The 56,951-nt window shown below is 62.1% G+C and carries 51 protein-coding genes and 1 other RNA gene (2 of these 52 only partly in view); 20 read left to right on the top strand and 32 right to left on the bottom strand.

What is annotated here, in order from left to right; all coding sequences use genetic code 11:
- The 5 genes from pyk to gcl all read right to left on the bottom strand — a co-directional run.
- On the bottom strand, positions 1–1,130 hold the 5' portion of the coding sequence (pyk, locus tag GIB19_RS20245) for a pyruvate kinase (protein ID WP_238217376.1). Its footprint begins 286 nt before the window's first position; only the first 1,130 of its 1,416 coding nucleotides appear in the window; it begins with the start codon at positions 1,128–1,130; its stop codon lies beyond the left edge, outside the window.
- Positions 1,127–2,401 carry a glycerate kinase type-2 family protein gene (locus GIB19_RS20250; RefSeq protein ID WP_274887804.1) on the bottom strand — a complete coding sequence of 425 codons (1,275 nt, stop codon included), beginning with the start codon at positions 2,399–2,401 and terminating at the stop codon, positions 1,127–1,129. The genes pyk and GIB19_RS20250 overlap by 4 nt, the downstream gene beginning before the upstream one ends.
- 223 nt (positions 2,402–2,624) lie before the next feature.
- Positions 2,625–3,518 carry a 2-hydroxy-3-oxopropionate reductase gene (locus tag GIB19_RS20255; RefSeq protein WP_099428674.1) on the bottom strand — a complete coding sequence of 298 codons (894 nt, stop codon included), beginning with the start codon at positions 3,516–3,518 and terminating at the stop codon, positions 2,625–2,627.
- 166 nt (positions 3,519–3,684) lie between these two features.
- The gene (hyi, locus tag GIB19_RS20260) at positions 3,685–4,467 is read right to left on the bottom strand and encodes a hydroxypyruvate isomerase (RefSeq protein WP_099428675.1); all 783 of its coding nucleotides are present in this window, start codon (positions 4,465–4,467) and stop codon (positions 3,685–3,687) included.
- Between the two features lie 54 nt (positions 4,468–4,521).
- The gene (gene gcl, locus GIB19_RS20265) at positions 4,522–6,297 is read right to left on the bottom strand and encodes a glyoxylate carboligase (RefSeq protein WP_274887806.1); all 1,776 of its coding nucleotides are present in this window, start codon (positions 6,295–6,297) and stop codon (positions 4,522–4,524) included.
- 257 nt (positions 6,298–6,554) lie between these two features.
- Here gcl and GIB19_RS20270 point away from each other — a divergent pair, with 257 nt between their 5' ends.
- Complete coding sequence (locus GIB19_RS20270) at positions 6,555–6,995, top strand: GlcG/HbpS family heme-binding protein (protein WP_099428677.1); 441 nt, start codon at positions 6,555–6,557, stop codon at positions 6,993–6,995.
- Positions 6,996–7,108: 113 nt separating this feature from the next.
- On the opposite strand, the gene GIB19_RS20275 is transcribed toward GIB19_RS20270, so the two are convergent.
- Positions 7,109–7,720, bottom strand: coding sequence for a TetR/AcrR family transcriptional regulator (locus GIB19_RS20275; protein ID WP_099428678.1), 612 nt, complete (start codon positions 7,718–7,720; stop codon positions 7,109–7,111).
- A gap of 130 nt (positions 7,721–7,850) precedes the next feature.
- On the opposite strand from GIB19_RS20275, the gene GIB19_RS20280 reads away from it, so the two are divergent.
- The gene (locus GIB19_RS20280; RefSeq protein ID WP_274887807.1) at positions 7,851–8,759 is read left to right on the top strand and encodes a DUF808 domain-containing protein; all 909 of its coding nucleotides are present in this window, start codon (positions 7,851–7,853) and stop codon (positions 8,757–8,759) included.
- Here the strand turns inward: GIB19_RS20280 and GIB19_RS20285 are convergent.
- The gene (locus tag GIB19_RS20285) at positions 8,749–10,692 is read right to left on the bottom strand and encodes an LTA synthase family protein (RefSeq protein WP_099428680.1); all 1,944 of its coding nucleotides are present in this window, start codon (positions 10,690–10,692) and stop codon (positions 8,749–8,751) included. The genes GIB19_RS20280 and GIB19_RS20285 overlap by 11 nt on opposite strands.
- 152 nt (positions 10,693–10,844) lie before the next feature.
- On the opposite strand from GIB19_RS20285, the gene GIB19_RS20290 reads away from it, so the two are divergent.
- Positions 10,845–11,159 carry a hypothetical protein gene (locus tag GIB19_RS20290; protein ID WP_274887808.1) on the top strand — a complete coding sequence of 105 codons (315 nt, stop codon included), beginning with the start codon at positions 10,845–10,847 and terminating at the stop codon, positions 11,157–11,159.
- Between the two features lie 65 nt (positions 11,160–11,224).
- Here the strand turns inward: GIB19_RS20290 and GIB19_RS20295 are convergent, their stop codons facing one another.
- From GIB19_RS20295 to puuE, 7 genes are all read right to left on the bottom strand, one after another.
- The gene (locus GIB19_RS20295; protein ID WP_027592962.1) at positions 11,225–12,007 is read right to left on the bottom strand and encodes an outer membrane protein OmpK; all 783 of its coding nucleotides are present in this window, start codon (positions 12,005–12,007) and stop codon (positions 11,225–11,227) included.
- A 353-nt stretch (positions 12,008–12,360) separates the two neighbouring features.
- Positions 12,361–13,146, bottom strand: coding sequence for an outer membrane protein OmpK (locus GIB19_RS20300; RefSeq protein ID WP_085272528.1), 786 nt, complete (start codon positions 13,144–13,146; stop codon positions 12,361–12,363).
- Between the two features lie 142 nt (positions 13,147–13,288).
- Positions 13,289–14,644, bottom strand: a complete 1,356-nt coding sequence (locus GIB19_RS20305) for a nucleobase:cation symporter-2 family protein (RefSeq protein ID WP_027592960.1) — start codon at positions 14,642–14,644, stop codon at positions 13,289–13,291.
- 163 nt (positions 14,645–14,807) lie between these two features.
- Positions 14,808–16,124: a urate hydroxylase PuuD gene (locus GIB19_RS20310; RefSeq protein ID WP_099428683.1), complete on the bottom strand. Its 1,317-nt coding sequence runs from the start codon at positions 16,122–16,124 to the stop codon at positions 14,808–14,810.
- 43 nt (positions 16,125–16,167) lie between these two features.
- A complete protein-coding gene (locus tag GIB19_RS20315; RefSeq protein ID WP_027592958.1) occupies positions 16,168–16,671 on the bottom strand; it encodes an ureidoglycolate lyase in 504 nt (167 codons plus the stop codon).
- Positions 16,672–16,720: 49 nt separating this feature from the next.
- A complete protein-coding gene (gene uraD, locus GIB19_RS20320) occupies positions 16,721–17,236 on the bottom strand; it encodes a 2-oxo-4-hydroxy-4-carboxy-5-ureidoimidazoline decarboxylase (protein WP_027592957.1) in 516 nt (171 codons plus the stop codon).
- The gene (gene puuE, locus GIB19_RS20325; protein ID WP_027592956.1) at positions 17,236–18,162 is read right to left on the bottom strand and encodes an allantoinase PuuE; all 927 of its coding nucleotides are present in this window, start codon (positions 18,160–18,162) and stop codon (positions 17,236–17,238) included. The genes uraD and puuE overlap by 1 nt, the downstream gene beginning before the upstream one ends.
- A gap of 375 nt (positions 18,163–18,537) precedes the next feature.
- Here puuE and uraH point away from each other — a divergent pair, with 375 nt between their 5' ends.
- The gene (uraH, locus tag GIB19_RS20330) at positions 18,538–18,891 is read left to right on the top strand and encodes a hydroxyisourate hydrolase (RefSeq protein ID WP_003259496.1); all 354 of its coding nucleotides are present in this window, start codon (positions 18,538–18,540) and stop codon (positions 18,889–18,891) included.
- A 180-nt stretch (positions 18,892–19,071) separates the two neighbouring features.
- Positions 19,072–19,788 carry an RHS repeat-associated core domain-containing protein gene (locus tag GIB19_RS28500; RefSeq protein ID WP_446731400.1) on the top strand — a complete coding sequence of 239 codons (717 nt, stop codon included), beginning with the start codon at positions 19,072–19,074 and terminating at the stop codon, positions 19,786–19,788.
- A gap of 58 nt (positions 19,789–19,846) precedes the next feature.
- Here the strand turns inward: GIB19_RS28500 and GIB19_RS20340 are convergent, their stop codons facing one another.
- A complete protein-coding gene (locus GIB19_RS20340; RefSeq protein WP_446731401.1) occupies positions 19,847–21,196 on the bottom strand; it encodes an NCS2 family permease in 1,350 nt (449 codons plus the stop codon).
- A gap of 281 nt (positions 21,197–21,477) precedes the next feature.
- Here GIB19_RS20340 and GIB19_RS20345 point away from each other — a divergent pair, with 281 nt between their 5' ends.
- Together GIB19_RS20345 and aqpZ are read left to right on the top strand one after the other, a co-directional pair.
- The gene (locus GIB19_RS20345) at positions 21,478–22,233 is read left to right on the top strand and encodes a GntR family transcriptional regulator (RefSeq protein ID WP_027592953.1); all 756 of its coding nucleotides are present in this window, start codon (positions 21,478–21,480) and stop codon (positions 22,231–22,233) included.
- Between the two features lie 236 nt (positions 22,234–22,469).
- On the top strand, positions 22,470–23,168 hold the full coding sequence (gene aqpZ / locus GIB19_RS20350) for an aquaporin Z (protein ID WP_274887812.1): 699 nt from the start codon (positions 22,470–22,472) through the stop codon (positions 23,166–23,168).
- Here aqpZ and guaD read toward each other — a convergent pair.
- The 4 genes from guaD to xdhA form a co-directional block, all read right to left on the bottom strand.
- On the bottom strand, positions 23,165–24,469 hold the full coding sequence (guaD, locus tag GIB19_RS20355; RefSeq protein WP_274887813.1) for a guanine deaminase: 1,305 nt from the start codon (positions 24,467–24,469) through the stop codon (positions 23,165–23,167). The genes aqpZ and guaD overlap by 4 nt on opposite strands.
- Before the next feature lie 10 nt (positions 24,470–24,479).
- Positions 24,480–25,325: a xanthine dehydrogenase accessory protein XdhC gene (gene xdhC, locus GIB19_RS20360; protein WP_085272530.1), complete on the bottom strand. Its 846-nt coding sequence runs from the start codon at positions 25,323–25,325 to the stop codon at positions 24,480–24,482.
- 120 nt (positions 25,326–25,445) lie between these two features.
- On the bottom strand, positions 25,446–27,845 hold the full coding sequence (gene xdhB, locus GIB19_RS20365) for a xanthine dehydrogenase molybdopterin binding subunit (protein WP_099428686.1): 2,400 nt from the start codon (positions 27,843–27,845) through the stop codon (positions 25,446–25,448).
- Positions 27,838–29,292, bottom strand: coding sequence for a xanthine dehydrogenase small subunit (gene xdhA / locus GIB19_RS20370; RefSeq protein WP_274887814.1), 1,455 nt, complete (start codon positions 29,290–29,292; stop codon positions 27,838–27,840). Before xdhA ends, xdhB begins: the two co-directional genes overlap by 8 nt.
- Before the next feature lie 267 nt (positions 29,293–29,559).
- Between xdhA and GIB19_RS20375 the strand changes: the two genes are divergently transcribed.
- The 7 genes from GIB19_RS20375 (at position 29,560) to GIB19_RS20405 (ending at position 39,579) form a co-directional block, all read left to right on the top strand.
- Positions 29,560–30,219 (top strand): GntR family transcriptional regulator, encoded by a 660-nt coding sequence (locus GIB19_RS20375; RefSeq protein ID WP_027592947.1) that lies wholly within the window; start codon positions 29,560–29,562, stop codon positions 30,217–30,219.
- Between the two features lie 2 nt (positions 30,220–30,221).
- On the top strand, positions 30,222–33,710 hold the full coding sequence (gene smc, locus GIB19_RS20380) for a chromosome segregation protein SMC (RefSeq protein WP_099428688.1): 3,489 nt from the start codon (positions 30,222–30,224) through the stop codon (positions 33,708–33,710).
- Positions 33,711–33,914: 204 nt separating this feature from the next.
- A complete protein-coding gene (gene zipA, locus GIB19_RS20385; RefSeq protein ID WP_085272534.1) occupies positions 33,915–34,796 on the top strand; it encodes a cell division protein ZipA in 882 nt (293 codons plus the stop codon).
- Between the two features lie 239 nt (positions 34,797–35,035).
- Complete coding sequence (gene ligA / locus GIB19_RS20390; RefSeq protein WP_085272535.1) at positions 35,036–37,366, top strand: NAD-dependent DNA ligase LigA; 2,331 nt, start codon at positions 35,036–35,038, stop codon at positions 37,364–37,366.
- 121 nt (positions 37,367–37,487) lie between these two features.
- Positions 37,488–37,584: signal recognition particle sRNA small type (gene ffs, locus GIB19_RS20395), an RNA gene on the top strand.
- 155 nt (positions 37,585–37,739) lie between these two features.
- A complete protein-coding gene (locus tag GIB19_RS20400; protein ID WP_274887815.1) occupies positions 37,740–38,294 on the top strand; it encodes a GNAT family N-acetyltransferase in 555 nt (184 codons plus the stop codon).
- 94 nt (positions 38,295–38,388) lie between these two features.
- A complete protein-coding gene (locus tag GIB19_RS20405; protein WP_274887816.1) occupies positions 38,389–39,579 on the top strand; it encodes an MFS transporter in 1,191 nt (396 codons plus the stop codon).
- Here the strand turns inward: GIB19_RS20405 and GIB19_RS20410 are convergent.
- Positions 39,526–39,969 (bottom strand): helix-turn-helix domain-containing protein, encoded by a 444-nt coding sequence (locus GIB19_RS20410; RefSeq protein WP_099428691.1) that lies wholly within the window; start codon positions 39,967–39,969, stop codon positions 39,526–39,528. The two genes, GIB19_RS20405 and GIB19_RS20410, sit on opposite strands and share 54 nt — an antisense overlap.
- Before the next feature lie 93 nt (positions 39,970–40,062).
- On the opposite strand from GIB19_RS20410, the gene GIB19_RS20415 reads away from it, so the two are divergent.
- The 3 genes from GIB19_RS20415 (at position 40,063) to GIB19_RS20425 (ending at position 42,530) form a co-directional block, all read left to right on the top strand.
- Positions 40,063–40,536, top strand: coding sequence for a DUF2938 domain-containing protein (locus tag GIB19_RS20415; RefSeq protein ID WP_446731402.1), 474 nt, complete (start codon positions 40,063–40,065; stop codon positions 40,534–40,536).
- 665 nt (positions 40,537–41,201) lie between these two features.
- Entirely contained in the window at positions 41,202–41,474 is a 273-nt protein-coding gene (locus GIB19_RS20420) for a hypothetical protein (RefSeq protein ID WP_099428693.1), read from the top strand.
- Between the two features lie 156 nt (positions 41,475–41,630).
- The gene (locus tag GIB19_RS20425) at positions 41,631–42,530 is read left to right on the top strand and encodes an EamA family transporter (protein WP_216642087.1); all 900 of its coding nucleotides are present in this window, start codon (positions 41,631–41,633) and stop codon (positions 42,528–42,530) included.
- A 61-nt stretch (positions 42,531–42,591) separates the two neighbouring features.
- Here the strand turns inward: GIB19_RS20425 and GIB19_RS20430 are convergent, their stop codons facing one another.
- A complete protein-coding gene (locus GIB19_RS20430) occupies positions 42,592–43,359 on the bottom strand; it encodes a substrate-binding periplasmic protein (protein ID WP_085272540.1) in 768 nt (255 codons plus the stop codon).
- A gap of 123 nt (positions 43,360–43,482) precedes the next feature.
- Between GIB19_RS20430 and dnaX the strand changes: the two genes are divergently transcribed.
- The 3 genes from dnaX to recR all read left to right on the top strand — a co-directional run bounded on the left by dnaX (position 43,483) and on the right by recR (position 46,649).
- The gene (dnaX, locus tag GIB19_RS20435) at positions 43,483–45,558 is read left to right on the top strand and encodes a DNA polymerase III subunit gamma/tau (protein WP_274887819.1); all 2,076 of its coding nucleotides are present in this window, start codon (positions 43,483–43,485) and stop codon (positions 45,556–45,558) included.
- Between the two features lie 64 nt (positions 45,559–45,622).
- Complete coding sequence (locus tag GIB19_RS20440; RefSeq protein WP_008093501.1) at positions 45,623–45,958, top strand: YbaB/EbfC family nucleoid-associated protein; 336 nt, start codon at positions 45,623–45,625, stop codon at positions 45,956–45,958.
- An 88-nt stretch (positions 45,959–46,046) separates the two neighbouring features.
- The gene (recR, locus tag GIB19_RS20445) at positions 46,047–46,649 is read left to right on the top strand and encodes a recombination mediator RecR (RefSeq protein ID WP_027592934.1); all 603 of its coding nucleotides are present in this window, start codon (positions 46,047–46,049) and stop codon (positions 46,647–46,649) included.
- Between the two features lie 135 nt (positions 46,650–46,784).
- Here recR and GIB19_RS20450 read toward each other — a convergent pair whose 3' ends face one another.
- The 11 genes from GIB19_RS20450 to ccoO all read right to left on the bottom strand — a co-directional run.
- Positions 46,785–47,333, bottom strand: a complete 549-nt coding sequence (locus tag GIB19_RS20450) for an adenine phosphoribosyltransferase (protein WP_003254303.1) — start codon at positions 47,331–47,333, stop codon at positions 46,785–46,787.
- A gap of 53 nt (positions 47,334–47,386) precedes the next feature.
- Entirely contained in the window at positions 47,387–48,121 is a 735-nt protein-coding gene (gene fnrA, locus GIB19_RS20455; protein WP_027592933.1) for a Crp/Fnr family transcriptional regulator FnrA, read from the bottom strand.
- Between the two features lie 186 nt (positions 48,122–48,307).
- Positions 48,308–49,690, bottom strand: a complete 1,383-nt coding sequence (gene hemN / locus GIB19_RS20460; protein ID WP_274887822.1) for an oxygen-independent coproporphyrinogen III oxidase — start codon at positions 49,688–49,690, stop codon at positions 48,308–48,310.
- Between the two features lie 106 nt (positions 49,691–49,796).
- The gene (locus tag GIB19_RS20465; RefSeq protein WP_099428696.1) at positions 49,797–50,480 is read right to left on the bottom strand and encodes a sulfite exporter TauE/SafE family protein; all 684 of its coding nucleotides are present in this window, start codon (positions 50,478–50,480) and stop codon (positions 49,797–49,799) included.
- Positions 50,473–50,688 carry a cbb3-type cytochrome oxidase assembly protein CcoS gene (ccoS, locus tag GIB19_RS20470; RefSeq protein WP_099428697.1) on the bottom strand — a complete coding sequence of 72 codons (216 nt, stop codon included), beginning with the start codon at positions 50,686–50,688 and terminating at the stop codon, positions 50,473–50,475. The genes GIB19_RS20465 and ccoS overlap by 8 nt, the downstream gene beginning before the upstream one ends.
- 13 nt (positions 50,689–50,701) lie before the next feature.
- The gene (locus GIB19_RS20475) at positions 50,702–53,146 is read right to left on the bottom strand and encodes a heavy metal translocating P-type ATPase (RefSeq protein ID WP_274887823.1); all 2,445 of its coding nucleotides are present in this window, start codon (positions 53,144–53,146) and stop codon (positions 50,702–50,704) included.
- Positions 53,147–53,294: 148 nt separating this feature from the next.
- Positions 53,295–53,822, bottom strand: coding sequence for a FixH family protein (locus GIB19_RS20480; RefSeq protein WP_085272544.1), 528 nt, complete (start codon positions 53,820–53,822; stop codon positions 53,295–53,297).
- A 15-nt stretch (positions 53,823–53,837) separates the two neighbouring features.
- Positions 53,838–55,253: a cytochrome c oxidase accessory protein CcoG gene (gene ccoG, locus GIB19_RS20485; protein ID WP_085272545.1), complete on the bottom strand. Its 1,416-nt coding sequence runs from the start codon at positions 55,251–55,253 to the stop codon at positions 53,838–53,840.
- Between the two features lie 299 nt (positions 55,254–55,552).
- Positions 55,553–56,533 carry a cytochrome-c oxidase, cbb3-type subunit III gene (ccoP, locus tag GIB19_RS20490; RefSeq protein ID WP_027592926.1) on the bottom strand — a complete coding sequence of 327 codons (981 nt, stop codon included), beginning with the start codon at positions 56,531–56,533 and terminating at the stop codon, positions 55,553–55,555.
- Entirely contained in the window at positions 56,530–56,727 is a 198-nt protein-coding gene (locus GIB19_RS20495; protein WP_033699345.1) for a CcoQ/FixQ family Cbb3-type cytochrome c oxidase assembly chaperone, read from the bottom strand. Before GIB19_RS20495 ends, ccoP begins: the two co-directional genes overlap by 4 nt.
- A 5-nt stretch (positions 56,728–56,732) precedes the next feature.
- Positions 56,733–56,951, bottom strand: the 3' portion of a protein-coding gene (gene ccoO / locus GIB19_RS20500; protein WP_003254286.1) for a cytochrome-c oxidase, cbb3-type subunit II. Its footprint extends 390 nt past the window's final position; 219 of the gene's 609 nt are visible here — the last part of the coding sequence; its start codon lies off the right edge, out of view; its stop codon occupies positions 56,733–56,735.

Here is a 56,951-nt window from a genome sequence, read left to right on the forward strand (position 1 = left end):
CTGTAGTTGACCAGCACCGCCACCGGCAGAATGCCGCTGATACGGCGGATCGCGCAGCTGATGGCGTCCGACACGGTGGCTTCGGCTTTCGGCCGGCCAACGTCGAGCTGGGCCTGGTAGTCGGGGCCGTTTTCCACTTGGCGGATGATCTTGCTCATCATCTGCACGGCTTCCAACGGGTAGTCGCCTGACGCGGTCTCGGCCGACAGCATCACCGCATCGGCACCTTCGGCCACGGCGTTGGCCACGTCGGTGACTTCGGCGCGGGTGGGCGCAGGCGAGAAGCGCATGGATTCGAGCATCTGCGTGGCCACCACCACCGGTTTACCCAGCTGGCGGCAGGTGCCGATGATGCGCTTCTGGATCTGCGGCACGCTTTCGGCGGGTACTTCCACGCCCAGGTCACCGCGGGCCACCATGATCGCGTCTGCCAGTTCGGCGATTGCCTGCAGCTGTTCGACCGCCGAGGGTTTCTCGATCTTGGCCATCAGGTAGGCGCGGTCGCCAATCAGCTGGCGCGCCTCGACAATGTCTTCAGGGCGCTGCACGAACGACAGGGCCACCCAGTCCACGCCCAGCTCCAGGCCGAAGGCCAGGTCGCGGCGGTCTTTTTCGGTGAGCGGGGAGAGGTCGAGCACCGCTTGCGGCACGTTGACGCCCTTGCGGTCGGACAGTTCGCCACCGTTCAGCACTTCGGTGTCGATGGCGTCACTGTGCTTGGCGGTCACGCGCAGGCGCAACTTGCCGTCATCGAGCAGCAGGTCCATGCCGGGTTCCAGCGCAGCGATGATCTCTGGGTGCGGCAGGTTGACCCGGCGGCTATCGCCCGGTGCCTTGTCCAAGTCCAGGCGCAGTGCCTGGCCACGTTGCAGTTGCACCTTGCCTTCAGCAAAACGGCCCACGCGCAGCTTTGGCCCTTGCAGGTCCATGAGGATGCCCAGCGGGTAGTTCAGTTGCTGCTCGACTTCGCGGATCCACTGATAGCGCAGGGCATGGTCGGCGTGCTCGCCGTGGCTGAAGTTGAGGCGGAAGATGTTCACCCCGGCTTCGACCAGTTGACGGATGTCGTCGATGCCGTTGATCGCAGGGCCAAGGGTGGCGAGGATTTTGACTTTTTTATCAGGCGTCATGATTGCGGAGTCTCGAGGATCAGAATGGCGCGGAAGTCGTTGACGTTGGTGCGTGTTGGTTCGGTGACGATCAACGCATCGAGCGCGGCGAAGTAGCCGTAGCCGTTGTTGTTGTCCAGCTCGTCACTGGCCGACAGGCCCAAGGCTTCGGCGCGGGCATAACTGCAAGGGGTCATGAAGGCACCGGCGTTTTCTTCGGAGCCATCAATGCCGTCGGTGTCACCGGCCAGCGCGTACACACCCGGCAGGCCTTTCAGGCTTTCGGTAAGGCTGAGCAGGAACTCGGCGTTGCGCCCGCCACGGCCATTGCCGCGCACGGTCACGGTGGTTTCGCCGCCGGACAGGATCACGCAGGGGGCTTTCAGCGGCTGGCCGTGCAGCACGATCTGCCGGGCGATACCGGCGTGTACCTTGGCCACTTCGCGCGACTCGCCTTCCAGATCACCGAGGATCAGCGGGCTGAAGCCGGCCTGGCGGGCTTTGACCGCAGCGGCTTCCAGCGACTGCTGGGGCTTGGCGATCAGCTGGAAGTGGCTGCGGGCCAGGGCCGGGTCATCGGCCTTGACGGTTTCCGACGCCGGGTTGTTGAGCCAGTCGATGACGGCTTTGGGTGCATCGATGTTGTAACGTTTGATGATCGCCAGGGCGTCGGCTGAGGTGCTCGGGTCGGCCACGGTCGGGCCAGAGGCGATGACAGTGGCGAGGTCGCCGGGCACATCGGAAATGGCATAGGTGTAGACGGTGGCCGGCCAGCAGGCCTTGGCCAGGCGGCCGCCTTTGATCGCCGAGAGGTGCTTGCGCACGCAGTTCATCTCGCCGATGGTGGCGCCGGATTTGAGCAGTGCCTTGTTGATGTGTTGCTTGTCGGCCAGGGTCAGGCCCTCGGCGGGCAGTGCCAGCAGTGCCGAACCACCGCCAGAGAGCAGGAAGATGACACGGTCGTCTTCGTTCAGGTTGCTGACCAGCTCCAGCACGCGCTTGGCCACGGCCAGGCCGGCGGCATCGGGGACCGGGTGAGCGGCCTCTACCACCTCGATTTTCTGGCAGTAGGCGCCGTGGCCGTAACGGGTGACGACGAGGCCGGACACTTCGCCCTGCCAGCTTTTCTCGACCACTTCGGCCATGGCGGCTGCGGCCTTGCCGGCGCCGATGACGATGACCCTGCCGCTACGGTCGGCGGGCAGGTAGGGTTCGAGGACTTGGCGCGGGTGGGCGGCGGCGATGGCTGTGTCGAACAGCTCGCGAAGAATTTTTTGCGGATCGACCGACATGGCAGGCTCCCAAATTATTGTTGTTCTGCAGAATCGAAAACGCCCCTGGAACTGCCTCCGTGCAGGCCGAACCAGGGGCGGGTGTTGCTCGGTGTTGGGTCAGAGACCCTGGGGGCGCTTTGCGCCCCTTTCGCGACACAAGGCCGCTCCTACATGAGACCGCGATCCCTGTAGGAGCGGCCTTGCGTCGCGAAAGGGCTGCAAAGCAGCCCCCAAATTCAGCTTACTTGTCGTCGCGGATCGAGAAGTTGGCCATGTGCTCCAGGCCTTTGATCAGCGCCGAGTGGTCCCAGTTGCCGCCACCCAGGGCCTGGCAGGTGTTGAACACTTGCTGGGCGTTGGAGGTGTTGGGCAGGTTGATGCCCAGTTCCTTGGCGCCTTGCAGGGCCAGGTTCAGGTCCTTCTGGTGCAGGTTGATGCGGAAGCCTGGGTCGAAGGTGCCTTTGATCATGCGCTCGGCGTGCACTTCGAGGATTTTCGACGAAGCGAAGCCGCCCATCAGTGCTTCACGCACCTTGGCTGGGTCGGCGCCGTTCTTGGCGGCGAACAGCAGGGCTTCGGCAACCGCCTGGATGTTCAGCGCAACGATGATCTGGTTGGCCACCTTGGCGGTCTGGCCGTCGCCGTTGCCACCCACGCGGGTGATGTTCTTGCCCATGGCTTCGAACAGCGGCAGGGCGCGCTCGAAGGCTTTCGGGCAGCCACCGACCATGATGCTCAGGGTCGCGGCCTTGGCGCCGACTTCACCGCCGGACACCGGGGCGTCCAGGTAGGCGGCGCCGGTGGCCTTGATCTTCTCGGCGAAGGCTTTGGTAGCGGTCGGCGAGATCGAGCTCATGTCGATCACGACCTTGTTCGGGCCGACACCTTCGGCCACGCCGTTCTCACCGAACAGGACGGCTTCCACCTGCGGGGTGTCGGGGACCATGACGATGATGAATTCAGCTTCCTGGGCCACTTCTTTCGGGTTGGCCAGGGCCACCGCGCCAGCGGCGATCAGGTCGGCCGGGGCGGCGTCGTGGTGGGTGGAAACGAACAGGCTGTGACCTGCTTTTTGCAGGTTCTGAGCCATGGGCTTGCCCATGATGCCGGTGCCGATAAAGCCGATTTTAGCCATGAGAGATTACCTCGTTGTATTTGTTGAATCTCGATGGAGCAGGCAATGCAGGCCCTTGTAGGAGCAGCCTTGTGCTGCGAAGAGGCCGGTATGACAGGCAGATCTTCTAGCGCAGAGATGGCCTCTTCGCAGCACAAGGCTGCTCCTACAACGTGCGTATGCGCCCTTAAATTGCGTTGTGGGTCTTCAGCCAGCCCAGGCCCGCTTCAGTGGTGGTCAGCGGCTTGTACTCGGCGCCCACCCAACCCTGGTAGCCGATGCGGTCCAGGTGCTCGAACAGGAAGCGGTAGTTGATCTCGCCGGTGCCTGGCTCGTTGCGGCCTGGGTTGTCGGCCAGCTGGATGTGGTTGATCAGTTTCAGGTTGGCTTCCATCGTGCGAGCCAGGTCACCTTCCATGATCTGCATGTGGTAGATGTCGTACTGCAGGAACAGGTTGTCGCTGCCGACTTCGGCCTGGATTTCCAGGGCTTGCTTCGTGGTATTCAGGTAGAAGCCTGGGATGTCGCGGGTGTTGATCATTTCCATGACCAGGCGGATCCCGGCGGCTTTCAGTTTTTCGGCGGCAAACTTCAGGTTGTCGACGAAGGTCTTGCGCACCTCGGCGCATTGCAGGCCTTGCGGGCGGATGCCGGCCAGGGCGTTGACCTGGGTATTGCCCAGGACCTTGGCGTATTCGATGGCCTTGTCGACACCGGCGCGGAACTCTTCAACACGGTCGGGGTGGCAGGTGATGCCACGCTCGCCTTTGGCCCAGTCGCCGGCCGGCAGGTTGAACAGCACCTGGGTCAGGCCGTGCGCATCGAGCTGCTGCTTGATTTCGGCGGCGCTGAAATCGTACGGGAAGAGGTATTCGACGCCGCTGAAACCAGCATCGGCGGCGGCCTTGAAGCGGGCCAGGAAGTCCTGTTCGGTGAACAGCATGGACAGGTTGGCAGCGAAGCGAGGCATGAGTTGTCTCCTTGCGATGAAGGCCCCCAGGGCATGCCTGGGGGCGTCAGGCGATCAGTCCAGCATCGAGATGGCGGTTGGCGCGTCGTTACCGACCAGGGCCAGGTCTTCGAACTCGTTGACCGCGTTGATCTCGGTGCCCATGGAAATGTTGGTCACACGCTCGAGAATCACTTCAACCACCACCGGCACGCGGAACTCTTCGGCCATTTTCTGCGCCTTGAGCAGGGCAGGGGCGATTTCGCCTGGCTCGAATACGCGGATGGCCTTGCAGCCCAGGCCTTCGACCACGGCGACGTGATCGACACCGTAGCTGGCGGCGTCGCTGGAGTTGATGTTCTCGAACGCCAGTTGTACACAGTAATCCATGTCGAAGCCACGCTGCGCCTGGCGGATCAGGCCGAGGTAGGCGTTGTTCACCAGCACGTGGACGTACGGCAGGTTGAACTGCGCGCCGACTGCCAGCTCTTCGATCATGAACTGGAAGTCATAGTCACCCGACAGGGCGACCACTTTGCGCGATGGGTCGGCCTTGACCACACCCAGTGCGGCAGGGATGGTCCAGCCCAGCGGGCCAGCCTGGCCGCAGTTGATCCAGTGACGTGGCTTGTACACGTGCAGGAACTGCGCGCCGGCGATCTGCGACAGGCCGATGGTGCTGACGTAGGTGGTGTCCTTGCCGAACACCTGGTTCATCTCTTCGTACACGCGCTGTGGCTTGACCGGCACGTTGTCGAAGTGGGTCTTGCGCTGCAGGGTGGCCTTGCGCTCCTGGCAGTCTTCCAGCCAGGCCTTGCGGCACTTGAGCTTGCCAGCGGCTTTCCACTCGCGGGCCACTTCGAGGAACACATCCAGCGCCTTGCCAGCGTCCGACACGATACCCAGGTCTGGGGTGAATACGCGGCCGATCTGGGTCGGTTCGATGTCCACGTGCACGAACTTGCGGCCTTCGGTGTAGACGTCGACGGAGCCGGTGTGGCGGTTGGCCCAACGGTTACCGATGCCGAACACCAGGTCGGATTTGAGCAGGGTGGCGTTGCCGTAGCGGTGCGACGTCTGCAGGCCGACCATGCCGACCATCAGGGCGTGGTCGTCCGGGATGGTGCCCCAGCCCATCAGGGTCGGGATGACCGGTACACCGGTCAGCTCAGCGAACTCGACCAGCTTGTCGCTGGCGTCGGCGTTGATGATGCCGCCGCCTGCCACCAGCAGTGGGCGCTCGGCGTCATTGAGCATTGCCAGGGCTTTTTCGGCCTGAACACGGGTGGCGGATGGCTTGTTGACGGCCAGCGGCTCGTAGGCGTCGATGTCGAATTCGATTTCAGCCATCTGCACGTCGAACGGCAGGTCGATCAGCACAGGGCCTTGGCGGCCGGTGCGCATTTCATAGAAGGCCTTCTGGAACGCGTAAGGCACTTGGCCTGGCTCCAGCACGGTGGTCGCCCACTTGGTCACCGGCTTGACGATGCTGGTGATGTCGACGGCCTGGAAGTCTTCTTTGTGCAGGCGTGCACGCGGGGCCTGGCCAGTGATGCAGAGAATTGGGATGGAGTCGGCCGACGCACTGTACAGGCCGGTGACCATGTCGGTGCCGGCAGGGCCGGAAGTGCCGATGCACACGCCGATGTTGCCTGGGTTGGCACGGGTGTAGCCCTCGGCCATGTGCGAGGCACCTTCAACGTGGCGAGCGAGGACGTGATCGATGCCACCGACTTTTTTCAGGGCCGAGTACAGCGGGTTGATGGCAGCCCCTGGGATGCCGAACGCGGTATCTACACCTTCACGGCGCATGACCAGAACGGCTGCATCGATTGCTCTCATTTTGCTCATGGGTTGTGCCTCATCGATTTTGTAATTGTATACAACTTGCTGTGCGGCAGAGTGTATTCACGCCTGCCTGCTTAGGTCAATGGATTTTCATCGGGGAGAATGGCTTTCGTCGGACCGCCCGTGAAAACGGCGTTCTGTCGGATCGAGTACGATCGTTTTAAAATATTGTATACAAAAATATCTTCTGTTGTGTTCTATTTGCGCTATTGGTTTTCAACTGCCCTTAGGGCTTCTCACAACAAGAAGAGGACCTTTTCATGAACGTTCTGAACCTGAAAGTCGCGGTAAGCCTGGTCAATGCTGCGCTGGCGGCAGGCCGCCAGATCAACGCTGCGCCGTTGACTGTGGCGGTGTTGGATGCGGGCGGGCACTTGCTGGCGCTGCAGCGTGAGGATGGCGCTAGCCTGATTCGGCCGGAAGTGGCCACCGGTAAGGCCTGGGGGGCGATTGCCCTAGGCAAGGGCTCACGCTTGTTGGCGCTGGATGCGCAGCAACGTCCGGCGTTTTTTGCCGCATTGAATGGGCTGGGGGAGCGGCCGGTGGTGCCGGCACCGGGTGGTGTGCTGATTCGTGATCAGGACGGCAAGGTGCTGGGTGCGGTGGGGATCAGCGGGGATACGTCGGATATCGACGAGCAATGCGCAATCAGTGCGATCGAGGAAGTTGGGTTGAAGGCGGATGCGGGGGTGGCTGCCTAAATCTCTATTGGTTGTACTGGCCTATTCGCGGGCAAGCCCGCTCCTACACGTCACCGCAATGCTGGAAACTGCGGTGAACCTGTGGGAGCGGGCTTGCCCGCGAATGGGCCCTATCAGGCCGCCTCAGGCTCACAGCCCTTGAGCACCAGCCGAATGATGGTCTCGGCCGCCGCGTCATAATCACTCTCGGCCAGCTTGGCCTTGCCCGTCACCGCCGAAATCTGCCAATCGAAATCGGCATAGGTCTGGGTCGCCGCCCAGATGCTGAACATCAGGTGATGCGCATCCACATTGGCGATCTGCCCGCGCTCGATCCAACCCTGGATGCATTCGATATTGTGCCGTGCCTGCTCGTTGAGCTGCTCGACCTGGTTGGGCGACAAATGCGGCGCACCGTGCATGATCTCGCTGGCAAACACTTTGGAGGCATGCGGCAAATCGCGGGAAATGCGGATTTTCGAGCGAATGTAGGCACTCAGCACTTCTTTAGGGTCACCGTCAGCATTGAACGGCGTCGAGGCCTGCATGATCGGCGCGATGATGCTCTCCAGGACCTCGCGGTAGAGGTTGTCCTTGGATTTGAAGTAGTAATACACGTTCGGCTTGGGCAGGCCGGCCTTGGCCGCGATATCGCTGGTCTTGGTGGCGGCGAAGCCCTTGTCGGCGAATTCCTCGCTGGCCGCGCGCAGGATCAGTTCCTTGTTGCGCTCGCGAATGGTGCTCATTGTCAGGGATCTTCCTCGTGTCTGGCCACCTCTAAGAGGGATCGGGCATGTTAGCACCGCGGCTGAAGGGCGCTCAAGGCAGCGACTTTCGGCTAGACTCCGGCACATTCATTTCACGGGAAACAGGCACATGGCAGGAAGCAGTCTACTGGTACTGATCGACGATATCGCCACGGTACTCGACGACGTGTCGTTGATGACCAAGGTCGCGGCGAAAAAGACGGCCGGCGTGCTGGGGGACGATTTGGCGCTCAATGCCCAGCAGGTGACCGGCGTGCGCGCCGAGCGCGAAATCCCGGTGGTCTGGGCGGTGGCCAAAGGCTCGTTCGTCAACAAGGCGATCCTGGTGCCGGCGGCGTTGCTGATCAGCGCCTTCATCCCGTGGGCGGTGACGCCGTTGCTGATGGTCGGTGGCGCGTACCTGTGCTACGAGGGGTTCGAGAAGCTGGCGCACAAGTTCTTGCACAGCAAGGAAGAGGACAGCGCGCAGCATGAGGCCCGCAAGGAGGCCGTGGCCGACGCCAGTGTCGACCTGGTCGCCTACGAGAAGGCCAAGATCAAGGGTGCGGTGCGCACCGACTTCATCCTGTCGGCCGAGATCATTGCCATCACCTTGGGGATCGTGGCGGATTCGCCGCTGCCCCAGCAGATCATCGTGCTGTCGGGCATCGCCGTCGTCATGACGGTTGGCGTTTACGGGCTGGTGGGCGGCATCGTCAAGCTCGATGACCTGGGCCTGTGGATGACCCAGAAAGCATCCAAATTATCCCAGGCGGTCGGTAACGGCATCCTGCGCGCTGCGCCCTACATGATGAAGAGCCTGTCGGTAATCGGGACGGCGGCGATGTTTTTGGTCGGCGGCGGGATTCTGGTGCATGGCATCGCGCCCCTGCATCATGCCATCGAGGCCTTCAGCGTGGGGCGCGGTGGTGGGCTGACCGTGGCCTTGCTCAACGGCGTGGCCGGTGTCGTGGCCGGGGCCGTGGTGCTGGCGGTGGTCAGCGGTGTAACGAAGGTGTGGCGCGCCGTCAGGGGCTGACGACCACGCCGCTTTCCTCCGGCTTCCAGGCCAGCAGGCCCTTGCTGAAGCCGTAGGCGGCGCTCTGGTAGTAGGCAATGGCACGGCGTACCAACGGGTTGTCGTTGCCCACGGTGGTTTCATGGCTGTTGCCCAAGGCGTCTTCATGCACGCGCATGCCACCGCGTGGGCTGAGGATGGCCAGGTTTTTGCCGTCGAACAGGCCCAGGTGCTGGTAGTTGCCGATCAGTACGCGAGGTGGCAGTGCATCCTCCTTGAGCAGGTCGCGGCCGAAAAAGGTCGAGGTGTAGTCAAGGTTGAGCAGGCCGAGCACGGTCGGCGCCAGGTCGATCTGGCTGGCCAGCTTGGCGTCCTCTCGGGGCGCGATGAGCTTGGGTGCATAGATCCACAACGGGATCTGGTAATTGCTCACCGGCAGGTCTTCCACGCCAGCGCTGCCAGCGGTGTGGTCGGCGACGAAGATGAACAGCGTGTTGTCGAACCACGGCTTGTGCTTGGCCGCCTGCAGGAACTGCGCGATGGCATGGTCGGTGTACTTCACCGCACCTTCACGGCCATCACCGGATGGAATGTCGATGCGGCCTTCCGGGTAGGTGTAGGGGCGATGGTTGGACGTGGTCATCAGTTGCAGGAAGAACGGCTGCTGCTTGGCATGGTCAGCGTCGGCCAGCTTCAGGGTTTGCCGATACAGGTCTTCATCGGCCATGCCCCAGGCGTTCTTGAAGCTGATTTCGCTTTCATCGATGCTGCTCTGGTCGACGATGCGATAGCCATTGCCACTGAAGAACGCATTCATGTTGTCGAAATAGCCGCGCCCACCGTAGACGAACACGGCATCGTAGCCCCTGGCCGTCAACTGCTGGCCGAGGCTGGCATAGCCGCTTTCGCGGCCGATGCGCTTGACGATCGAGCGCCCCGGGGTTGGCGGAATCGACAGGGTGATGGCTTCCAGGCCGCGGTCGGTGCGGGTGCCGGTGGCGTAGAAATTGTTGAAGTACAGGCTCTCGCGGCGCAAGGCGTCGAGGTTGGGCGTGAGGTTGCGCGCGTCGCCGTTGCTGCCCATGTATTTGGCGCTGAAGCTTTCGAGGGTCACCAGGATGATGTTCGGGGTGCGCTGTGGGCCATGGGCGCTGATGTGGCGGCGAATGTCCTGTGGCTCCTGGCCCTGGAAGCGGACGTCGGGTTCGGCCAGTTCCTGATGCATGTGCGCGCCGACGTCAGCTGCGTCGAGGCTGGCATAGAACTGCGTGTAGTCCAGTTCATTGTTACGGAAGGCGGCGAAGAACTGATACGGGCCGTTGCTGGCCAGCTCGCGCTGGTAGGCGTTGCCGCCTTGGCCGCGCGGAAACTGCTGATCGATTACCACGGCATTCAGGCTAGCCAGCGCCGCCAGCAGGGCAATGCCCAGCACGCGTTGACGCATGCTCGCGGCGGGGGCGGCCAGGGCCTGGGCCAGTGGTTTGCGCAGCAGCACTGCCAGCACCACTGCGACCAACGCGATGGCGCTGAGCAGCGTGGGCAAGGGGTAGGATTCGCGGATGTTGTCCAGTACTTCCTTGGAGTAGACCAGGTAGTCGACGGCGATGAAGTTGAAGCGCACACCGAATTCGTCCCAGAACAGCCATTCCGATACTGCGACGAACAGCATCACGAACAGGCTGACCACCAGCAGCCCGGTCAGCAGCCCGCGATGGGCGCGCGTACGCCACAGCGAGGTAGGGCAAAGCGCCAGGCATACGCCGATCGGCAGGGCAGCATAGACAAGAAAACTCAGGTCGTAGATTGCCCCGTCAAAAAACAATGAGAAGTAATTACCACTGACTTCATCCAGGTGGGTTACCAGCAATACCAACCGCGTCAGTAGGAAAATGCCGAACCAGAGTGAGCAAAGTAGTACCAAGTAGCGCCAAGGGGCGGCGAGGGTAGTGCGCATCAAATAGCCCTGTTGTCTTTTTTAGTTGTGCAGAGGGCGGAAGATTAGATCAGCGTGTGCAAAAAAAATGTCAAAATTTTGCGGTGCGCACAGAGAAAGTCAGAATTATAGTTAGGCACTGTCGCTTACAGACTTGATGGGGAGGTGTGCACATGTTCGGCAATGTATTGACCTATGACGCCTATCACTTGGCGTTGTATTTGATCACGGCGATTGCCTGGGTGAGCCTGGGCTTTGGCTTCCTGCTGAGCGGGATAGACATGCAGGCGCTCTACAAGGGCTGCGCGATGTTTGGCGTGGCGCTGACCATCAGTGTGGTGATGCTGGTGGTGGATATCCTGCAGATGCTTGAGCACCATCAGGTGGAGATGGCATTGGTGATAGTGGGTATTATTCTGCCGGCTGGGGTTATTTTGACCTACAAGGCAACTTATTTGTTAGGTAGGTTTTCTCCTAAAAGCTTGTAAGAACTTTCTTACAACTTAATGCGTGACAGCGTCACCGTTTAGCAACGCTGTCACGTTTCAGCGGCTTAGAAGTGTACTTTTACCAAGAAGCTCGCTGTGTTTTGGTCAGTGGTAAAGGCATCGGAGTCCTTGATGCCGTATTTGTTCTTCCAGTAATCGTATTCAAAACCGACATACAGTTGCTTCTCACCCAGGTGCAACGCCTTGCCCAGGTCATATTTGACCTGTGGGTTGAAGTGCAGGTTGGCTTGGTAGGTGCCGCGACGGTTCTCGTCGTTGTCCACGACCCAGTCCATGAAGCCGTCGATTAGGATGTCGGACGAGCCGACTGGAATGGTGTAGGACCAGACCGGGGTAATCTGCCAGACGTTGTCACCCGCGCGGCTGCCGTCGGTGGTGCGCTGGTAGAAGTTCAGCTGGAAGTAGTCGAAGCCTGGGATGTCCAGGTCGAAGCCCGGGCCGATCAGGTAGGACTCGGTATCACCCTCGCCGAACTCGTAGGTCATCGCCAGCAGCACGTCCTTGACCGGGCCGAACGCCAGCTTCTGGTCGAAGATCTTGCCAAACGACAGGCGTGGGCTGATTTCACCGTAGTAGGTGTTGGGGCCGTTACCCGCGTCTTTCTTGCCTTGGTAGAAGATCTTGTCGACGAAAATGAAGTTGTCGCCGTACTTCCAGCCATCGGCGTGCTCGAAGGTCACGGTTTGCTGGATCTCGGGGTTGACCTTGAAGTTCTTGCCCCACAGGTAGGTGAGGCTGTTGTTCTGCCACTGCAGCAGGTCGCCGCCGAAGGTGGTGCCGCAGGCCAGCAGGCCGCCGGCGAGGATCAGGCTGTTGATGGTACGCATTGCGAGTGTCGCTCCCTTGATTGATCTGTTGTCAGCGCTCGGTGTTGGCGCTGTTTTTGTCTTTTGAGTCAGCTTTTTTCGATAGGCCACAGCTGTTTGGCAAGAGCTGAGCCAACTTTTCCGGGCTGGCACAACCTTCCTGCTCGACTTCGTTCTGAACGGATGAAAAGGGTCTTTCAGGCTGGCAACACGTTGGCCAACCGCCCGTATTCATTGACTGAGCGGTCAGTAAACGCAGGCAGAATCCGTTCTGCCCTGATCGAGGGGGCGCGCAGATTACTGGCTTGCGCGCCGGTCCTCAAGTGCTCCGTCCTGGAGCGGTGTGAATCAAACTTGTGCGTTTGGTCAGGTTATTAGAAATGGACTTTGATCAGGGCGCTTGCAACGCTCTGGTTGCTGTCCACATTGCCGCGGCTGTCGATGCCGTATTTGTCCTTCCAGTAGCTGTATTCAAAGCCTACGTACAACTGCTTGGCACCCAGGTTCAAGGCCTTGCCCAGGTCGTATTTGACCTGCGGGTTGAACTGCAGGTTGGCGTGGTAGGTGCCACGGCGGGTCTGGTCGTTATCCACGACCCAGTCCATGTAGCCGTCGATGAGGATGTCGGACCTGCCCACGGGAATGGTGTACGACCAGGCCGGGGTGATCTGCCAGACGTTGTCGCCAGGGCGGCTGCCCTCGGTGTTGCGCACGTAGAAGTTCAAGGTGAAGTAGTTGAAGCCGGGGACGGCCAGGTCGAAGCCGGGGCCGATCAGGTAAGCCTCGTTGTCGCCTTCGCCACGCTCGTAGGTCATGGCGATGAGCACGTCTTTGATCGGGCCGAATTCGAATTTATGGCCGGTCATCTTGCCAAGCGACAGGCGTGGGCTGAACTCACCGTAGTAGGTTGTCACGCCTTTGCTGCGGTCGGCCTTGCCGTTGTAGAAAATCTTGTCGACGAACATGAAGGTGTCGCCGTACTTCCATTTGTTGGCGTGCTCGAACGTGATGGTCTGCTGAATATCAGGGTTGACCTTGAAGTCCTTGCCGTACAGGTAGCTCAGGCTTTCGCCGTGCCATTGCAGCCATTCGCCTGCATGCGAGGGGAGGGTGGCCAGCAGGCTGCTGCCCAATAACAGGGACGTGGTGATGCGCTTCATGTCGTGATTCCCGGACTTATTGTTTTTGTTGGCGGTTTTTTTAGCGCGCAGGGGCGCCCCGAGCGGCCCATTCCGGCGGGCCGACGGTGTAGCGGTTACTGCGGGTGTGAGTCAGGGCGGCCATTGCGCCGCCCTGTCTGGCTCAGTGCTGGTGACAGGCGTCGTTATGCGCCGCGCGGTCGGCACCACCGAGGATGTTGAACAGCACGTTCAACACCAGGGCGCTGACCGTGGCCATGGCGATGCCACTGTGGGTGATCGGTTCCATCCACTGCGGCATCTGTGCGAAGAACTCTGGGCGTACCACGGGGATCAACCCGAAACCGACACTCACCGCAACCAGCAGCTGGTTGCGACGGTCGCCGATGTCTGCTTCCTGAAGGATCTTGATCCCGGTGGCGGTGACCATGCCGAACATGGCGATGGACGCGCCGCCCAGTACCGCAGGCGGGATCGAAGCAATCAGGAACGCCGCTTTGGGCAGCAGGCTGAGCAGGATCAACAGCGCGCCGGCCACCACGGTGACGTAGCGGCAGCGTACCCCGGTCATCTGCACCAGGCCGATGTTCTGGGCGAACGAGGAGTGCGTGAAGGTGTTGAAGAAGCCCGCGACAAACGACGCGCCGGCATCGCACAGCAGGCCGCGACGCAGCATGCCAGGCGTGACTTCACGATCGGTCACCTTGCCCAGGGCGAGGAACATGCCCGTGGACTCGACGAAGATGATCACCACCACCAGGCACATCGACAGGATCGGTGCCAGGCTGAAGGTCGGCATGCCGAAGTGCAGTGGGGTGACCACTTGCAGCCACGGTGCGTCTTTCAGGCCGGTCAGGTCGACCATGCCGATGGAGCCGGCCAGGATGTAACCCAGGCCCATGCCCACCAACACCGAAACGTTGACCCAAAAGCCACGCATGAAGCGGTTGATGAGCAGGATCACGGCCAGTACCAGGCCTGCGACCATCAGGTAGATGGGCGAGCCGAAGGCTTCTGCCTCATGGCCGCCACCGGCCCAGTTGACCGCGACCGGGAACAGCGACAGGCCGATCGAGGTGATGACGGTACCGGTAACCAGGGGCGGGAAGAAGCGTACGACCTTGGACATGAACGGCGCGATCAGCATGCCGAAGAACCCGGCTGCGATGGTCGCGCCGAAGATCCCCTGCAGGCCGACGCCGGGCATGCCGGCCATGGCCACCATGCTGCCGACGGCAGCGAAGCTGGCGCCCATCATCACGGGCATGCGGATGCCCACCGGGCCGATACCGAACGACTGGATGATGGTAGCAACGCCTGCGACCAGCAGGTCGGCGTTGATCAGGAAGGCGACTTCTTCACGGGACAATCCGGCGGCTTGGCCAATGATCAAAGGCACGGCAATCGCGCCTCCGTACATCAACAGCACATGTTGCAGGCCTACCAGGATCAGTTGGAACAGGGGCAGAGGCTGACGCGGCGGCGCAACGGGAATGTACGCCTTGCGTGACTCGGACATGCAGCACCTCGAGTTTTGTTTTTATTCTCGGATCCAAGCGCCAGGCTGCAGGCCTGGGCGCTCGATGCTTGCTAGTTGCGTATTGCCTTGAAACAGAGGCCGGACAGGCCGGCCTCTTCGCGGGTAAACCCGCTCCCACCGGGAGCGGTGTGTGCCCGATGGGTCAGTTGACCGGGGCGCCTTTGGCGATCCAGTCACCGACGAGCTTGCGCTCTTCGGTGGTCATCTGGGTGATGTTGCCCAGCGGCATGATCTGGCTGGCGACCGCTTGCGCCTGGATGCGCGCGGCTTGGGCCTGGATCTGCTGCGGGGTGTCGAACATCACGCCGGCAGGGGCGGCGCTGAACAGTGGGCTGGTCGGCTTGGACGAGTGGCACACGGTGCAGCGTTCCTGGATGACATTGTGGATCTTGTCGAAGCTGTCGCCGCTTGCCTGGGCAGTGGCTTGCGCCGGTGCCGCAGGGGCTTCGGCGGGCTTGCTGGCCTCCTCGGCGCGCAGCTCGGCAGCCGTCTTGCCGCCGACGGCGGTGGCGGGCAGCGGCTGGTACTCGATCTTCGCGGCTGCTTGCTCAGGGCTGACGGCCATCGGCTTGGGGCCGGTGACGTAGGCCAGGCAGATCATCGCCAGGGCGCCGACGGGCAGGGTCCAGGCGTACTTGCTGCTGTCATGGCGGGTGTTGAAGTAGTGACGGATCAATACCGCCGCCACTGCAATGCCGGCCAGGATCAGCCAGTTGTACTGGCTGCCGTAGGTGCTCGGGAAGTGGTTGCTGATCATGATGAACAGCACCGGCAGGGTGAAGTAGTTGTTGTGACGCGAACGCAGCAGGCCTTTGGCCGGCAGGCGTGGGTCAGGCGTGGTGTTGTTCTCGATCGCTGCCACCAGCTGGCGCTGGGCCGGCATGATGATGCGGAACACGTTGCCGACCATGATGGTGCCGATGATCGCGCCGGTGTGCAGGTATGCGCCACGGCCGCTGAATACCAGGCTGAAGCCCCAGCACGCAGCGATGATCAGCACGAACAGCACGCCGCCCAGCAATGCCGGGCGCTTGCCCAGCGGCGAGTCGCAGAGCAGGTCGTAGATGAACCAGCCGGCCACCAGCGAACCGATACCAATGGCCACGCCCTCGGCACCGCTCAGGGTGCTGCCAGGGGCCAGCAGGTACAGGGTCGGGTTCCAGTAGAACACCACGCACAGCAGGGCGATACCGGACATCCAGGTGAAGTAGGCTTCCCATTTGAACCAGTGCAGGTTCTCGGGCATTTTCGGGGGTGCCAGCTTGTACTTTTCAAGGTGGTAGATACCACCGCCGTGGATGGCCCAAAGGTCACCCGACAGCCCGTCACGCGGATTGCTCCGGTTCAGGTTGTTTTCCAGCCAGACGAAGTAGAACGATGCACCGATCCAGGCGACACCGGTGATCATGTGAACCCAGCGAATGCTCAGGTTCAGCCATTCGTGAAGGTGTGCTTCCACAGTATGTACCTCTGCCGATCACCTTACGATGATCGACCTTTTCTTATTGGTGGGGATTGAGGATCAGCATCTGTTCCTCGGTGAAGTAATGCTCATCGCAGTTGTTGCCAGAACCACTGCGATCAACCACCAGGAAATCATCCCGCTTTTCGATCGTAAGCACCGGGTGGTGCCAAACGCCGCGATGGTAATTGATGCCCTGCCTGCCGTTACTGCGGAAGGCGCGGACCAAGCCTGATACAGGTGCATCGCCAACGGGCGCGACCACGATCAGAAAGGGGTTGCCGAGCAGCGGGATGAAAGCCTGGCTGCCCAGCGGATGGCGTTCCAGCATGCGTACGGTCAGCGGCATGTCCAGCGCGTCGGCGCGGAAGATGCTGATGATCGCTTTGTCTTCAGGCTCGGCGGTTTCGACCGTGGCGAGCTTGTGAAAGCGCATGGTCGAGCCGTTGTTGATCATGAAGTGGTCGCTGCCATCGGTTTCGATCACGTCACCGAAGGGGGCGAAGGCTTCTTTGGTCAGGGGCTCGATCATCAGGGTGCGCATGCGGTTATCTCTTCTATTGTTCGTTTTCTGAATGAGGTTCGGCTGTTGCTTACAGCTGCAGCAGACGGAACAGGGCGATCAGGTTGATCTGCGCCAGGGCTTCCTTGAATTCGGCATCCGCGTCGTTGTGGATGCGCTTTTCGAAAGCGGCGAGGATCTGGTGCCGGTTGCTGCCCTTCACGGCCATGATGAAAGGGAACTGGAACTTGGCCTTGTAGGCGTCGTTGAGTTCGGTGAAACGGGCGAACTCTTCGGCGGTGCACTGGTGGATACCGGCGCCAGCCTGCTCGTTGGTGCTCGATTCGGTCAGCTCGCCCTGGATGGCGGCTTTGCCGGCCAGGTCCGGGTGAGCGTTGATCAGCGCCAGCTGGTCGGCGTGGTTGGCGCTGAGCAGGATGTCGCTCATGCGCTGGTGCAGCACTTCGATCTCGTCCAGCTCGCTCAGGTTGCCCAGGCCATAGGCTTTTTCAGCGACCCACGGCGAGTGCTCGTAGATGTCGGCGAAGGCGGCGACGAAGGCGTCGCGGCCCAGGGTCGATGGCGTGAGGGTCTTGAAAGCGGTCATCAGGCGTTCTCTTTCTTGTACGGGTGGGTGGTGTGCCAGTGGCGGGCGATGTCCGCGCGACGGGCGAACCAGACCTGGTCATGGCTCTTGGCGTAGTCGACGAAGCGCTTGAGCGCGGCCAGGCGCGCCGGGCGGCCGACCAGCCGGCAGTGCAGGCCGATGGAGAGCATCTTCGGCGCTTCGGCACCTTCGGCGTACAGCACATCGAAGGCGTCCTTGAGGTACTGGAAGAACTGCTCGCCGCAGTTGAAGCCTTGTACCTGGGTGAAGCGCATGTCGTTGGTGTCCAGGGTGTAAGGGATCACCAGGTGCGGCTTGCCGGTGGGGTTGTTCGGCTCCCAGTAGGGCAGGTCGTCGTCGTAGGTGTCGCTGTCGTAGAGGAAACCACCTTCCTCCATCACCAGGCGGCGGGTATTCGGGCCGGTGCGACCGGTGTACCAGCCCACAGGGCGCTCGCCGGTCAGTTCGGTGAGGATGCGGATGGCTTCGAGCATGTGCTCGCGCTCTTGGGCCTCGTCCATGTTCTGGTAGTCGATCCAGCGGTAGCCGTGGCTGCAGATCTCGTGGCCGGCTTCGACCATGGCGCGGATCACATCCGGGTGGCGCTGGGCGGCCATGGCCACGGCGAACACGGTCAGCGGTACGCCGCTGTCCTTGAACAGCTTGAGCAGGCGCCACACGCCGGCACGGCTGCCATACTCGTACAGCGACTCCATGCTCATGTTGCGTTGGCCCTGCAACGGCTGGGCGGCGACCATCTCGGACAGGAAGGCTTCGGACTCTTTGTCACCGTGCAGGATGTTGCGCTCGCCACCTTCTTCGTAATTGAGGACGAAAGACAGGGCAATGCGGGCGTTGCCCGGCCATTGCGGGTGAGGTGGGTTGTTGCCGTAACCGATCAGGTCGCGAGGATAGTCAGCGCTCACTGCAGTCTTCCTTCTTGTGTGTTAGTGCGGGGTGGGCGGGCCGCGTCGGTATGTCGCACCACCGGATGGGCTGATTGTATACAACTTCTGAAATCTTTTGTAAGCCTGTTTTTCCGCATTTCTTCCCTTTTGTCGCCTGAGAATCCCTTGCAATAAACCTGCCTGATTGGTCAGCTAATGGCGTTGGCCTCGGCACGGTGCCTGTATTTGCGACTGTTGGCGGGTTTGCCTGGGCCGCGACGGACGGGTTCAAAAAATTGTGTACAATTTGGCGATGGAATGTCTTAATAACGTCATTCCCGCACATCGCAGGCCGGTTGGCGTGATGATGGCCGTGTATTTTTTGCCCACAGATTGAACAAGAGGCGACAAGCAATGGGACGTTTGACCACACACGTACTGGATGCCGCGCATGGCTGCCCGGGCAGCTCGATCAAGGTCGAGTTGTACCGTGTCGAAGGCCAACAGCTGGAGCTGGTGAACACCGCCCTGACCAACAGCGATGGCCGTGTTGATGCGCCGTTGCTGCAGGGTGACGATTACCGCACGGGCGTTTACCAGTTGCAGTTCAGCGCTGGCGATTACTACCGCGCTCGCGGTGTGCAACTGCCGGCCCAGGCGTTTTTGGATGTTGTCGTGCTGCGCTTTGGCATCGATGAGCAGCAGGAGCACTACCACGTGCCGCTGCTGATCTCGCCGTACAGCTATTCGACCTATCGCGGAAGCTAGTTGGTCGCTAGAAGAATCTTCGTAGGTCCTTTGGCCCGCTCTCACACTGGCGGGCTTTTTTTCGTCTGGTGTTTTTACACGTTGAGCTGGCATCAACCCCGCTTACTGATATTTTTGTCAGTTGTCTCTTCTGGATGTGTCTGAAATGATCAAATGACAATCCACACTGGAGCGTCAGGCATGATGATTTCAAAAAATGCATATGCACCTTATGGCTACCGTCTGCCCAATCATTACACTCTGGGCTTCAATGGTGAATGCCTGGATCCGGTCACTGGATTTTATAATTTGGGTAATGGTTATCGTGGGTATAATCACGTTTTGATGCGCTTTAATAGCCCAGATAGTTTGAGCCCATTCGCCGAGGGTGGTTTTAATGCATATGCCTACTGTCAAGGGGATCCTGTGAATTTCCTTGACCCAAGCGGCCATCTCATAGTGAGTCTAGTGAAAATGGCAGCTAGGCGACCTTTGCTTTCGTTAGTGCAGCCTATAGTTAAAGAAGTGATAGCGAACGAGACTCCGATTGGTCTGTTTAGTAAGAAGCTTGGCTGGCATGGTACGAATATTTCGAATATAAAATCTTTAGAAAATGGTCTACAGCCAGGGCATTCGAAGGAGGGCAGGCAATTGCAAGGGGCGGGATTTTACTTTGCGCCCGACATTTGGGAGGCCGCGCCGTATGCTCAAGAGCATGCCCCTAACGGAGTAATACTTGTGGTGTTAATACGCAAGGATGTTAGGTTGATTCCCGGTAAGGGCTATACAACAGATGAGCGAGGTAGGGTGCTGCTCAAGGAAACGGCATTTGATGTTGTTAGGGTGCAAGAGACTGTTCCAGAAAATGCGACGTCAGTAAAACTCCCCCCGGCGCCCTATAAGTTGTGGGAAAAGTAATAATACCCTGATCCCAAAACGAGGAGGGCGCCGAAGCGCCCTCTATTGAAGTGTAGGGTCAGAGAAATACAAACTTAGCTATGAAAATCGCGCAAAGTACCCACAGGCTGGCCGAGATTTCCTTGTACTTGCCAGTCCCAGCCTTCAGCGCTACATAGGTAATGAACCCCATGGCAATACCGTCCGCGACCGAGAAGGTCAGCGGCATCATGATCACCGTGACGATCGCCGGAATGCTGTCGGTGGCTTCGTCCCAGTGGATGTGCGCCATGCTGCCCATCATCAGCATCGCTACATAGATCAGCGCACCGGCAGTGGCATAGGCAGGAATCATCCCCGCCAGCGGCGCGAAGAACATCGCGGCGACGAACAGCAGGCCGACCACGACGGCAGTCAGGCCCGTACGGCCACCCGCCGCAACCCCCGCAGCACTTTCCACATAGCTGGTCACTGGCGGTACGCCGACCACGGCACCGAACACGCTCGATGCACTGTCGGCCTTCAACGCCCGCGACAGGTTTTCGATGCGGCCATCCGCCGCCACCAGGTTGGCACGTTGCGCCACGCCCATCAGGGTGCCGGCGGTGTCGAACATGTGCACGAACAGGAACGCCAGCACCACGCTGATCATGCTGACGTTGAACACGCCGGCCACGTCCATCGCCATCCAGGTCGGTGCCAGGCTCGGCGGCATCGACATCACCCCGCCAAATTTCACCAAGCCCAGGCCCCAGCCGGCCAGGGTGACGCCGATGATGCTGATCAGGATCGCGCCGAACACCCGCTTGTAGCTGAGGATGGCAATCGACAGGAAGCACACCGCCGCCAGCAGTGGGCCGGGTTCATGCAGCGAACCGAGCTTGATCAGCGTGGCCGGGCTGTCGACGATGATGCCTGCAGTCTTGAGGCCGATCAGCCCGAGAAACAATCCGACGCCGGCCCCCATTGCATGGCGCAGGCTCAGCGGGATGCTGTTGAGCAGCCACTCGCGCACTTTTGACAAGGTCAGGAACATGAACAGCACACCCGAGACGAACACCGCGCCCAGTGCCGTTTCCCAGTTGTAGCCCATGGTGCCGACCACGGTGTAGGTGAAGAACGCATTCAGGCCCATGCCGGGCGCCAGGCCCACCGGCCAGTTGGCGTACAGGCCCATCAGCAGGCAGCCCAGCGCGGCGGCGATGCAGGTGGCGACGAACGCCGCGCCGTGGTCGATGCCGGCGTCAGCCATGATGTTGGGGTTGACGAAGATGATGTAGGCCATGGTGATGAAGGTGGTCACCCCGGCGATCATTTCGGTTTTGACGGTGCTGCCATGTTGCTTGAGTTTGAAAATCCGCTCCAGCCAGCTCGTTTCGAGCGGTGGGGCGAGATCCAGCGTAGGGGCTTCGGATTTGCGGCTTTCCACAGCGGGTACTCCTCAAGTCTTTCTTGTTGTTTTGGAGCCATTGTCCTGCGCTTGCACTTGGCGGCTCCGCGAGGGAAGGCAGACACCTGACCGTTTTGTTGACTTATGGGTCAGGAAGTTGCACGGTGGATTATGCTTTTGTGTACAAAGAAAGCAAATAATGTTTTATCTTTTGTGTGCGCAATGCGTCGTACAACGGCTATATAGGTAAAAGGCCACCTGCAGAAACGGCTCAGCCTGTGTACAATGGCGCCATACTTTCCTTCGTGCCTCGAGAGCCCATGAACGAACAGCTGCAACCTCTGAAAAAACCTGTGCGCGCTGGCAAGGCCGGGCGCAGCGGTACCCAGGACGACATCGTCTACGCGCATATTTTCGAGGCGATCCTCGAACAGCGTCTGGCGCCGGGCACCAAGTTGAGCGAGGAAGCGCTGGGCGAGATCTTTGGCGTCAGCCGCACCATCATCCGTCGCGCCTTGTCGCGCCTGGCCCACGAAAGTGTGGTGCTGCTGCGGCCCAACCGCGGTGCGGTGGTGGCCAGCCCGACGGTGGAAGAGGCACGCCAAGTATTCTTCTCGCGGCGCATGGTTGAACGCGCCATCACCGAACTGGCCGTGCAGCACGCTACCCTTGAGCAGCTCAACGAGCTGCGTCAGATGGTGCGTGAGGAGCGTGACAGCTTCTCCCGTGGTGACCGCGGCGCGGGCATCCGCCTGTCTGGCGAATTCCACTTGAAGCTGGCCGAGGCGGCGGGTAATGCGCCGTTGGTCAGTTTCCAGCGCAGCCTGGTGTCGCAGACCTCGCTGATCATTGCCCAGTACGAAAGCGGCAACCGCTCGCATTGCTCGTACGACGAGCACATGCAGCTGATCGATGCCATCGAAGCGCGTGACGCCGAGCAGGCGGTGAGCCTGATGATGCATCACATGGACCACATCGACAGCAAGCTGAACCTGGACGAAGAAAGTGCCTCGGACGATCTGCATGCGGTGTTTTCGCATCTGTTGAAAAAGCCCAAGGTTGCTGCCAAGGGTTGATCGTTTGCTTGTATGAACTAGGGGGCCGCGTTGCGGCCCATTCGCAGCACAAGGCTGCTCCTACAGGGGTTACGCAATCCTTTGTAGGAGCAGCCTTGTGCTGCGAATGGGGCGCGAAGCGGCCCCTGGTCATTACTGGCCATAAACCAAACGTCTGCTAAATTCTTGTGAGCAAACCTTCATCAAGCAGTTGGGCTTGCGCATTCGTTGCGTTCAACTTCTTGAGGAAAGGATTCATGAGCATGTCCCTCGGTACACGCATGGGGGCCGAACTGATCGGCACCTTCTGGCTGGTCCTCGGTGGCTGCGGCAGTGCGGTAATCGCAGCCAGTTCCCCGCTTGGCATCGGCGTTCTCGGTGTCGCCTTCGCGTTTGGCCTCACTGTCCTGACCATGGCGTTCGCCATCGGTCACATCTCTGGCTGTCATCTCAACCCCGCCGTGTCGCTCGGGCTGGTGGTGGGCGGGCGCTTCCCCGCCAAAGAACTGCTGCCCTACGTCATCGCCCAGGTGATCGGCGCCATCCTTGCGGCAGCGGTGATCTATTTTATCGCCAGCGGCAAGGCCGGTTTCGAGCTGTCGTCAGGGTTGGCGTCGAACGGCTACGCCGATCATTCGCCCGGCGGCTATTCGCTGGGGGCGGGGTTTGTCAGTGAGGTGGTGATGACGGCGATGTTCCTGGTGGTGATCATGGGGGCCACTGATGCCCGCGCCCCGGCAGGCTTTGCGCCGATCGCCATCGGCCTGGCCTTGACCCTGATCCACCTGATCTCGATCCCGGTGACCAATACCTCGGTCAACCCCGCGCGTAGCACGGGGCCGGCACTGTTCGTCGGTGGTTGGGCCCTGCAGCAGCTGTGGCTGTTCTGGCTGGCGCCGCTGATCGGGGCAGCGATCGGCGGCGCGTTGTACCGGGGCCTGGCGAAAGAGCCTTAGCGCTGGTGCACGCAACGCCCAGCGGCGTAGGTTTCGCGCACAGTGCGGTCATCGCCCAGGGTGGTGAGCACGAACAAGGTCTCTTCGATGCTGTTGGACTGCTGAATACGGTAGTCCAACAGCGGCGTGGCCTTGTAGTCGAGCACCACGAAGTCGGCATCGTTGCCGGCGCGCAGGCTGCCGATGCGGTCGTCCAAGCGCAGTGCGCGGGCGCCGCCAAGGGTGGCCAGGTACAGCGACTTGTAGGGGTGCAGGCGTGCGCCCTGCAGTTGCATGACCTTGTACGCCTCGTTCAGCGTGTTGAGCAGCGAGAAGCTGGTGCCGGCGCCCACGTCGGTGCCCAGGCCAACGTTGACCTTGAAGCGCTCGGCCTGCGGCAGATTGAACAAACCGCTGCCCAGGAACAGGTTGGAGGTCGGGCAGAAGGCCACGGCCGAGCCGGTTTCGGCCAGGCGCTGGCACTCGTCGTCGCACAGGTGCACGCCGTGGGCGAACACCGAGCGCTCACCCAGCAGCTCGAAGTGGTCATAGACGTCCAGGTAGCCTTTCTGCTCGGGGAACAGCGACTTGACCCAGTCGATTTCCTTGAGGTTCTCCGACAGGTGCGTGTGCAGGTACACGCCCGGGTGCTCCTTGAGCAGTTGGCCGGCCAGGGTCAGTTGCGCTGGGGTGCTGGTCGGTGCGAAGCGCGGGGTGACCGCATAGTGCAGGCGGCCCTTGCCGTGCCAGCGCTCGATCAGTGCCTTGCTTTCGGTGTAACCAGACTCGGCCGTGTCGGTCAGGTAAGCAGGGGCATTGCGGTCCATCATCACCTTGCCGGCGATCATCCGCAGGTCGAGGCGTTCGGCTTCTTCGAACAGGGCGTTGACTGACTCCGGGTGCACGCTGCCGAATACCAGGGCTGTGGTGGTGCCGTTGCGCAGCAGTTCCTTGAGGAAGATTTTCGCGACCTGGTCGGCGTGGCCTTTGTCGGCGAACTGTTTCTCGCACGGGAAGGTGTAGGTGTTGAGCCAGTCCAGCAGCTGTTCGCCGTAGGAGCCGATCATGCCGGTCTGTGGGAAGTGAATATGGGTATCAATGAAGCCCGGGGTGATCAGGGCATCCTGGTAATGCACCACGTCGATACCGGCATCCAGGGTCGGCAGCAGCTCGCTGGCGTGGCCGATGGCGCTGATGCGGCCATCGGCGACCACCAGCAGGCCGTCTTCGTAGTATTCATGGGAGGCCTCCAGGCCGACCTCGGCCGGGTCGGCGATGCTGTGCAGGATGGCGGCACGGTAGGCTTTGCGGGTTGCGGTCATAAAGCGCTCGTCAAATGGCTTGGCTGCGCCGGGAAGGCGGCAGCAACTGGGCAATGGGGCCGGCGTTGGCGGCAGCGTCATGCTGGCCGAAGCAGGCGTTGTAGGTGGCAATGATTTCCGCGGCGATGGACACGGCGATCTCGATCGGCAGCTTGCCCTTGACCTCTGCAATGCCCATCGGGCAGCGCATGCGGGCCATGACGGCAGCGTCGTAGCCGCGCTCGCGCAGGCGGTGCTCGAACTTGGCCCGTTTGGTCTTCGAGCCGATCAGGCCGAACCAGGTGAAATCGTTGCGCTTGAGAATGGCGGCGGTCAGTTCCAGGTCGAGCTGGTGGTTATGGGTCATGACGATGCAATAGCAACCGGCTGGCAGCTCGGCCACTTCATCGACCGGCTCCTCGTTGACCACCTTGGTCACCCCAGGGGGGATGAGCTCGGGGAATTCCTGTTCGCGCGAATCGATCCAGCGCACCCGGCAGGGCAGCGCGGCGAGCAAGGGTACCAGAGCGCGGCCGACATGGCCCGCACCGAACACCGCGATCTGCGCCTGCACTGCGGCCATCGGTTCGAACAGCAGCACGGTGACGCCGCCGCAGCACTGGCCGAGGCTGGCACCGAGGCTGAAGCGCTCCAGGTGCGGGGTGGTGCGTTGTGCTTCGAGCATCTGCCGGGCGATGTGCAGGGCCTTGTATTCCAGGTGGCCGCCGCCGATGGTGTCGAACAGCGCGGTGGCACTGACGACCATTTTCGAGCCGGCGTTGCGCGGGGTAGAGCCGCGTTCCTCGATGATGGTGACCAGTACGCAGGGTTCGCCACGGGACTGGTGGTCGGCGAGGGCGTTGATCCATTGGTGCATGATTCAACCTCTCTTGAAGGCTGACATTGTCCTTGTGGGAGCGGGCTTGCCCCGCGAATGCGGCAGTGGCCACACCCTCGTATTCGCGGGGCAAGCCCGCTCCCACAGGGTTACGCGATGTCAGTGAGTCACGGTTTCCAGTTCTTGTTCGGCAGATTGTTGCTGAGCCACTTCCTTGCGCATCTGCTCACAGCCCCACAACACGCGCTCCGGGGTCGCCGGTGCGTCGATGTTCGGCTGCACGCGGTAGTCGGCCAAGCTCGCCACGGCGTCCTTGATCGCACACCAGGCGGCGATGCCGAGCATGAACGGCGGCTCGCCCACGGCCTTGGAATGGAACACCGTGTCCTCCGGGTTCTTGCGGTTTTCCACCAGCTTCACGCGCATGTCCAGCGGCATGTCGGCTACTGCCGGGATCTTGTAGCTGGCCGGGCCGTTGGTCATCAGTTTGCCCTTGGCATTCCACACCAGTTCCTCGGTGGTCAGCCACCCCATGCCCTGGATGAAGCCGCCTTCGACCTGGCCGATGTCGATGGCCGGGTTCAGCGAGTCGCCCACGTCATGCAGGATGTCGGCGCGCAGCATCTTGTACTCGCCGGTCAGGGTGTCGACGATCACTTCCACGCAGGCCGCGCCAAAGGCGAAGTAGTAGAACGGCCGGCCGCGGGCCTGGCTGCGGTCGTAGAAGATTTTCGGCGTGCGGTAGAAGCCGGTGCTCGACAGCGACACCTGGGCGAAGTACGCCTGCTGCACCAGTTGCTCGAAGCTGACGATCTGGTCGCGCACGCGCACATGGCCATTGCGGAACTCGACGTCCTCCTCGGTCACCTGATAGTGCCGCGCGGCGAATTCGGTCAGGCGCTTCTTGAGGATCTCGGCGGCGTTTTGCGCTGCCTTGCCGTTCAGGTCGGCGCCGCTGGAGGCCGCGGTAGGCGAGGTGTTGGGCACCTTGTCGGTGTTGGTGGCGGTGATCTGGATACGGTCGAAATCGACCTGGAAGATCTGCGCGACCACCTGGGCGACTTTGGTATTCAGGCCCTGGCCCATCTCGGTGCCGCCGTGGTTCAGGTGGATGCTGCCGTCGGTGTAGATGTGGATCAGCGCCCCCGCCTGGTTGAGGAAGGTGGCGGTGAACGAAATGCCGAACTTGACCGGGGTCAGCGCCAGGCCCTTCTTGAGGATCGGGCTGTTGGCATTGAACCGGCGGATCGACTCACGGCGTTCGGCGTAATCGCTGCTGGCTTCCAGGTCGGCGGTCATCTCGTCGAGCATGTTGTGCTCGACGGTCTGGTAGTAGTGGGTGACGTTGCGCTCGGTCTTGCCGTAATAGTTGGCTTTGCGCACGGCCAGCGGGTCACGGCCCAGGTGGCGGGCGATGTGGTCCATCACCTGTTCGATGGCGACCATGCCCTGTGGGCCGCCGAAGCCGCGGTAGGCGGTGTTGGAGGCGGTGTTGGTCTTGCAGCGGTGGCCATGCACGGTGGCATCGCCCAGGTAATAGGCGTTGTCGGAGTGGAACATGGCGCGGTCGACGATCGAGCCGGACAGGTCGGGCGAGTAGCCGCAGTTGCCGGCCAGGTCGAAGTTGATGCCGTGCAGGCGGCCGTTGTCATCGAAGCCGACGTCGTACTCGACATAGAACGGGTGACGCTTGCCGGTCATGGTCATGTCTTCGACGCGCGGCAGGCGCATCTTGGTCGGCTGGCCGGTCAGGCGCGCAATGACCGCGCACAGGCAGGCCGGGCTGGCGGCCTGGGTTTCCTTGCCGCCGAAACCACCACCCATGCGGCGCATGTCGAGGACGACCTTGTTCATCGGCACGTCCAGCACCTCGGCCACCAGCTTCTGCACCTCGGTGGGGTTTTGCGTGGAGCAGTAGACGATCATGCCGCCGTCCTCGGTGGGCATCACCGAAGAAATCTGCGTCTCCAGGTAGAAGTGCTCCTGGCCACCGATGTGCAAGGTACCTTGCAGGCGGTGCGGAGCACTGGCCAAGGCCGCGGCCGAGTCGCCGCGTTGGTGGGTGTGGCTGTCGAGCACGAAGTGCTTCTTGCGCAACGCTTCGACCACATCCAGTACCGGCTCCAGGTCTTCGTACTCGACGATGGCCGCCATGGCGGCGCGGCGGGCGGTTTCCAGGTCACGGGCGGCCACGGCGAGCACCGGTTGACCAAAGAACTCGACCTTGTCGATGGCCAGCAGCGGGTCACCGGCTACGACTGGGCCGATGTCCTTGAGGCCCGGGATGTCTTCGTGGGTGATGGCGATGCGCACGCCTTCGAAGGCATAGCACGGCGTGGTGTCGATGCGCAGGATGCGCGCATGGGCACGGTCGGCGGTGCGCGCATAGACGTGCAACTGGTTGGGGAATTCGAGGCGGTCATCGATGTACACCGCTTCGCCGGCCACGTGCTTGTCGGCGCTGTCGTGCTTGACGCTGCGGCCGACCCCGGTGGTCAGGTCCTGGCTGAACAGTTCGGCCATCTCGGCCTGGCTCTTGGCTACGTGATGGTTAGACATAAGCGGTCACCCGGGTTTCGATGTGCGGCGTTTGCTGTTCGATGAAGTACTTGCGCAGCAGGTTCTGCGCGGTCAGCAGGCGGTATTCCTTGCTGGCGCGGAAGTCGCTGAGCGGGGTGAAGTCTTCGGCCAGGGCCTGGCAGGCGCGCTCGATGCTGGTCTGGTTCCAAGGCTTGCCGCGCAGGGCTGCTTCGCAGGCGCGGGCGCGTTTGGGGGTCGCGGCCATGCCACCGAAGGCGATACGCACGCCGCTGACCACGCCGTTCTCGATGCTCAGGTTGAACGCTGCGCACACGGCAGAGATGTCGTCATCCAGGCGCTTGGACACTTTATAGGCGCGGAAGGCCCAATCCTCACTGGCGCGCGGCACGATGATCTTCTCGATGAACTCGCTGTCCTGGCGCGCGGTGATGCGGTAGTCGATGAAGTAATCCTCCAGCGCCAGGGTGCGCTGACGTTCGCCTTGGCGCAGCACCACCTGGGCATCCAGGGCGATCAGCAGGGGCGGCGAGTCACCAATCGGCGACGCGTTGCCGATATTGCCGCCCAGGGTGCCCTGGTTGCGGATCTGCAGCGAGGCGAAGCGGTGCAGCAGGTCGCCGAAATCAGGGTACTCGGCGTTGAGCGCCTCGTAGCAGTCAGTGAGCGGGGTGGCTGCGCCGATTTCCAGGTGGCTGGCGGTTTTGTCGATGCGTTTGAGCTCGGCCACATGGCCGACATAGATCATCACCGGCAGGGTCTTGTGGAACTGGGTCACTTCCAGCGCCAGGTCGGTACCACCGGCCAGCAGACGTGCTTCGGGGTGCGAGCTGTACAGGTCGGCCAGGTCGGCCACGGTCAGCGGCACCAGGCAGCGTTTGTCGCCGCTGTTGAGCTCGCCGGTCTGGGTTGGCGCAATGGCCTTGAGGCGGCTGATGGTTTGGGCTTGCTGGGCGTCGAACTGATCGCGGCAAGGCTGGCGGCAGCTTTGCTCGGCGGCATCGAGGATCGGCCGGTAGCCGGTGCAGCGGCACAGGTTGCCGGCCAAGGCTTCCTGGGCCTGATGCACGTCGGCGCCTTGGCTGTTTTTCTGCAGGGCGAACAGCGACATGACAAAGCCTGGGGTGCAGAAGCCGCATTGCGAGCCATGGCAGTCGGCCATGGCTTTTTGCACGCTGTGCAGTTCACCCTGGTGCTTGAGGCCTTCGACGCTGATCAACTGCTTGCCGTGCAGTGACGAAACGAACGTCAGGCACGCGTTGAGGCTACGGTAGCGCAGGGTATCCTGGCCTTGGTCGTCCTGGGTCAATTCACCGACCACCACGGTGCACGCACCGCAGTCACCGCTGGCGCAGCCTTCCTTGGTGCCGGGTTTGCCCAGGTGCTCGCGCAGGTATTGCAGCACCGTCATGTTCGGGTCCAGGGCGTGCTCATTACGCAGCTCCTGGTTGACGAGAAACTGGATCACGGGGATGGCCTCGCAATGGTTTTATTGTTGTTGGGCGGACAATAAGCAGACCTGACGAACTGGTCAATATTTTTCTGACTCAAAGGTCAGGAAAATGCGTATGTCTACACCCGGCCGAACACATTGCCCATATCACAAGCATAGATCGCGCCGTGCAGGCAGCTGCCTGGCAGGCCAAATAAAGCGCAAGGCCCCTCTGCGCGAGTGCGGGGCAAGTACGCTACAATCCGCCCCTTGTGCCCAGTTCAATGATTTTGAAGGAAAACCATGACGTTCAAGGCCCCGGACAGCCTCTCCGAGCAGATTGCCGATTACCTGGCCGAACGCATTATTCGCGGCGAGCTGGCGCCGGGCGAGCGCATTCAGGAGCAGAAGGTTACCCAGGCGCTTAATGTCAGCCGCGGCTCGGTGCGTGAAGCGCTGTTGATCCTCGAGCGTCGGCATCTGGTAGCGATCTTGCCGCGTCGCGGTGCGCATGTGACCAAGTTGGACGAGCGCAGTGTGCGCAGCCTGTGCAACTTGATGGGTGAGTTCTACATCCTGCTGGGCAACGCCGTTGCACAAAAATGGCGCCTGGAGGCCGACTTGCGCCCGTTTCTGGAGATCCAGCAGCGCTTGCAGCATGCCCGCGACCAGCAAGACATCAAGGCCTTCGTCGCCGAAAGCTTCGCCGTCATGCGGGCTGCCTACCCGTTCGCCGACAACCCGTACCTGCAGGAAACCGTCGAAAACCTGCAGCCGGCCATGAGCCGCGCCTACTACCTGGCCCTGGACCAACGCCAGGCCAGCACGGACGACTACCTGGAGCTGTTCGCGCGCCTGCTCGAGGCCGTGGTCGCCCGCGACCTGCCGCGCATTCGCGAGGTGCTCACCGCCTATTGCCAGCGCAGCTGTGAGCTGGTGCTGGCGGCGTTGGCCCGGGCCTGACGATGCGCCTCAAGTGCATTCGCCTGGCCGGGTTCAAGTCGTTCGTCGACCCCACCACGGTCAACTTCCCCAGCAACATGGCGGCCGTGGTAGGCCCCAACGGTTGCGGCAAATCCAACATCATCGACGCGGTGCGCTGGGTGATGGGCGAGAGTTCGGCGAAGAACCTGCGTGGCGAGTCGATGACCGACGTCATCTTCAACGGCTCTACCAGCCGCAAACCGGTCAGCCAGGCCAGTATCGAGCTGGTGTTCGACAACAGCGACAACACCTTGGTCGGGGAGTACGCGGCTTACGCTGAAATTTCCATCCGCCGCAAGGTGACCCGCGACGCGCAGAACAGCTATTACCTCAACGGCGCAAAATGCCGTCGCCGGGACATCACCGATATTTTCCTTGGCACCGGCCTTGGGCCGCGCAGCTACTCGATCATCGAGCAGGGCATGATCTCCAAGCTGATCGAAGCCAAGCCCGAAGAGCTGCGCAACTTCATTGAAGAAGCGGCGGGCATCTCCAAGTACAAGGAGCGCCGCCGCGAGACCGAGAACCGCATCCGCCGCACTCAGGAAAACCTGGCGCGCTTGACCGACTTGCGTGACGAGCTCGAACGCCAGCTCGAGCGCCTGCACCGTCAGGCCCAGGCAGCCGAAAAGTACCGTGAGTACAAGGCCCAGGAACGCCAGCTGAAAGCCCGCTTGTCGGCCCTGCGCTGGCGCGACCTGGACGAACGCGTACGCCAGCGCGAGGCGGTGATCGGTGATCAGGACGTGTCCCACGAGGCCTTGGTGGCCGAGCAGCGCAACGCCGACGCGAGTATCGAGCGCCTGCGCGATGGCCACCACGAATTGTCCGAGCGCTTCAACCAGGTGCAGGGCCGCTTCTATTCAGTAGCGGGCGATATTGCCCGGGTCGAGCAGAGCATCCAGCACGGCCAGCAGCGCCTTCGCCAGTTGCAGGACGACTTCAAGGAAGCTGAGCGCACGCGCTTGGAGACCGAGTCCCACCTGGGCCATGACCGCACTTTGCTGGCCACCCTCGGCGAAGAGCTGGCCATGCTCGAGCCCGAACAGGAAATGACCCTGGCGGCCGCCGAAGAAGCCGCTGCCACCCTCGAAGAAGCCGAGCTGGGCATGCACGGCTGGCAAGAACAATGGGACACCTTCAACACCCGCTCCGCCGAGCCCCGCCGTCAGGCTGAAGTGCAACAGTCCCGCCTGCAGCAGCTTGAAGCCAGCCTGGAACGCTTGTCGGAGCGCCAGCGCAAGCTGGGTGAAGAACGCGACCTGTTAGGTGCCGAGCCGCAGGACGCGGCCCTGGTCGAGTTGTCCGAGCAGTTGGCCAGCAGCGAGATGCTGCTCGAAACGTTGCAACTGTCCGAAGAGCAAGTGGTCGAGCAACTCGAAGGCACGCGCGAGCAATTGCAGCATGCCACCCAGGCGCAACAACAGGCGCAGGGTGACCTGCAGCGCCTGGGCGGGCGGTTGGCATCGCTGGAGGCCTTGCAGCAGGCCGCGCTAGAACCTGGCGTGGGTGCCGCAGACTGGTTGCGCGAGCAGGGCCTGGCACAGCGCCCGCGCCTGGCCGAAGGGCTGCGGGTCGAGCCGGGCTGGGAGCTGGCCGTGGAGACGGTGCTTGGCGCCGATCTGCAGGCCGTGCTGGTTGATGATTTCAACAACCTGGCTTTTGCCGACCTGGAGCAAGGCGAGTTGCGCTTGCTGCTGGCAAGCGGCGAGGGTGCGCGGCTGGCGGGCAGCCTGCTGGACAAAGTCGAAGGGCGTACTGACCTGACCCCCTGGCTGGGGCAGGTCAAACCGGTCGATGACCTGGCCCAAGCGCTGGCACTGCGTGCGACCCTGGCTGAAGGGCAAAGCCTGGTTAGCCGCGATGGTTATTGGGTTGGCCGGCATTTTTTGCGGGTCAGCCGAGGCGGCGAGGCCGAAGGTGGGGTGTTGGCCCGTGGCCAGGAAATCGAGCGCCTGGGCCAGCAACAGCTGGAGCAGGAAGCCGCCCTGGAGCACCTTGAGCAACAGCTTCAAGATGTGCGCGAGCAGCAATTGGGCCTGGAAGAACAGCGCGAGCAACTGCGCCGCCGCACCCAGGAAGAAAGCCGCCAGCACGGCGAGCTCAAGGCCAGCCTGTCGGCCAGCCGGGCCCGTGCCGAGCAAGTCGAATTGCGTCGCCGCCGCCTGCACGAAGAGCTGACCGAGCTGCAAGAACAGCGCGCCCTGGAGCACGAGCAACTGGGTGAGGCGCGGTTGGTGCTGCAAGAAGCCTTGGACCTGATGGCCCAGGACACCGAGCAGCGCGAACAGTTGATGGCTCGCCGCGATACCCTGCGCGAAGGCCTTGACCGCATCCGTCAGGAGGCCCGCCAGCACAAGGACCACGCCCACCAGTTGGCCGTGCGCCTAGGCTCGCTGCGTGCCCAGCACGACTCCACCCATCAGGCCCTGGAGCGCCTGGAGCAGCAGGCAGCACGCCTGACCGAGCGCCAGGAGCAACTGAGCCTGAACCTGGAGGAGGGCGCAGCGCCCCTCGAAGAGCTGCGCCTCAAGCTCGAAGAGCTGCTGGAGCGGCGCATGAGCGTCGACGAAGAAATGCGCCAGGCGCGCCTGCACATGGACGAAGCCGACCGCGCCCTGCGCGACGCGGAAAAACGCCGCACCCAAGCCGAGCAGCAAGCCCAACTGCTGCGTGGCCAGCTGGAGCAGCTACGCCTGGAATGCCAGGGCCTGGATGTGCGGCGCAAGACCCTGCAGGAACAACTGCTGGCCGACGGCTACGACCTGCAAGGCGTGCTTGCCACCCTTGAAGCCGACGCCACCGAACAGAGCACCGAACAGGCGCTGGAGCAGACCGAGGCGCGTATCCAGCGCCTGGGCGCGATCAACCTGGCGGCCATCGAAGAGTACGAGCAGCAGTCCGAGCGCAAGCGCTACCTGGACGCCCAGAACGCCGACTTGGTCGAAGCACTGGAGACGCTGGAAAACGTCATCCGCAAGATCGACAAGGAAACGCGCAACCGCTTCAAAGATACCTTTGATCAGATAAATGCCGGATTACAGGCACTTTTTCCAAAAGTTTTCGGTGGTGGCAGCGCTTATCTGGAACTGACAGGCGAAGATCTACTCGATACAGGGGTAACGATCATGGCGCGACCCCCGGGCAAGAAGAACAGCACCATCCATCTGCTGTCCGGTGGCGAGAAGGCACTGACCGCCCTGGCGCTGGTGTTCGCCATTTTCAAGTTGAACCCCGCACCGTTCTGCATGCTCGACGAAGTCGATGCGCCGCTGGACGATGCCAACGTCGGGCGTTACGCCCGGCTGGTGAAGGAAATGAGTGAAAGCGTGCAGTTCATCTACATCACCCATAACAAGATTGCCATGGAGATGGCGGATCAATTGATGGGGGTGACGATGCATGAGCCGGGCTGCTCACGCCTCGTTGCAGTGGATGTGGAGGAGGCGATGGCCATGGTCGACGCCTGATGCGCGAAGATAGGGCACATTCTGTAGCGAAATGGCCCCGCCATGTGCGACAGACGGTGTAAAGTTGTCTTTGGTCGTGCTAGCTTAATGTCACTCGTTTTTTGCGTGGGTAAAACGCCTGTCAGAACATAGAGTTGGCGCCACGTGTTAAAGGGCTTTGAACCCTTTGTTTTCAAGCATATTTTTATAGAGGCACGGGATTACATGGAAATCGGTCTGCGCGAGTGGCTGATCCTCATCGGCATCATTGTCATTGCCGGTATTCTTTTCGACGGCTGGCGCCGCATGCGCGGCGGGAAAGGCAAGTTGAAATTCCGTCTGGACCGCAGTTATTCCAATGTCCCCGACGAAGAGGGCGGCGCCGAAGTGCTCGGCCCATCGCGGGTATTGGATAACCACAAGGAGCCAGAACTGGACGAGAGCGACCTGCCCTCGCTCAGTGCGTCGTCGCGCGATCGCGAACGCGAGCCCAAGCCAGTCAAGGCCAGCAAGCGTGGCAAGCGCGCCGCAGAAGTGCCCCAAGGTGACCTGAACCTGGTCGCAGAGGCGCGCGAGCCTGATCTGTTCGCCGATGCCGATGATGATTTTGCCGCCGACAACAACCGCAACAGCGGTGCGTCGTCCAGCAACAACACGGTCAAGGAACTGCCTCCCGCTGAAGAGGTGCTGGTGATCAGCGTCATCTCCCGCGACGAGGGTGGTTTCAAGGGCCCGGCACTGCTGCAGAACATTCTCGAGAGCGGCCTGCGTTTTGGCGAGATGGACATCTTCCACCGCCACGAGAGCATGGCCGGCCACGGCGAAGTGCTGTTCTCCATGGCCAACGCCGTGAAGCCCGGTATTTTCGACCTGGACGACATCGACCACTTCAGCACCCGTGCGGTGAGCTTCTTCCTGGGGCTGCCAGGCCCGCGTCACCCTAAGCAGGCCTTCGACGTGATGGTCGCGGCGGCGCGCAAATTGGCCCATGAGCTCAATGGCGAACTCAAGGACGACCAGCGCAGCGTGCTGACCGCCCAGACCATCGAGCACTACCGCCAGCGCATCGTCGAGTTCGAGCGCCGCGCGCTGACCCAGAAACGCTGATAGATCCAGACGAAAGAGCAGCCTGCGGGGCGTGCTGGCCGGTTCGGGCTCCTAGGTTGTCTGATCTGGCCCCTTCGCGGGTAAACCCGCTCCCACAGGTACCCCACTGTTTTTGAACCCAGTGGCGTACCTGTGGGAGCGGGTTTACCCGCGAAGGGGCCAGGCCAGGGATAAAGGATCCAGGGCCCCAGGCAACGTCCCTCAGGCTGCTCTTTTGCTTTGCAAGAGAAGACAAACGAATGACCGCCGAATCCCGAATCCACGCCCTGCGCGCCGAGCTCGACCAGCATAACTACCGCTACTACGTGCTCGATGAGCCCAGCGTGCCCGATGCTGAATACGACCGCCTGTTCAATGAGCTCAAGGCGCTGGAAGCCGAACACCCGCACCTGGTAACGCCTGACTCGCCAACCCAGCGCGTCGGCGGCCAGGCCCTGGCTGCATTCAGCCAGGTGCGCCACGAAGTGCCCATGCTCAGCCTGGGTAACGCCTTCGAAGAAGCTGACCTGCGTGAATTCGGCCGCCGTGTGGTCGATGGCCTCGATCAGCCGGGTGCGGTCGACTACAGCTGCGAACCCAAACTCGATGGCCTGGCGGTAAGCCTGCTGTACCGCGATGGCCAATTGGTGCAAGGCGCCACCCGTGGCGATGGCACCACCGGCGAAGACATCAGTGCCAACGTGCGCACCGTGCGCAACATCCCGCTCAAGCTGCAGGGCGAAGGTTGGCCCGCGGTGCTGGAGGTGCGTGGCGAGGTGTACATGAGCAAGGCCGGTTTTGATCGGCTCAATGCCGCCCAGGCAGAAGCGGGTGGCAAAACCTTCGCCAACCCGCGCAACGCCGCCGCCGGCAGCCTGCGCCAATTGGATTCGAAAATCACCGCCAGCCGCCCGCTGGAGTTCTGCTGCTATGGCGTAGGGCAGGTGTCCGCAAGCATCGGCGACAGCCACATTGGCATCCTTGAGCAACTCAAGGCCTGGGGCCTGCCGATCAGCCGTGAGCTACGGCATGCCGCCGGCATCGAAGAGTGCCTGGCGTATTACCGCGACATCGGCGAGCGCCGTAACAGCCTGCCGTACGAGATCGACGGCGTGGTGTTCAAGGTCAACAGCTTGGCGTCTCAGCGTGAACTGGGCTTCCGCGCCCGCGAGCCGCGTTGGGCGATTGCCCACAAGTTCCCGGCCATGGAAGAGCTGACCGAGGTGCTGGATGTGGAATTCCAGGTGGGGCGTACCGGGGCGGTGACGCCTGTGGCACGCCTGAAGCCTGTCAAAGTGGCCGGCGTGACCGTGTCCAACGCCACCCTGCACAACATGGACGAAATCGCCCGCCTGGGCCTGCGCATTGGCGACACGGTGATCATCCGCCGTGCTGGCGACGTGATCCCGCAAGTCATGCAAGTGGTGCTCGAGCGCCGCCCCGAAGATGCCCGCCCGGTTGAAGTGCCGAGCGCATGCCCGGTGTGTGGCTCGCAGGTCGAGCGCACGCAGCTGGTCAAACGCAGCAAAGGCAAGGAAACCACCAGTGAAGGCGCGGTGTACCGGTGCGTCGGTCGCCTGGCCTGTGGCGCCCAACTCAAACAGGCGATCATCCACTACGTTTCGCGCCGCGCGATGGATATCGACGGCCTGGGCGAAAAGAGCGTCGAGCAGTTGGTGGATGAAGGGCTGATCGGCTCGCCAGCAGACCTGTACAAGCTTCAGTTCGACCAGATCGTCGGGCTGGAAGGGTTTGCCGAAGTTTCCAGCAAGAAGCTGCTGGATGCCATCGAAGCCAGCAAGCGCCCGAGCCTGGCGCGCTTCATCTACGCCCTAGGCATTCCGGATGTGGGTGAGGAAACCGCCAAGGTCCTGGCGCGCTCGCTGGGCAGCTTGGCGCGGGTGCAGCAGGCGCTGCCACAGGTGCTGACCTACCTGCCAGACATCGGGCTTGAAGTGGCATACGAAATCCACAACTTCTTCGAAGACGAGCACAACCGCAAAGTCATCGAGCAACTGCTCGCCTGCGGCATGCAGTTGCAGGACGAAGGCGACTTGGCCGCTGAGTTCGCCGCCAGCACCACCCTGGCCGGCATGATTGCCAAGCTCGACATCGCCTCGGTCGGCCCGACCGGCGCTGAGAAGCTGGTGGCCAAGCTCGACAGCCTGGAAAAGATCATCGCCGCCGACGGTATCGACCTGCGCCAGGCCCTGGCCGCCAAGCAGGCCGAGGCCGTGCGCGAGTTCTTCAAGGACGAAGCGAACCAGAAGCTGGCGCGGGACATCGAAGCCCAGTTGCTGGCGTTCGGCATGCACTGGAACAGCGAGAAGAAAGTCGCCGAAGGCCTGCCTTTGGCCGGGCAGACCTGGGTGTTGACCGGCACCCTGGAGCGCATGAGCCGCGACATTGCCAAAGACAAACTGGAAAGCCTAGGCGCCAAGGTGGCAGGTTCCGTTTCCGGCAAGACCCACTGCGTGGTCGCCGGCCCTGGCGCGGGCTCCAAGCTGGCCAAGGCCAGTGAGCTGGGTGTGAAGGTGCTGGACGAAGACGCGTTCATCGCCTTCCTGGCGGAGCAGGGCATCGCAATCTGACCCACCTTTAAACAAGTCATTGAGAAATGATGACTTTTTCTCCCCTCAGAGGTTGTAACTTCGCCTCAGACCGGTACAATGGCGCGGCTCGCTGCTTAGCGAGTTGCGTCAGTGGTGGCCCCATCGGTCCCCCCGCATTGATTACCCGTTAACCTGGTCAGGCCCGGAAGGGAGCAGCCATAGCGGGAACATCGAGTGCCGGGGTGTGGCTGGTGGGGCTGCCTCCATTCTTTAAGTCCTTGAGCTCTCAAGGATCTCTCGTTCAAAACTACCTCTTAGTCAATGTGCGAAAGCGCATGACGTCTCGACGTTTCTACCTCTGCTCTGTGAGAATGCCAGAAGGCCATACCGCCTCCAGAACGGACGCTGCGCCATGGACAGCCTTCCTACCCTCGAAACCTCGCGCCTGATACTCACGCCGTTGCAGCTTGGCGACGCACCCGCTATTCAGCAGCTGTTCCCGCACTGGGACATTGTCCGCTACCTGGACAGCCGCGTGCCATGGCCCTATCCCGAAGACGGCGCACTCGTATACGTGCGAGACATCGCATTGCCTGCCATGAACGCTGGCTGCGAATGGCACTGGATGATCCGCCTGAAAACCGCGCCAACGCAGGTTATCGGCAGCATCAGCCTCTATGACCAGCCGGGTAACAACCGTGGCTTCTGGCTCGCACCTGCATGGCAAAAAAACGGCTACATCCGCGAGGCTTGCGTGGTCATCAACGACTATTGGTTCGAGACGCTTGGGCGTTGCGTCATGCAGGTGCCCAAGGCGGCGAGCAATGACAGGTCGCGCAGTGTTTCCCTGCACGAAGGCATGCGCCTGGTCGGGACTGAGCCGGGGCATTTCGTCTGTGGCGCCGTGCTCAAAGAGATCTGGGAGTTGAGCCGCGATCAGTGGCGTCAAAGGGTGGCGGTCGTTTAGGTACTGAAGTGACGATCTCAACGTCAGCAAATGCATGCCTTTGCCAGTGCCTTGCCGTGATAGAAAGCAGTACCTTTCAGCAAGGACTGCTTACATGAAGTCGTCTGTACCCCCGCCACGGTTTCAGCACTTTACCGTGTTCTGCATCGCCTGTTTCCTACTGTCCATCAGCTATGGCACGACGTTTCTGCTCTCTATGCTGGTGCAGGCGTTGGGCGGCACTGCGAGCGATGCAGGGCGGGTATTTGCAGTCGCGATGCTCAGTACGCTGCTGTCTGTGGTGGGCTCGGGGCATCTGTTGCAGCGCGTTGGCGCTGCTCGCGCTATCGCTGTCGGGGCGTTCTGCCTGGTCGTGGCGTCAGTGGGTTTTGCCGTGGTGCCCGGCCTGGGCGGCGCGTTGTTGGCGTGTGGCTTGATGCTTGGGGTTGGTTGGGGGCTCTTCTACACGGTAGGGCCGATCATGGTTGCTCAAATGGTCGAGCCATCACGCCGCACGCACTGTTTTGCATTGCTCTCCGGCAGCATGTTGACTGGCATAGGTACCGGGCCATTACTGGGTAAGTTCGCGGCCTTCGTGGCGCTGCCTACCCAGCTCGCTTTTTGGGTGGCGGCGTGTGCTGCAGGTTTGGCGGGGTTGTACTTTGCTTGGCTTGGTTCGACTTCGCTGGGGCAACGATCGGCTGAGAAGGTGCAGATCGGTTTGGTGTCCGCGCTCAAGGTGATGCGTTCACGTTCGGGCTTGTCGATTTTGATGGTAGGGCTGGGTGGGGCGATTTTCGGCACGATGGGCAGTTTCCAGACCAGCTATGCCGACCGCCTCGGGCTTGATTACTCGATCTTCTTCATTGGCTTCATGGGCGCTGCGATCGCCTGCAGGCTCTTGCTGGCCGGCTGGGTTGTGAAGCAACCGCCGCTGGCGACTTCGTGGGTTTTAACCTTGATCATGGCCACTGCTGTAGTGGGCTTTGATCAATGGGTGCACAGCGCCGAACGCTATCTGGCGATGGCCATGCTGTTGGGCGTGGGTTATGGCTTGAACTACTCGGTAATCAACGGGCTGGCTGCCAATGAGGCGCCAGCGGGCCTTACCGCGCAAGCACTGCTGCTGTTCAGCCTGTCGTATTTCATCGGTGTGTTCGGGTTCCCCTTCGTAGCCAGTCAATTGATCACGCAGCTAGGCATCAGTGCGATGATGTTGAGCATTGAGGGCGTTGCGCTTTTGGTTGTAGGGCTAAGTACGGCGAGGTGGCTGGCTTCGCGTTTTTCCAGGCCCGCCCTGGTGTAGGTGCTTTTCCCCCAACGCCCCGGCGGCTGACAGCTTCATCAAGCGCTGAAATTTCGGACACGCCAGGTGATCGTCCTCCGGGCACTGCGATGCATGCCGCAGCCCCTTGCTCATTGCTTGCAAGCGCTTGACCCGTGCATCGATTTCGTCCGCTTTAGCTATCAGCATTTGCCGATCGACCTGCAGGTCCGCCAGCATCGCGCCCACTTCATCCAGGGAAAAGCCTGCGGCCTGGCCTAGGGCAATCAGTGCCAGCCGGTCCGCCACGTCGGCAGCAAACTGCCGCCGCTGGCCGCGGCCGGCGAGGGACTTGAGCAAGCCTTTCTTTTCGTAATAGCGCAGCGTTGATGCGGGTACGCCTGTGCGCTTGGCGACATCGGCAATGTCCATTCTAGGCCTTGACTTGAAGTTGACTTCAACTTCTATGCTGCGCGGCATGTTGCTGAACGTCAATCTTAGAGGGCTGAATCGATGACGCTTGCCATGCTAAAAGCCGCTTTGCTGATCGGGGTTGGGGCCACCGTGATCATGGACCTGTGGGGGATGTTGCTGCGGCGCTTGGGTATCCCTACCTTGAATTTCGCCATGGTGGGGCGCTGGGCGGGCCATGTGATGAAGGGGCGGGTGCGCCACGACGCTATCGCCAAGGCCGGACCGGTTGCGAACGAACTGGCCTTGGGGTGGGTTATCCACTACGTGATCGGTGTGTTGTTTGCCGTGATGCTGGTGGGGATGGTCGGGGAGGGCTGGCTGAGTGCCCCGACGCTTTGGCCTGCGCTGGTTTGGGGTGTGGCGACGGTGGTGGCGCCGCTGTGCTTCATGCAGCCGGTGATGGGGGCGGGGTTCTTTGCCTCGCGGACGCCGACACCTGGGCGTAACTGCCTGAAGAGTCTGGTGACCCATACGGTGTTTGGGGTTGGGTTGTTTTTGAGTGCGGCTTTGGTGGCGATTGATTGAAGGCTGCCAGGGGTAGGGGCCTGGATATTGGTAGGGCTGGCGTATGGCGTGGGTCTTGTGTGTTCGTTGAGATCGAGCGCCGCCCGCGCGGCGCTTCGCAGCACAAGGCTGCTCCCACATTTGTTTCGGGCCAATTATTCCTGGGGTATTAGCGCGCGACCCCTTGGCGCCCGCCTCAATATCGTGTCGTACAAACAAGGCGGTCGCGCGCGCTGGCACAGGCGTGACTGGCCCGAAACAGATGTGGGAGCAGCCTTGTGCTGCGAAGCGCCGCGCGGGCGGCGCTCGATCTCGAAGGCGCCATAGCGCTTCCGGCGGACACCTGTCAGCCCCAGCGCGCTCTAAAACCAGGACGGTTCCTACACCTATCTAGGCGGTTTCCTGCTGCATTTGTAAGGCTTGCAGAAATATCCTACGCATCCCGTCGACTCCCGTCTGATTGTCCTTGGAAACCCCACCCAATAGGCTTTTGCGGTCGCTGTCGGTTCAGCGATCGGGTGTGGAAGCCCGGGAACGACTTGGAGCAGTTGTCTGTTATGGCAGCTGTGCGCGGGAGGTACTCGTACCTGCCGGGTTTTCCATGTGCCTGGTCTTCCACCCCGCGTACAGTTGTCACCCTAATGCGTGGAAGCAAAAGGGTGCAGCTCAGGTCACATGGAGCTTGCATGAAAAAAATCGTCCCCGACCCACCCCATACCTTCGACCTTCCCCCCGGCAAATCCCTTTCCCGCGCCATCAGCGAAGGCGTCGTGCCAATAGAGTTCGCGCTGATGAATGTCTCCCACTACCTAATGTTCGCCTACAGCGACAGCCGCCGAGCACTTGAGCGCATCCAAGAGGAAGAAACGCGACAGCTACTGGAGCATGGGCTGCGCGCCATGCAAATCGCCTGGGGTCAGGCTGATGCCGTGACATTGGCTGTCGAAGGCCAGAAGTAGCGGGGTCTGCCCACAGTCAGCGGGCTGCTTTAAACAGCGATGTTTAATGCAGGCGAAATTTCTCAGAGCAGCCCCACGTGTCGGTAGGACGCCTCCTGCATCCAGGCGCAATCCATGTCATTACAGTAATGCATGCCGCAACAAGGGAGAGCAGGCATGAAAATGAGCAAGCGGGATTTGGTCGCCGGTGTTCTGGTGACAGTCCTATGGGGCTGTAACTTTTCTGTCATCGAACTAGGCTTGAGAAGCCTGGATCCTTACCTTCTGACGCTGTTGCGTTTCGTGTTCTGCGCTATGCCTCTGGTGTTCTTCGTCAAGCGCCCGGCAGGCATTTCATATGGGGTGCTGGCCCTATACGGTGTGATGTTCGGCGCCGGCTTGTGGTGGGTTGTCAATTTCGCAATGTACCAAGGCTTGTCCCCCGGCATGTCATCGGTGTTTCTGCAGTTCAGTGCCTTTTTCACGATCCTCCTCAGCAGCCTCCTTCTGGGCGAGCGAGTCAGTGGAGTCCATCTGTGCGGCATGGCCTCAGCCGCCTGCGGTCTGATAATGATCTTGGCATTAGGCGGTGAGTCGTCGACGGTTACCGGTGTTCTACTCGTACTTATCGCTGCCCTGGCCTGGTCGCTGTGCAACCTGGTGGTCAAGCTCAAACGCCCGGCCGACATGGTCGCGTTCATTATCTGGTCGAGCCTTTTTTCGGTCCCGGCGATATTCGTTTTGTCAGTGGCAGCCAATGGCTGGGCCTCATTCGCAGTGCTTGCCGGTGGTATAGCGTGGGAAGCCTTGTTCTCTGTGCTGTTCCAGAGCTACATCACAACCATCCTGGGCTACCTGGTATGGAACAACTTGATGAAGAAATACCCGGCTGCCCAGGTCGCACCGCTCTCGCTGCTCGTGCCTGTATCGGGGCTGGTTGCTTCCTACCTGTTTTTTGGCGAGCAGATGAGCATTGCCAAAGCGATAGCGATTGGCTTCGTCTTGCTGGGCATCTTGATCTTCGTCAACGCCCACAACCTGCAGCGGATCATGAGGGGCAGAGGCTTGACGGAATAGCGCAGTGCACGCCCTCTTCGCAGCACACGCCTGCTCCCCAAATTGTGCGAAACGTCTCTATTTAGGGCGTCCGCGCTGCGGCATTCCCAGCATACCCCGCACCCCCATACCGCTGGCTGATCCGCTCAATCTCCCCGGACTGCTTCATGCGCACCAGTGCCCTGAGCACCCCTTGCGTCGGTACCCCAGGGTCAGTGCGCACCATGCATCCCAAGTCCTGCTCTTCCAGCACTGCCAGCGTTTGCAGCTGTTGCCCCGCCGGCAAGCCCTGGTTGAACCACTGCAACGACAACTCGTTGCTCACCGCATGCAGATACCGCCCCGCGTGCAGCTTCTGCAGGGCCAGCAGTTGGCTGCGGCTGTCTTCGCGGTGCAATCGGCCCTGCTCGAACAAGGGTTGCAGGGTGCCGTAGGCATAGCCCAGCACAGTGCCGATGGCTTGCGGCGCCAGTTGCTCTGGGCGGGTAGGGTTGCTTGCATCAGCGCCGCCAACCAATACGTCGCGCTGGTGGATCACGGGGATGCTCCAGACAAAATTGCCCGGCCGATCCTGAAACCACTGGGTGCTGACATAGCAGCGCACGTCGATATCGCCGCTTTCCATGGCCTCCTGCAGGCGCAGGCGTGCCAGTACGTGATACTCCGGTCGTACACCCACTTCCCGGGCAATGGCCTGCATCAGGTCGAACAGCAAACCTTCCACCGGTTGATCGCCTTCGACACGCATCAGCGGCATGCTCCAGCTCTCGGCGACGGAAAAACGCAGCACGGGTGGGTCGGCCAGGCTGTGGGTGGTCCACAGCAATAGCAGGGGCAACAGTCTTCGCAAGGCACATCCTCCCTGGATAGCGCGCCAGTTTCATAGCTTAGACCAGTCGCGCAGGGTGCAATTTCGGCCCCGCTCCGCTAGCATTAGCGATCTTCCGCTCGATCAGGCTACGATGGTTTTTCGATGAGTTATCAGGTTCTTGCACGAAAATGGCGTCCGCGCTCGTTCCGCGAAATGGTCGGCCAGGCCCATGTGCTCAAGGCCTTGATCAATGCCTTGGACAACCAGCGCCTGCACCATGCCTACCTGTTTACCGGCACCCGCGGTGTGGGCAAGACTACCATCGCCCGCATTATCGCCAAATGCCTGAACTGCGAAACCGGCATCACCTCGACGCCCTGTGGCACCTGCTCGGTGTGCCGGGAAATCGACGAGGGCCGCTTCGTCGACCTGATCGAGATCGACGCCGCCAGCCGCACCAAGGTCGAAGACACTCGCGAGCTGTTGGATAACGTGCAATATGCCCCGAGCCGTGGGCGCTTCAAGGTCTATTTGATCGACGAAGTGCACATGCTCTCGACCCACTCGTTCAACGCCTTGCTCAAGACGCTGGAAGAGCCGCCGCCCTACGTCAAGTTCATCCTCGCCACCACCGACCCGCAGAAGCTGCCAGCGACCATCCTGTCGCGCTGCCTGCAGTTCTCGCTGAAGAACATGAGCCCGGAGCGGGTAGTCGAGCACCTCAGCCATGTGCTGACCGCCGAAAACGTGCCGTTCGAGCCAGATGCCCTATGGCTGCTGGGCCGCGCCGCCGACGGTTCGATGCGCGATGCCATGAGCTTGACTGACCAGGCCATCGCGTTTGGTGAAGGCAAGGTGCTGGCGGCCGATGTGCGGGCCATGCTCGGTAGCCTCGACCATGGGCAGGTTTATGGCGTGCTGCAGGCGCTGCTAGAAGGCGATGCCCGCGCGCTGCTGGAGGCTGTGCGCAACCTTGCCGAGCAAGGGCCGGACTGGAGTGGCGTGCTGGCCGAAATGCTCAACGTGCTGCACCGTGTCGCCATTGCCCAGGCTCTGCCGGAGGCGGTGGACAACGGCCAGGGCGACCGCGATCGCGTGTTGGCGCTGGCCTCGGCATTGCCGGCCGAGGACGTGCAGTTCTATTACCAGATGGGCCTGATTGGCCGCCGCGACCTGCCCTTGGCGCCGGACCCGCGGGGTGGCTTCGAGATGGTCCTGTTGCGCATGCTGGCGTTCCGCCCGGCCGACACCGATGACGCGCCGAAGCCGGTGCTAAAGCCGGTGGGGATCAGCCAAGCCACAGCTGATCCTGCAACACCGGTGGCAGCTGCGGGAGTGGCCCATCAGCCAGCCGCAGCGCCCGTGGCGCCGGTTGTCGCGCAAGCGGTGGAGGTGCCGACCCCTGTAGTACCGGCCGTAGAGCCGACGCCTGCCGTTACCCAGCCAGCGCCAGTTGAACCTGCTGCGCCGGCACCCGCACCTGTCGAGGATGTCATCGACCTGCCTTGGGAAGAGCCTGTAGCGCCCCCCGTGCCGGTTGCCGCCTCGCCGGTGCCTGTGGCTGAGCCAACACCTGAGCCAACACCCGCGCCCCAGCCAGCCATGGCCGAGCCGCAGCGCGAGCAGCCGGCCTACGACGAGCCGCCGTTCGACCCGTCGGCCTATGCGGCAGCGGGCATGGACCGCGACGACGAACCGCCAGCGGACGAAGATTACTACGTAGGTGACAGCGACCCCGTCGGGTTCAGTTACCTCGATGAACTGGCCGAGCACGTCCAGGAAGAGCAGCCCAAACCTGCTGCCGAACCGCTGCCAGCCGCCCAGCCGGCTACCGGCCTGGCCCTGCAATGGCTGGAATTATTCCCACAGTTGCCTGTCTCCGGTATGACAGGCAACATCGCCGCAAACTGTACGCTGATTGCCGCCGACGGCGACGACTGGCTGTTGCACCTGGACCCAGGCCAGGGCGCACTGTTCAACGCCACCCAGCAGCGGCGCTTGAACGACGCGCTCAATCAGCACCTGGGGCGCACCCTGAACCTGCGTATCGAGCTGATACGCCCTGAGCAGGAAACGCCAGCCCAGGCCGCCTCGCGCAAGCGTGCCGAGCGCCAGCAGGACGCCGTGGTGTCGATCGAGCAGGATCCGTTGATCCAGCAGATGATCAAGCAGTTCGGTGCCAAGGTGCGACAGGATACTATTGAGCCTGTAGAGGCCCTGGCCAATCAGGGCCAGTAACGGATAACCATGCGGCTGGCCCGGTGCCGGGCCGCATCACATGACCCAATCGAGGTATACCCCCATGATGAAAGGTGGCATGGCCGGCCTGATGAAGCAGGCCCAGCAGATGCAGGAAAAAATGGCCAAGATGCAAGAAGAACTGGCCAACGCCGAAGTGACCGGCCAATCCGGTGGCGGCCTGGTGAGCGTGGTGATGACCGGTCGTCACGACGTTAAGCGCGTCAGCATCGATCAAAGCCTGATGTCGACCGATGAAGACGACAAGGAAGTGCTTGAAGACCTGATCGCTGCCGCACTGAACGATGCGGTCCGTAAGGTCGAGCAGAGCAGCCAGGAAAAAATGGGCGGCATGACCGCTGGCATGCAGTTGCCGCCAGGCTTCAAAATGCCGTTCTGATACACCTTTTGCGTCAAATGGGGAGCAACGGCCTTGGGGCCGTTGCTCCCTTGTTCATTCTGTTCCCCCGACTTGCAGGCCTGCCTACATGAGCTTCAGCCCCCTGATCCGCCAACTGATCGATGCCTTGCGCACCCTGCCGGGTGTCGGCCAGAAAACCGCCCAGCGCATGGCCCTGCAGCTGCTTGAGCGTGACCGCAGCGGCGGCCTGCGGTTGGCTCAGGCGTTGACCCAGGCCATGGAAGGGGTTGGCCATTGCCGTCAGTGCCGCACCCTGACCGAGCAGGAACTGTGCCCGCAGTGCGCCGACCCGCGCCGTGACGACACGCAGTTGTGTGTGGTCGAGGGGCCGGTGGATGTGTATGCGGTGGAGCAGACCGGCTACCGCGGCCGCTATTTCGTGCTCAAGGGGCATCTGTCGCCGCTCGATGGCCTGGGGCCTGAGGCGATTGGCGTGCCGCAGCTGATGGCGCGAATCGAGGAGCAGGGCACCTTTACCGAGGTGATCCTGGCGACTAACCCGACGGTGGAAGGGGAGGCGACGGCGCATTACATCGCGCAGTTGCTGAACGAGAAAGGCCTGGTGGCGTCGCGCATTGCCCACGGTGTGCCGCTGGGTGGCGAGCTGGAGCTGGTGGATGGCGGGACATTGGCCCATGCCTTTGCCGGGCGCCGGCCGATCTCGCTCTAAAAACCTAACGAGCGGTCTGTAGGAGCAGCCTTGTGCTGCGAAGAGGCCGGTAATGGCAACGAAAATCGCTCCCGTTGTCACTGGCCTCTTCGCAGCGCAAGGCTGCTCCTACAAAAAGCGATGGCTGCAATGCACTCAGTATTCGCTGAGGGAAAACTCGGTCAGGCAGAAGGTCGGCACACCCGCAGCCTGCAGCCGGCGCGAACCGTCCAGCTCCGGCAGGTCAATGATCGCTGCCGCTTCAAATACCTGAGCCCCGGTACGACGCACCAGGTTGGCTGCCGCCAGCAGGGTGCCGCCAGTGGCAATCAGGTCATCGAAAATCAACACCGAGTCGCCTTCGCACAGGCTGTCGGCATGCACTTCGAGGAAGGCCTCGCCGTACTCGGTCTGATAACCCTCGCTCAGCACGTCAGCCGGCAGCTTGCCCTGTTTGCGGAACAGGATCAGCGGCTTGTTCAGCTGGTGGGCGATGATCGAGCCGATCAGGAAACCGCGCGCGTCCATGGCGCCGATGTGGCTGAACTCAGCCTCGACATAACGCTCGATGAACTGGTCGGCGACATAGCGCAGCCCGCGTGGGGATTGGAACAGCGGGGTGATGTCGCGAAAGATCACACCCGGTTTGGGGAAGTCCACTACCGGGCGGATCAGGGCTTTGAGGTCGAAGGCTTCGCTATGCATTGTTGCGGGTATCCTGGAAAAACGATGGCGCCAGTATACCCGTTAACAAAAGCTCAGGCCTCTATTGCACCGCCGGCCAGCGCGCACAACTGAATCGGGTCGAGGATATGCACTTCCTTGCCTTCGGCGCGAATCAGGCCGTTTTGCTGGAAGCGGGTGAAGACCCGCGACACGGTTTCCACCGCCAGGCCCAGGTAATTGCCGATTTCGTTGCGTGACATGCTCAGGCGGAACTGGTTGGCCGAGTAGCCACGTGCGCGGAAGCGTGCGGACAGGTTGACCAGGAAGGTGGCAATGCGTTCGTCGGCGGTTTTCTTCGATAACAGCAGCATCATTTGCTGATCGTCGCGGATCTCGCGGCTCATCACACGCATCAACTGACGACGCAACTGCGGCAATTGCACCGAGAGTTCGTCGAGGCGTTCGAAGGGGATTTCGCACACCGACGTGGTCTCTTGAGCCTGGGCCGACACCGGGTAGGCTTCGGTGTCCATGCCGGACAGGCCGACCAGTTCGCTGGGCAGGTGGAAGCCGGTGATCTGCTCTTCGCCGCTGTCGCTGAGGCTGAAGGTTTTGAGAGCGCCGGAACGTACTGCGTAGACCGAGCCGAAATTGTCACCCTGGCGGAACAGGAACTCGCCTTTCTTCAGCGGCCGTCCACGTTTGACGATTTCATCCAGTGCTTCCATGTCTTCCAGGTTCAGCGAAAGAGGCAGGCACAGGGGGGCCAGGCTGCAATCCTTGCAATGGGCCTGGGTATGTGGGCGCAGTTTAACTGGCTCGGACATTTTCAATCGATCCTTGTGGGAAAGCACACATAAGACGTAAGGGTAACTCACGGCGTAGGTTGTAGGCCAGCGTGCGCTATTGTGGTGCGTGCTGGCGAAGCCTCGGCGGGTGCGCGCCGAGGCCTTTCGTGTACCCATAGTGTGCCGCACAAGCCCACTTGTCCATGCGGTCGAACGACTCGCTTTTCAGATGACCCGTGAGAAGCGCTGGCGGTTTTGCATCGCCAGGTAGGCGTCGAACACCATGCACACCGAGCGCGCCAACAGGCGGCCGGCGGGCAGGATGCGGATGCCCTTGTCGTCCAGGCTGATCAGGCCATCACGCTGCAAGGTCAGCAGTTCTGGCCAAAGGTCGTTGAAGTAGCCGCGGAAATCGATGGTAAAGGCCTGTTCGATCGGCTCGTAGTCCAGTTCGAAATGGCAGATCAACTGCTGGATCACTGCCCGGCGCAGGCGATCGTCGTGGTTGCACAGCAGGCCGCGCTGGGTGGCCAGTTGGGCGTTGGAGAGGCTGTCCTGGTAGGTGTTGAGGTCGCTGCTGTTCTGGCAATAGAGGTCGCCGATCTGGCTGATGGCAGACACCCCCAGGCCGACCAGGTCGCAATGACCGTGGGTGGTGTAGCCCTGGAAGTTGCGTTGCAGGGTGCCTTCTTCCTGGGCCATGGCCAGCTCATCGTCGGGCAGGGCGAAGTGGTCCATGCCGATGTAGCGGTAACCGGCGGCGGTCAGCTGGTCGATGGTGGCATGCAGCATTTCGAGCTTGGCTGACGGGCTCGGCAGGTCATTGTTGTCGATGCGTCGCTGAGGCATGAAACGCTCGGGCAAGTGGGCGTAGTTGAACACCGATAAACGGTCGGGTTGCAGGCGGATCACCTCTTCGACCGTGCGGGCAAAGCCTTCCGGGGTCTGCTTGGGCAGGCCGTAGATCAAGTCCAGGTTGATCGAGCGGAATTGCAGGGTACGCGCTGCCTCGATCAGGGTGCGGGTCTGCTCCAGGCTCTGCAGGCGGTTGACCGCCCGCTGCACGGCCGGGTCCAGGTCCTGCACGCCCAGGCTGACACGGTTGAAGCCCAGATCGCGGAGCAGGCCCATGGTCGACCAGTCGGCTTCGCGTGGGTCGATTTCGATGCCGTAATCGCCGGAATCATCGTCCAGCAGGTTGAAATGCTGGCGCAGGGTGGCCATAAGCTGGCGCAGTTCCACGGGGCTGAGGAAGGTGGGCGTGCCGCCACCGAAGTGCAGTTGCTCGACCCGTTGCTTGGGGTCCAGGTGGCAGGCGATCAGCTGGATTTCCTGCTCCAGGCGTTGCAGGTAGGGCGCAGCGCGGCCACGGTCCTTGGTGATGACTTTGTTGCAGGCGCAGTAGTAGCAGATGTTGGCGCAGAACGGCACGTGCACGTACAGCGACAACGGGCGCACCGCCCGGCGGCTCTCGCGCAGGGCGTGGAGCAGGTCGAACGAGCCCACTTCGCTGTGCAGTTGCACGGCGGTCGGGTAGGAGGTGTAGCGTGGTCCGGCCAGGTCGTAGCGGCGGATCAGGTCGGTGTCCCAACGTAGGTCGTCGAGCATGTGGGCGGTCCCCGGATAGAGCGAGCAGTGTCCGGAGTCTATGGCCGTCTGTAGGAATCTGTGTTGATTTGTATCAAGAGCCTTTAGGGCTGCACAGCAGCCCGCTTCAATGCCCCATCAACCAATGCTGGTGTGGCCCAGGCAGCGTCCACAGGCCAAACAGGATGACCAGCAACCCGCCCGCCATGCGCACGCTGCGCCGTCGCAACAGGCTGCTGACCCGCTCCGCCGCCAAGCCCGTGGCCAGCAATACCGGCCAGGTGCCCAGCCCGAAGGCCAGCATCAACGCCGCGCTGTACCCCGCATTCCCTTGGCTCGCAGCCCACAACAACGTGCTGTACACCAGCCCGCACGGCAACCAGCCCCACAAGGCCCCTAGCAACAGGGCGCGCGGCAGGCTCGACACCGGCAGCAAGCGCGAGGCGACTGGCTGGATATGCCGCCACAGCCCTCGGCCCAGGGCCTCGATACGGGTCAACCCGCTCCACCAGCCGGCCAGGTACAGCCCCATGGCAATCAATAGCAATGCAGCTACCACCCGCAGCGCCAGGGCGGCCGGGCTGCTGGCCACGGCCCAGCCAGCCAGGCCTACCAGCAGGCCGGCGCAGGCATAGCTGAGAATGCGCCCGATGTTGTACGCCAACAGCAGCTGCAAGCGTCGGCCGCGTTGCTCGGGCGGGATGGCCAGGGTCAGCGCGCCCATCAGGCCGCCGCACATGCCCAGGCAGTGGCCGCCACCGAGCAGGCCAAGGATCAGCGCCGAGCCGAGCAGGGGCAGCAGGTCAGGCACGGGGTGGGGGGTCCTTGTCGTCTTCGGCCAGGCTGTCGTCCGGCTTGACCGCAGCCTGGTGGCGCGGGTCCTGGTCGTCGAACAGGATGCTGTGGGCAGGGCCTTCGAGGTCGTCGTACTGGCCGCTGTCCACGGCCCAGAAGAAGATGTACACGGCGACGCCGACAAGCAGCAGGGCGGCCGGGATCATGACATAGAGGGCTGGCATGGGCGGCTCCTGATCAGGCGGTGGCGGGTTGCGGGTGGCTGCTGGTGGCCGCCACGCCTGGCAGCCGGGTCAGTCGCAGGGCGTTGAGGACCACGATCAGCGAGCTCACCGACATGCCGATGGCCGCCCACACGGGGGTGATCCAGCCGAGCGCGGCAAACGGCAACATGAGGCCATTATACAGGGTCGCCCACAGCAGGTTCTCGAGGATGTTGCGGCGCGTGCGGCGGGCCAGGTCGAAGGCCTGTACCAGCGCCTGCAGGCGGTTGGACAGCAGCACCGCATCGGCGCTGGTCTTGGCCAGGTCAGTGGCGCTGCCCATGGCGATGCTGATGTCGGCGGCAGCCAGCACCGGCACGTCGTTGACCCCATCACCCAGCATCAGCACCTTGCGGCCAGCGGCTTGCAGCGCCTTGAGCCGGTCCAGCTTGTCGTCCGGGCGCAGGCCGCCGATGGCCTGGTCGATGCCCAGTTGCGCCGCCACTTCGGCGACCATCGGCGAGCTGTCACCCGACAGCAGCAGCGTCCGCCAGCCCCGCGCCTTGCAGGCGGCGAGCAGGGCCGGGGCGTCATCGCGCAGGCGGTCATCGAGGCCGAACCAGGCCAGCGGCCCTTGGCGATCACCCAGCAGCAGCCATTGGCCGCGTGGCTCGGGCACGCCGGGGATTTCTGCGCCACTCAGGGCGCACACGAACGTGGCCTGGCCGATACGCAGGCGTTGACCGTCAACCAGCCCCTCCAGGCCCAGGCCTGGCACGGTCTGCACTTCGTCGGCGGGCGCGGCGGTGCGGCCGAAAGCGCGTGCGATGGGGTGTTCGGAGCGGTTTTCCAGGGCGGCGGCCAGGGCCAGGCAACGGTCGGCGGCCAGGTCGCCCAGCGGGCGAATGTTGCGCAAGGTAAGGCGGCCTTCGGTGAGCGTGCCGGTCTTGTCGAAGATGACCGTGTCGATCTGGTTGAGCCCTTCGAGCACGTGGCCGCGGGTCACCAGCAGGCCGAGTTTGTGCAGGGTGCCGGTGGCGGCGGTAAGGGCCGTGGGCGTGGCCAGGGACAAGGCGCAAGGGCAGGTCGCCACCAGCATGGCCAGCACGATCCAGAAGGCGCGATCCGGGGCCAGGTGCCACCACCACAGGCCGATGGCCACGGCGGCTATCAAGGTAAACAGCAAGAACCACTGCGAAGCGCGGTCGGCGATCTCGGCCAGGCGCGGTTTTTCGGTCTGCGCGCGTTCCAGCAGGCGGACGATGGCCGACAGCCGCGAGTCGTGGCCGAGGGCTTCGACTTCCACGTTCAGGGTGCTCTCGACGTTCAGGGTGCCACCGGTGACCCGATCGCCGACGCGACGCGGTTGCGGCAGGTATTCGCCGGTCAGCAGTGACTCGTCGACGCTGGAGCGGCCTTCGACGATGCGCCCATCGGCGGGGATTACCGCGCCGGGCAGCACTTGCACCGTGTCGCCGCGCTGCAGTTCGCTGAGCAGGATGCGCTCGGCACGGCCGATGAGGTCCAGGCGCAGGCACGAGGCGGGCAGCAGGTTGACCAGTTGCGCGGTGGCCGCTGCAGTGCGCTCGCGGGCGCGCCGCTCAAGGTAGCGACCGGTCAGCAGGAACAGGGCGAACATGCCGACGGTATCGAAATACAGCTCGCCGCTGCCGCTGATCGCGGTCCAGATCCCGGCGCCGAACGCCAGGGCGATGGCCAGCGATACCGAGACGTCCATGGTCAGGTGGCGGGTGCGCAGGTCGCGCGCTGCGCCTTTGAAGAACGGCGCGCAGCTGTAGAACACGATCGGGATGGTCAGAAACAGCGCGACCCAGCGCAGGATGGTGTGCAGCTCGGGCGACAGGTCGATGTTGAATTCGGGCCAGGTGGCCATGGTTGCCATCATCGCCTGGAACCACAGCAGCCCGGCGACACCCAGGCGCCGCAAGGCGCTGCGGTTCTCCCGGGCCAGCTGTTCGGCGGCCTGGTCCGGTTGGTAGGGATGGGCGGCGTAGCCGATCTGGCGCAGCTCGGCGAGCAGGCGCGAGAGGGGCAGCTGGTGGTCGTCCCAGGCCAGCAGCAGGCGATGATTAGACAGGTTCAGGCGTGCTTCGGCGACCCCGGGCAGGTTGCGCAGGTGCTTTTCGATCAGCCAGCCGCAGGCGGCGCAACTGATGCCCTCGACCAGCAAGGTGGCTTCGGCCAGTTCGCCGGCGTGGCGGACGAAGGTTTGTTGCACGTCGCTGCGATCGTAGAGCGCCAGTTCATCCTGCAGTTGCCTGGGCAAGGCTTCGGGGTTGGCGCTGGTGTCACTGCGGTGTTGGTAATAGTGCTCCAGGCCCCCGGCGACGATGGACTCGGCCACTGCCTGGCAGCCTGGGCAGCAGAACTGCCGGGGCTCGCCGAGGACCACGGCGGTGAAGCGATTGCCGGCGGGGACGGGCAGGGCGCAGTGGTAGCAGGGGGTGGGTTGGGTCATTGGGCTGTTGCCTTACACAAATCAGCTGGTTTGCATCGAACCCTGTGGGAGCGGGTTCACCCGCGAATGCGATAGATCAGGCAGTGGTGATTACAGGTCTGACGCATTCGCGGGTAAACCCGCTCCCACAGGGGCAGTGGTGTCGCGATTATTTGTGTTCTGCGCCTAGCAACGCTTCATCGCCCAGCTGCAGGGTCACACCATGCTCCACCTTTTCTTCCTCGAACAACCGCCACACCTGCCCTTGCTGGCTGCCCAGCAACTCGACGAAGCGCCGCCCTTCGACCTTGTCGTCCAGTTGCCCGACATAGCGCCCAGCCTCGGCACGGGTTAGCGCCACCTTGCGGTCTTTGTCCGGCTGGGTGGGCGAGATCAGGTTCAGTTCCAGCGTTTGCGGGTCGCTGTCGCCCGTCAGGCGCAGGTCGACTTCGCCGGTCAGCTCATCCAAATGCACGCTGGCCTTGAGGTTCAAGGTCTGGGCCAGCAGCTCACGGTCCAGCGAGCGGTTGATGCCCTTGCCGGCCTCGTAGTAGTTGTCGTTGACCAGGTTGTCCGGGTTGCGCACGGCGATGCTGACCATGGTCAGGCTCAGGCACACCGAGGTGGTGAGGATACCGATGATGATCCAGGGCCAGAGGTGCTTGTACCAAGGGCTGGCGGCGGTGGCGGCAGGCATTGTCGATAATCTCTCTCAGCGGATCTGTGGGCCGATGAAGCGGCTCTTGGCTTCAACCTGGGCGTCGCTGTCATCGGCGCTCTTGAGGATGAAGGTGATTTCGTTGGTGGTCGATGGCAGTTTCTCGGGCGCTATCGACAGCTGCACGGGCAGGCTGACGATGTCACCGGCCGCCACGCGGATCTCGCGCTGGCCTTCGAGCTTGAGGTCCGGCAGGCCGGCGGCATCGAGCACGTAGACGTGGTCGCGTTGGTCTTTGTTCATGACCTTGAGGCTGTAGACGTTCTCGATCCGGCCCTGGGCGTTTTCGCGGTACAGCACGCGGTCCTTGCTGACGTCGAAGCCGACCAGCGAGCGGGTGGCGAAGGCGGTGGCCAGGGCGCCGATCATGACCAGCAGCACCAGCGCATAGCCGATCAGCCGAGGGCGCAGCATGTGGGTTTTCTGCCCGGACAGGTTGTGCTCGGTGGTGTAGCTGATCAGCCCTTTGGGGTAGTTCATCTTGTCCATGATGGTGTCGCAGGCGTCGATGCACGCGGCGCAGCCGATACACTCGATCTGCAGGCCGTCGCGGATGTCGATGCCGGTGGGGCAGACTTGCACGCACATGGTGCAGTCAATGCAGTCGCCCAGGCCTTGGGCCTTGTAGTCGATGTCTTTTTTACGCGGGCCACGGGTTTCGCCACGGCGCGGGTCGTAGGACACGATCAGCGTGTCCTTGTCGAACATCACGCTCTGGAAGCGTGCATAGGGGCACATGTACACGCACACCTGCTCGCGCAGCCAACCGGCGTTGCCATAGGTGGCGAGGGTGAAGAAACCGACCCAGAAGTAGGCCCAGCCATCGGCTTGGCCGGTGAAGAATTCGATGGCCAGCTCACGGATCGGCGAGAAGTAACCGACAAAGGTCATGCCGGTGACGAAACCGATCAGCAGCCACAGGCTGTGCTTGGCGAATTTGCGCAGGAACTTGTTGCCGTTCATGGGGGCGCGGTCGAGCTTCATGCGCTGGTTGCGATCACCCTCGGTGACTTTTTCGCACCACATGAAAATCCACGTCCACACGCTTTGCGGGCAGGTATAGCCGCACCACACCCGGCCGGCATACACGGTGACGAAGAACAGGCCGAACGCGGCGACGATGAGGATGCCTGACAGGAGGATGAAGTCCTGGGGCCAGATGGTGGCGCCGAAGATGTAGAACTTGCGCTCGGGCAGGTTCCACCAGACGGCCTGGTGACCGCCCCAGTTCAGCCACACGGTGCCGAAGTAGAGCAGGAACAGTACTGCACCGCCCACCATGCGCAGGCGGCGGAACACGCCTGTGAAGGCGCGGGTGTAGATTTTCTCGCGGGAGGCGTAGAGGTCGACGGAATCCTTCCCTTTGTTGGCAGGCGGGGTGACGTCATGTACCGGAATTTGCTTGCTCATCATCAAGTCCCACGGCAGTGGAGAAATGCCGCGGCCAGTGCATGCCGGCCGCAGTCTCGCGCAATCTGCTAGCGCTCTGCGACCCATGATACGCCTGTGATGGCACCCAGGGGTTGCACTGCGACCTTTAGTCGCGTTGGGTTCGTGGTATGAATCGTGATATGGCGGGTGTCAATTGATCCAGGTCATCTTGTGCTGGATTCTTCGCGGGTAAACCCGCTCCCACAGGGACCCCGCTGCCCTCAGGCTCGGCGAGATACCTGTGGGAGCGGGTTTACCCGCGAAGAGGCCGGACCTGCTTACTCAGCCTTTTGAGGCTCCTGCTCCTGATGCGACAGGCTGTACACATACGCCGCCAGCAAATGCACCTTGTCGTTGCCCTGCAGTTGTTCCTGCGCCGGCATCTGCCCTTGGCGGCCGTAGCGAATGGTCTGCTGAAGTTGGGCAAAGCTCGAGCCGTAGATAAACGCCTGCGGATGGGTCAGGTTTGGTGCACCCATGGCTGGCGTACCCTTGCCCTCTGGCCCGTGGCAGGCCACGCAGTTGGCGGCGAAGATCTTCTGCCCGTTTTCGGCATCGGCCTTGGCGCCTTCCGGCAGGGTGCGGCCATCGAGCTTGCTGACCACAAAGGCTGCCACATCGGCAACGCCTTGCTCGCCGATCACCTCGGACCAGGCCGGCATCACGCCGTGGCGACCGCCCATGATGGTAGTCTTGATGGTTTCCGGCTCACCGCCCCAACGCCAGTCGTTGTCGGTCAGGTTGGGGAAACCGTAGGCGCCCTTGGCGTCGGAGCCGTGGCACACCGAGCAGTTGGAAGCGAACAGCCGTGCGCCCATTTTCAAGGCCTGCGGGTCTTTGGCGACTTCCTCGATGGGCATCGCGGCGAACTTGGCGAAGATCGGCCCGAAGCGGGCATCGGCCTTGGCCATTTCCTTTTCCCACTCGTGCACGCCGGTCCAGCCTGGCTGGCCGTTGGCAAACTCGGTCTGCTTGTCGGTGTCCAGGTACGAATAGCCCGGCAGCATACCTTTCCAGTTACCCAGGCCTGGGTACAGCACCAGGTAGCCGAGGGCGAAGATGATGGTGCCGACGAACAGCCAGAACCACCATTTGGGCAGCGGGTTGTCATATTCCTCGATGCCATCGAAGGCATGCCCGACGGTCTCGTCGGTGACCTCTTCGCGCTGGCCCTTGCGGGTCGACAGCAGCAGCCAGGTCAGTGAGAAGATGGTGCCCAGGGTCAGGACGGTGACGTACAGACTCCAGAAGGTTGTCATTGTTTTTTGCTCCCAGAAGCTTTTGCTTGCGCTTGCTCGACGTGCCGGGTGGCTTCGGGATCATCCGCGAAGGGCAACCGGGTCGCCTCGTCGAACTCCTGCTTGCGCCGTGGGTTGAACACCCACAGCGCCAGGCCTACGAAGGCCACCATCACCACGACGGTGCCCAGGCCGCGAATCATCCCGATATCCATCAGCGTCACCGTTTGCTTTTGATGATGGTGCCAAGACCCTGCAGGTACGCGACGATGGCGTCCATCTCGGTCTTGCCCTTGACCGCGTCCCGCGCGCCGGCGATGTCGGCGTCGGTGTACGGCGTGCCGAGGGTCCGCAGGACTTCCATCTTCTTCGCGGTGTCCTTGCCGTCGAGTTTGTTCTCGACCAGCCATGGGTAGGACGGCATCTTCGATTCGGGCAC

Source organism: Pseudomonas sp. ITEM 17296 (assembly GCF_028895205.1).
Taxonomy (GTDB): Bacteria; Pseudomonadota; Gammaproteobacteria; order Pseudomonadales; family Pseudomonadaceae; genus Aquipseudomonas; species Aquipseudomonas kermanshahensis.

Bases quoted from the DNA above. Each gene is read 5' to 3' on its own strand.
- GIB19_RS20250 (WP_274887804.1), bottom strand. From the start codon at position 2,401: ATGTCGGTCGATCCGCAAAAAATTCTTCGCGAGCTGTTCGACACAGCC.
- GIB19_RS20255 (WP_099428674.1), bottom strand. From the start codon at position 3,518: ATGGCTAAAATCGGCTTTATCGGCACCGGCATCATGGGCAAGCCCATG.
- hyi (WP_099428675.1), bottom strand. From the start codon at position 4,467: ATGCCTCGCTTCGCTGCCAACCTGTCCATGCTGTTCACCGAACAGGAC.
- gcl (WP_274887806.1), bottom strand. From the start codon at position 6,297: ATGAGCAAAATGAGAGCAATCGATGCAGCCGTTCTGGTCATGCGCCGT.
- GIB19_RS20270 (WP_099428677.1), top strand. From the start codon at position 6,555: ATGAACGTTCTGAACCTGAAAGTCGCGGTAAGCCTGGTCAATGCTGCG.
- GIB19_RS20275 (WP_099428678.1), bottom strand. From the start codon at position 7,720: ATGAGCACCATTCGCGAGCGCAACAAGGAACTGATCCTGCGCGCGGCC.
- GIB19_RS20280 (WP_274887807.1), top strand. From the start codon at position 7,851: ATGGCAGGAAGCAGTCTACTGGTACTGATCGACGATATCGCCACGGTA.
- GIB19_RS20285 (WP_099428680.1), bottom strand. From the start codon at position 10,692: ATGCGCACTACCCTCGCCGCCCCTTGGCGCTACTTGGTACTACTTTGC.
- GIB19_RS20290 (WP_274887808.1), top strand. From the start codon at position 10,845: ATGTTCGGCAATGTATTGACCTATGACGCCTATCACTTGGCGTTGTAT.
- GIB19_RS20295 (WP_027592962.1), bottom strand. From the start codon at position 12,007: ATGCGTACCATCAACAGCCTGATCCTCGCCGGCGGCCTGCTGGCCTGC.
- GIB19_RS20300 (WP_085272528.1), bottom strand. From the start codon at position 13,146: ATGAAGCGCATCACCACGTCCCTGTTATTGGGCAGCAGCCTGCTGGCC.
- GIB19_RS20305 (WP_027592960.1), bottom strand. From the start codon at position 14,644: ATGTCCGAGTCACGCAAGGCGTACATTCCCGTTGCGCCGCCGCGTCAG.
- GIB19_RS20315 (WP_027592958.1), bottom strand. From the start codon at position 16,671: ATGCGCACCCTGATGATCGAGCCCCTGACCAAAGAAGCCTTCGCCCCC.
- uraD (WP_027592957.1), bottom strand. From the start codon at position 17,236: ATGACCGCTTTCAAGACCCTCACGCCATCGACCCTGGGCCGCGACGCC.
- uraH (WP_003259496.1), top strand. From the start codon at position 18,538: ATGGGACGTTTGACCACACACGTACTGGATGCCGCGCATGGCTGCCCG.
- GIB19_RS28500 (WP_446731400.1), top strand. From the start codon at position 19,072: ATGATGATTTCAAAAAATGCATATGCACCTTATGGCTACCGTCTGCCC.
- GIB19_RS20345 (WP_027592953.1), top strand. From the start codon at position 21,478: ATGAACGAACAGCTGCAACCTCTGAAAAAACCTGTGCGCGCTGGCAAG.
- aqpZ (WP_274887812.1), top strand. From the start codon at position 22,470: ATGAGCATGTCCCTCGGTACACGCATGGGGGCCGAACTGATCGGCACC.
- guaD (WP_274887813.1), bottom strand. From the start codon at position 24,469: ATGACCGCAACCCGCAAAGCCTACCGTGCCGCCATCCTGCACAGCATC.
- xdhC (WP_085272530.1), bottom strand. From the start codon at position 25,325: ATGCACCAATGGATCAACGCCCTCGCCGACCACCAGTCCCGTGGCGAA.
- xdhB (WP_099428686.1), bottom strand. From the start codon at position 27,845: ATGTCTAACCATCACGTAGCCAAGAGCCAGGCCGAGATGGCCGAACTG.
- GIB19_RS20375 (WP_027592947.1), top strand. From the start codon at position 29,560: ATGACGTTCAAGGCCCCGGACAGCCTCTCCGAGCAGATTGCCGATTAC.
- smc (WP_099428688.1), top strand. From the start codon at position 30,222: ATGCGCCTCAAGTGCATTCGCCTGGCCGGGTTCAAGTCGTTCGTCGAC.
- zipA (WP_085272534.1), top strand. From the start codon at position 33,915: ATGGAAATCGGTCTGCGCGAGTGGCTGATCCTCATCGGCATCATTGTC.
- ligA (WP_085272535.1), top strand. From the start codon at position 35,036: ATGACCGCCGAATCCCGAATCCACGCCCTGCGCGCCGAGCTCGACCAG.
- GIB19_RS20400 (WP_274887815.1), top strand. From the start codon at position 37,740: ATGGACAGCCTTCCTACCCTCGAAACCTCGCGCCTGATACTCACGCCG.
- GIB19_RS20405 (WP_274887816.1), top strand. From the start codon at position 38,389: ATGAAGTCGTCTGTACCCCCGCCACGGTTTCAGCACTTTACCGTGTTC.
- GIB19_RS20410 (WP_099428691.1), bottom strand. From the start codon at position 39,969: ATGGACATTGCCGATGTCGCCAAGCGCACAGGCGTACCCGCATCAACG.
- GIB19_RS20415 (WP_446731402.1), top strand. From the start codon at position 40,063: ATGCTAAAAGCCGCTTTGCTGATCGGGGTTGGGGCCACCGTGATCATG.
- GIB19_RS20420 (WP_099428693.1), top strand. From the start codon at position 41,202: ATGAAAAAAATCGTCCCCGACCCACCCCATACCTTCGACCTTCCCCCC.
- GIB19_RS20425 (WP_216642087.1), top strand. From the start codon at position 41,631: ATGAAAATGAGCAAGCGGGATTTGGTCGCCGGTGTTCTGGTGACAGTC.
- dnaX (WP_274887819.1), top strand. From the start codon at position 43,483: ATGAGTTATCAGGTTCTTGCACGAAAATGGCGTCCGCGCTCGTTCCGC.
- GIB19_RS20440 (WP_008093501.1), top strand. From the start codon at position 45,623: ATGATGAAAGGTGGCATGGCCGGCCTGATGAAGCAGGCCCAGCAGATG.
- recR (WP_027592934.1), top strand. From the start codon at position 46,047: ATGAGCTTCAGCCCCCTGATCCGCCAACTGATCGATGCCTTGCGCACC.
- GIB19_RS20450 (WP_003254303.1), bottom strand. From the start codon at position 47,333: ATGCATAGCGAAGCCTTCGACCTCAAAGCCCTGATCCGCCCGGTAGTG.
- fnrA (WP_027592933.1), bottom strand. From the start codon at position 48,121: ATGTCCGAGCCAGTTAAACTGCGCCCACATACCCAGGCCCATTGCAAG.
- hemN (WP_274887822.1), bottom strand. From the start codon at position 49,690: ATGCTCGACGACCTACGTTGGGACACCGACCTGATCCGCCGCTACGAC.
- ccoS (WP_099428697.1), bottom strand. From the start codon at position 50,688: ATGCCAGCCCTCTATGTCATGATCCCGGCCGCCCTGCTGCTTGTCGGC.
- GIB19_RS20475 (WP_274887823.1), bottom strand. From the start codon at position 53,146: ATGACCCAACCCACCCCCTGCTACCACTGCGCCCTGCCCGTCCCCGCC.
- GIB19_RS20480 (WP_085272544.1), bottom strand. From the start codon at position 53,822: ATGCCTGCCGCCACCGCCGCCAGCCCTTGGTACAAGCACCTCTGGCCC.
- ccoG (WP_085272545.1), bottom strand. From the start codon at position 55,253: ATGAGCAAGCAAATTCCGGTACATGACGTCACCCCGCCTGCCAACAAA.
- ccoP (WP_027592926.1), bottom strand. From the start codon at position 56,533: ATGACAACCTTCTGGAGTCTGTACGTCACCGTCCTGACCCTGGGCACC.
- GIB19_RS20495 (WP_033699345.1), bottom strand. From the start codon at position 56,727: ATGGATATCGGGATGATTCGCGGCCTGGGCACCGTCGTGGTGATGGTG.